We start from the raw sequence: 55883 nt of genomic DNA on the forward strand, positions 1-55883 counted from the left end.
GACGAGGTTGCCGTTGTTCGGGTTGATCGAGATCGCGAGATAGGTCGGATCCTTGAGCACGTTCAGGGCGAGCAGCGCGACGATCGCGACGATCCCCCAGAAGAACGGCTTGCGGATCAGTTCGCGCCACACGGACGCACGAGCGGATGCGCTCATCGGGTCTCCCCCTCGAGGGTTTCGGGTTGCACATCGGAAGCGGCGACCGGTGCGACATGGGCGACCTCGATCGCGTCGAGTTCCTCCTCGAGAGTGGTGGCCGCGGCCTCCACTCCGTGGGCGGCGATCACGTCGACGATCTCCTGCGCGGTCACATCGGGGCCGTTCAGGATCTCACCGATCTTGCTGTGGTCCTTCAGGACGACGATCCGCTCGGAGAGGCGCACGACCTCTTCGAGCTCGGACGAGACGAAGACCACGGCGACCCCCTGGTCGGCGAGTTCCGCGACGGCCTCCTGGATCTCGGCTTTCGCACCGACATCGATACCTCGGGTGGGCTCATCCAGGATCAGCAGCTCCGGCTCCGTCGCGAGCCAGCGTCCGAGGAGCACTTTCTGCTGATTGCCGCCCGAGAGGTTCTTGATCATCCGTTCCGGATCGGCGGGGCGCACGTTGAGGGCCGCGATGTACTTGTCGACGATCGCGTCCTGCTCCTTGCGCGGCATCGGCCGCGCCCAGCCGCGCTTGGCCTGGACGGCGAGGATCATGTTCTCGCGGATCGTGAGATCGCCGATGATGCCCTCGTCCCGACGGTTCTCGGTCGAGAACGCGATGCGCTGTGCGAGGGCGGCGGACGGCGACGAGAGGTCGACCTTGCGCCCCTTGACGGTGATCTGGCCGGACTCGCTGCGGTCCGCACCGTAGAGCAGACGCGCGAGCTCGGTGCGCCCGGAGCCGAGGAGTCCGGCGAAGCCGACGACCTCTCCTGGCCGGATGTCGAGGTCGGTGGCGTGCACGGCGCCGGCACGGGAGATGCCGGATGCCGAGAGGAAGGTCGCCTCGTCGGCGTCGCGCGGGGTGGTGCGACGGTTGCCGCCGAGCGACTTCAGCGTGTCGAGGTCCTTGCCGATCATCCGGGAGATGAGGGCATGCCTGTCGAGATCACGGGTGAGGTACTCCCCCTCGTACTTCCCGTTGCGTAGGACGGTGAGACGGTCGCTGATCGCATAGATCTGATCGAGGAAGTGCGAGACGAAGAGGATCGCGACGCCCTGGTCGCGCAGGGTGCGCATCACGGTGAAGAGACCTTCGACCTCTGCCGCGTCGAGGCTGGAAGTCGGCTCGTCGAGGATGAGGACCTTGGCCTTGATCGCCATGGCCCGGCTGATCGCGACGAGCTGCTGCATCGCGATCGAGAGCGTCGAGAGTGGCTGGTGGGTGTCGAGGTGGTCCAGGCCGAGCCGGGCGAGCGCCTCGGTGGCGGCGCGATGCGTGGCTCGCCAGTTGACGCCGAGGACTCCGCGCACCTCGTGCCCGAGCATGACGTTCTCACCGATGCTGAGGTTGGGGGCGAGGTTCACCTCCTGGTAGACGGTCGAGATCCCGGCGGCCTGCGCGTCGCTCGTGCCGCCGAAGCTGCGCTCCTGACCGGCGACGACGATCGATCCGGAGTCGATGCGGTAGACACCGGTGAGGGCTTTGATCAGCGTCGACTTGCCCGCGCCGTTCTCGCCCATGAGAGCGTGCACCTCACCCTGGAAGAGGCGGAAGTCGACTCCGTCGAGCGCCTTCACTCCGGGGAATTCGATGGTGATCCCGCGCATCTCGACGATGGGCAGTTCTTCGTTCATCGTTGTCTCTCCGTCTATCCGGTCTCGGGGGCGGCACGGTCGGCGCCGCCCCCGAGATCACGGGGTGATGCTCAGTACTTGCGGTCCGCCAGAACGGCCTTGGCCGCATCCGCCGAGTCGAATGCCTCGCTCGGAACGATGATGTAGGACTCGACCGAGTCGCCGGCGAGAGCCTTCTCGACGACCTCGAGTGCGGTCTCACCGAACAGCGGGTTGTACTCGTGCACGTAGCTGAGCTGACCGTCGGCGAGCGCCTGCATCGCGTTCTTGGTGCCGTCGATCGTGGCGATCTTCACGTCGGTGCCGATGACCAGACCGGCTTCCTCTGCGGCCTGGGCTGCGCCGAGACCCATCTCGTCGTTCTGGGCGAAGACGAACTGGATGTCGTTGTTGTTGGCCTTGAGCATGGTCTCGAAGACGCTCTTGCCCTCTTCGGCCGACCAGTTGGCCGTCTGCGCGTCGACCTTCTTCAGCGTGGAGCCCTCGAGGCCCTCGTCGAAGCCCTGGTTGCGCTCGTTCACGACGCCGACACCGGCGGGACCCTCGAGGACGACGTAGTTGCCGCCGTCGGGGAACTCGGCCGCGGCCCAGGTCCCGACCTCCTTGGCGACCTCGATGTTGTCGGGAGCGATGCGGGTGACGTACATGCTCGTGTCATCGGGCTCGATACCGCGGTCGAGCAGGATCACCGGGATCTCTGCCTCCTGGGCGAGCTTGAGGGAGTCCTCCCAGCCGCTGGCCTCGGTCGCCGACAGGAGGATCACGTCGACGTCCTCGTCGACGAACGACGTGAACGCGTCGATCTGCGACTTCTGGTCGAGGTTCGTGGCGGGCGCGTACTTCAGGTTGTACCCGGCCTCTTTCGTGAACGTGTCCTGGATGTTGCTCTCGTTCGCCTGGCGCCATGCACCCTCGGGGCCGACGGCGACGAAGCCGACAGTAGTGAGCTCGCCCGAGTCGCCGGAGTCACCGGCGTCGTCGTTTCCTCCGCTCGAGCATGCGGCCAGGCCGAGCGCGAGCGCGCCGACGGCGACGAGCCCCAGAACTGTACGAGTGCGCTTCATTGCAGACATTTGATCTCCTCCTCGAGATTCCGGGTCGTTTCCCGGGGGTGGACCGTGCCGGTCCGGATGTGATGACGGGACACCTGGAGGGCGTCGCGCGGTTCATGTTACCGGGAACAATTTTCGGAACACAAGCGCTTCTGATGATTCGGGGACGGTTCGTGATGAATTCGTTGTTACCGGACACATCTCAGTCGTCCAGCGGATCCAGTTCTGCGGCGATCAGCTCCACGACGCTGTCGACCGTCACCGCGGGGCCGTTGCTGAGCTCGCCGATCTTGTCGCGGTCTTTGAGCACGACGATCCGGTCGCTGAGGCGCACGACCTCCTCGAGCTCAGAAGAGATGAAGACCACTCCGACCCCATCCCCGGCGAGCTGGCTGATCCGTCGCTGGATGTCGAGCTTCGCCGCGATGTCGATGCCGCGGGTGGGCTCGTCGAGGATCAGCACGTGCGGTCTGGTCGCCAGCGCGCGCGCCAGCAGCAGCTTCTGCTGCGTGCCCCCGGAGAGGTGACCTGCGGGTCTCCCGAGATCCGCAGGGTCGAGGTGCAGCGTCTCGATGTACGTTTCGGCGAGCGCCGCGATCTCCGACGGCGACAACGGTCTCGTCCATCCCCGCAGCGCCTGCAGGGAGAGCACGATGTTCTCGCGCGCACTGAGGTCGGCGATGATGCCGTCCGTTCTCCTGTTCTCGACCGACATCGCGATACGGCTCTTGAGCGCAGCCGAGGGACTCCGCAGCTGCACGCGTTCGCCGTCGACCCTGAGCTGACCGCTGTCCGCACGGACCGACCCGCCCAGCAGCGAGGCCAGCTCGGTGCGCCCGGAACCGCGAAGTCCCGCGAGCCCGACGATCTCTCCCCGATACACGTCGATGTCGGTCGGGTCCAGTTCCCCGCGGCGACCGACACCCGTCGCCCGCAGCGCAGGTTCTCCGTCGGCTGCATAGTGATGCGCCTTGCGCTCGGAACCAAGCGCGCGCAGCGCCTCGAGGTCCTTGCCCAGCATCTGCGAGATGAGGTCGGCGCGCTCGAGCTCGCGCGTAGGGGTCTCGGCGATCCGACGCCCGCCGCGCAGCACCGTCATCCGGTCGCTGATCGAGAAGGCCTGCTCGAGGAAATGCGAGACGAACAGGATCGCGACTCCGCGGTCGCGCAGCCCTCTGATCACCCGCATCAGCAGATCGACCTCGGCACGGTCCAGGCTCGACGTCGGCTCGTCGAGGACGAGGATCCGCGGATCGTCGACCATCGAGCGTGCGAGCGCGACCAGCTGCTTCTGGGCGGGCGACAGCATCGTCATCGGCGTCCGCGGATCCATATCGTCCAGACCGAGTCGAGACAGCGCGTCCGCAGCGTCCGCCCTCGTGCGCTTCCAATCGATACCGAAGCGTCCGCGTCGTTCGCGTCCGAGCATGACGTTCTCCGCCACGCTCAGTGTCGGACCGAGCTGACCCTCCTGGAACACCGTCGCTATGCCGGCCGCCCTCGCATCGGCGACGCCCGAGAACCGGCGCTCCTCCCCCGCCACGACGACGGTTCCGGCGACCGGGGTGCGCGTTCCGGTGATCACGCCGATCAGCGTCGACTTGCCGGCGCCGTTCTCGCCCATCAGCGCGTGCACCTCGCCGGGGAACAGCCGGAAGTCGATGTCGTCGAGCGCGACGACATCGGAGAACTCGACGCGGATGCCGGTGAGTTCGACGATCGGGGTGTGAGCGTGCGGTGCCATCAGCGCACCAGCCGGGGAGCGGCGCTGGAGCCGCGGGCGACGAGTTCGGTCGGGATGCGGGTCAGCTGCGGCAGCTCGCGCTCTTCGAGAGCCGCGCGGAGCATCTCGACGACGGCGGCGCCGAGAGCGGCGAAGTCCTGTCTGACCGTCGTCAGCGGCGGCAGGAAGTGGCGGGCGAGCGGCACATCGTCGAAGCCGACCACGCTGAGGTCCTTCGGAACCTCGAATCCCCGGTCGTGCAGGCCGTGGATGAGACCGATCGCCATGTCGTCGTTCGCGACGAACACAGCCGTGTAGTCCGGCAGCCGGGTGAGTCCTTTCGCGAAGTCGTAGGTGAAGTCGGCGGTCCAGTCGCCCACCACGATCGGACGCTCGCGGATGCCCCAGGACTTGGCCCTGGTGTGGAATGCGCGTTCCCGGGCTCTGGCGTCGAGCCAGTCGAGAGGACCCGCGATGTGGAGGATGTCACGATGCCCGAGGGCGACCAGGTGATCGACCACCAGCGAGGTGCCCGCGTGCTGATCGACCGACACCGTGAGGAAGGTGGGATCGGCATCCGCCTTGACGACGAGCATGGGCACGTTCAGCGAGATGCGCCGGAGCGCCGCGACCGACGACGACCGGGGAGCGATCACACACAACGCGTCGACACCCTGGGTGGTGAGGTTGTCGACCGCATCCTGCGGCGACAGGGTGTCACCCTCATGCAGGGCGACGGCGCTGACCGAGTAGCCCGAGGTGCGCGCGGCCATCTCGACGGCGCGGAGGATGCTGGTGGGCCCGAACGACACGGCACTTTCGATGATCACCCCGATACGGTGCGTGCGCTGGGTCGCGAGCGCCCTGGCCACCATGTTCGGCCGATAGTCGAGCTCTTCGATCGCCTCGAGCACGCGCCGACGAGTGTCCGGCTTGATGTTCGGATGGTCGTTGAGCACCCGAGACACGGTCATGTGCGAGACGCCGGCGAGATCCGCCACGTGGCGGAGACCGGGTTTGTCGGAGCCGAGGCTGGCCATGAGCACCTCCGTCGGTCCCGCCTGCAGAGATGTTACCGAGAACAGCCTCAGCCGTGCAATCGAGCGGTGCGGCGCACCGGACCCCACCGCGCACGTCGGCGAGGCCCGCTCGTCTGACGCGCGCGCTCCGGTGCGCGCCGGGAGGTCAGCCCCGCGGCGCGGCGGTCGAGGCGCGGACGCGGAGTTCGGGCTGGATCAGCTCGCGCGCCTCGATCTGCTCGCCCTCGATCGCGGCGAGCAGCTCGCCGATGACGACCTCGCCCAGCAGCGCGAAGTGCTGACGCACCGTGGTCAGCGGAGGCTGGTAGTGCCGCGCGTCCGGCACGTCGTCGAACCCGACCACGCTCACGTCCTCCGGCACGCGGATGCCGCGCTCCGCCAGCCCGTGCATGAGCCCGAGCGCCATCTGGTCGTTGGCGACGAACACCGCCGTCGCCTCTCCGAGCTCGAGCTCGCGGCCGAAGGCGTATCCGGAATCGGAGGACCAATCGCCGATGAGCGGTGGCACGACCGGCAATCCCTCCGCCTCGAGCGCCGCCTGCCAGGCCTCGGTCCGCGCCTTCGCATCGAACCAGTCGGGCGGGCCGGCGATATGCAGGATCGTGCGATGCCCGAGGTCGATCAGATGACGCACCGCCGCCGTCGCCCCTGCTCGCTGGTCGACCGATGCCGTGTGCATCTGCCCGTCGGGCTCTTCCTTGACGACCAGGGTGGGCACCGCGATCGCCTGCCGGCGCAACAGATCGAGCGAAGAGGCGCGCGGCGCGATCACGCACAGAGCGTCGACGCCCTGAGTGACGAGTTCGACGACACCCGCATCGACCCGGCGACCGTCGGCATCACCCACCGAGAAGCTGCTCACGGCGTAGCCGCTCTGCCGGGCGGCGACCTCGATCGCCCGCAGGACACTGCTCGGTCCGTAGAAGCCCGGGTTGTCGACGATCACGCCGATCCGCATCGCCCTGTTGGTCGCGAGGGCGCGCGCTATCGAGCTGCGGGTGAAGTGCATCTCGTCGATCGCGGTCATCACCTTGTCTCGGGTGGACGCGCGGATGTTCGGGTGACCGTTGAGCACGCGCGACACCGTCATGTGCGAGACTCCCGCACGCTCCGCCACGTCATAGATGCTCGGCTTGCGAGCCCCGGCGGCAGATGCGGAATCGGTGGTCATGAAGCCCCCCTCGCACGATGACCGCGAACGGTACAACGATAGTGCGCGAAAGCCCGCCCCGTCCTGCTGCGGGGGCAGCAGGACGAGGCGGGCCGGGAGAGGCCGGTCACCGCCCGGAGGCGGCGACCTCACCTCATTCCGTCTCGGTCTCCATGACCGAACGGCCTCGACGACGCAGCATCCAGAACGCGGATCCGAGCGCCAGCAGCAGCGCACCGATCCACGCCGCCGTCAGCGACGCACTCGCATCGCCACCGGTGTTCGCGAGGGAGCCGTCTGTACCTCCGGTTCCCCCACCGGTGGAGGGACCACCGTCGGTGCCGCCGTCAGTACCGCCGTCGGTGCCGCCGCCCGTGCTCACCCTGGTGACCGTGAGCGGCAGCCGCGCGAGCTCCGTCTCACCGTCACGCAGCACGATGTGGTGCGCACCCGCCGTCGTGTCGGCGGGGACCGTCACCGTCGCCTCGATCCGGCCATCCGCCGTCGTCGCGGTCGCGAGCGCACGGTAGGTGCTCTCGATACCGATCTCGACCTCGTCGGCCGTCACGCCGGTGGCGGTCACGGTGACCTTAACGCCCGCGGCGACCGTCGAGACCGACAGCTGCGCGCTCAGCTCGGCGCCGGGGCTGTCGTCGATCGCGGTGAACGCCCAGTTGTCGACCTCGAACAGGTCGGTCTCGGCATCCGCGCCCTCGGCACCGGCGAAGACGAAGAACACGTCGTGCTCGCCCGTGGCACCGGTGACCTCGGCCTCGACCGTGGTCCATTCTCCGACCGTGCCGTCGACGGGGATCTCCGCCACGACCGGGCCGTCGACGTCGTCCAGACGCACCTGGATGCTGCTGCCGGCGACCAGCGGCTTCACCTTCGCGGACACCTTCTGTGCGCCGGAGCCGAAGTCGACACCGGAGATGCCGGAGAAGTCCCCGTCATCGACGCCCGAGAGCACCATGTTTCCCGAACCGTTGTGCTCGGGGAACTCGACCGAGGCAGCATCCGTCTTGGTCGTAGTGACGCCCAGCTGCCAGGCCAGGGTCTCCGCCTCGAAGGTGCGGTACGGGTCGAAGCTCTCGACCTGGGCGACGCCGGCCTTGGTTCCGACGATCGGCTTGATGGTGCCGTCGTCGTTGAACTCGAGCTTGTCGATGTGCACCGAGCGGTAACCCTGCGTCGCACCGGGGGTGCCGAGCGCTGCCGCCCACGCCGCCCCGCGCGTCTGCGCGTGGTAGGTGAAGTAGGTCTCGCCCTTGTAGGTGAACATATCGGAGTGGTTGTTGCCACCGTTGCCCGCTCCGAAGAACGTGCCCTGGTTCTGGAACGCCACCCCCGCGTACTCCGAGGAGCCGAGCTTCATCGGGTCGTCGGTCATCATGTAGGCGATCGCACCGCGCGACGGGTACAGCCCCGGCGCCTCGTTCACCTGGAAGTTCGACGAGTACGAGTAGTAGTACTTGCCGTCGCGCTTGAACATGCTCGAGGCTTCGAACATGCCGGGGGCGTCGATCTCGACCGGGTCGCCGTCGAGGGTGACCATGTCATCCTGCAGCTTCACGACACGGGTCGACTTCGGGTTCTGCGGGCCCTGCACGTTCGGCGAGGTGCCGATCTGCGAGTTGCCGCCGAAATACAGGTAGCCCTGTCCGTCGTCGTCGATGAAGACCTCCGGGTCGAAGAGCCACATGCCTGCGGGGAACCCGCCTTCGGCGATGTAATCGCGCGACACCGTGTCGGGGATGATCTTCTTGCCCAGCGGGTCTTTCCAGGGACCCAGGGGCGAGCCGCCGACGACGACTGCCGTGCCGGTTCCGCTGTCGCAGAAGTAGAGGTAGACCTTGCCGTCCTTCTCGATCGCGGCCGGAGCCCAGGAGTTGCGCGCCCACGGGGCGGCACCGCCTTCGCGAGCGATCGGCACCGCGCCGTGATCGACCCAGTTGACCATGTCGGTCGTGGACATCACGTTGAGCCGGGTGATGCCGCCGTAGCCGTTCGACTGCGTCGGCAGACCGTTCTCGTCCTTGCTGTTCAGGTCGTACTGCTGGGTGTCATCGGTCGAGTAGATGTAGAGACGACCGTTGTAGACGAGGTGGTGCGGGTCGGCGCCGAACTTGTGCCCGACGAGCGGGTTGTGGTCGCCGATCGGCTTGGTCTGCACCTTCTCCAGGCTGGTGAAGGCGGGGACCTCCGGAGCATCCGCGATCTTGACGAGCGAGAGCTCGTCGACCGAGAAGTCCTGCAGGGCCTCGGAACCCCACGGAGTCTCCACGAACAACCAGCCCGCGGCGACGTGTTTGGCCTCTGCCGTGAACTCCTGCGAGAACGTGCCCCATTCACCCTTCGTGAAGGTGTGCCCGTAGTCGGCGCAGCCGTTGAAGTTCGTGGGGCAGAACGTGAAGTTGAACTGCTGGGTGGCGTTGCCCTCGTCGTACTTGAGCGTGCCGGTGAGCCGGTAGGAGGCGCCGAGCTCGATCTTGTCCGCGACGCTCGCGAACGGACCGGACTGGGTGTTCTCCCGGCCGGTGACCTTCAGGGAGTGCGCGCCGCTCGCTGCGTCGTCGCTGAGGCTCAGCGTGCCGCCGCGGGTGTTGGTCCAGCCCGTCAGGTCGGAGACGAACCGACCGTCCGGCAGGAGGTTGCCCGGCACCGCCGGCGGCTCGGTGACCGCGGGGGCCCCGTCGTCGGTCTTCAGCGAGACGTCGTCGATCACGAACGACTGCACGTCGGTGCTCCAGGGCGTCTCGACGAACATGATGTCGTAGTCGGCCGACAGCGGCGTGAACGTCTTCTCGACCGTGGACCACTCGCCCGCCGTCGCCGTGGTGGAGGCCACGACGTCGCAGCGGCTTCGCGTCGAGGTGCACAGCACCACGTTGAAGTTCTGGGTGGCACGGCCGGCATCGAACTTCAGCGAGAGCGAGAGGTCATAGGACTGATCGGTCTTCAGCAGGCCGGTCACCGTGGCGGTGGGACCGGACTGGAAGCTGGAACGATCACCGATCGCGAGGGCCTTCGCACCGGTGCGAGCATCCGTGCTCGTACTCAGCGTGCCGCCCAGGGGAGCGGTCCATCCCGACACCCCGCTCTCGAAGGTGCCGTTCTCGATGATGTCCGTCGGCGCGGCGAAGGCCGCCACCGGCAGCCCCACGGCGGTCACCGACGAGGCGATGAGGGCGGCGACCCCCAGCAGCGCTGCGGGGCGCGATACGGATCGGCTGCGGTGCCGATCGGTGGATCTGGGACGTGATTTCACTGGTGTTCTCCTTGTGGATCGGTTCGCTCGAGGGCGCGCGGGCGCGCTCCGATGGCGGCCCCCTCACGGGAGGAGGCCGTCGAGGATGGTGACCTCAGGCGAAAGTGGTTGCGACCGAACGCCCGACGCGGTGGATCGCCACGAGACGGACTTCGGTCCCCTTATGGGGTCGATGGGTTCAGGGCGCACCGCCGCGGGCGCACCGGACACCGCGCACGCCGCTCCGCGAGTGGGGGTGCGTCGCGTCGCACGACGTCTGCACTCGGGGAGGACCGGCGTCCTCCGGGTGCGCTCAGCGCGGCTGTCGGGGCTGCCTCTGCCGGGATCCGCGCGCCGGGCGACGGCGTGCAGCGCGATGCACGTGTCGGCAGAGATGGGGACCGGCGACGCTGTTCATGCACTCTCCTCGTTGAGAAGCCGGAGCCGCGCGCAGAGCAAGTCCGGCGGGCCCGGCGGGCCGTGTGTGATGATCACCACGGGCTTGATGTTACCGGTAACAGATTCCGGAACACAAGACTTCTTCCCCGATTGGTCGCCGATCCGGGATTCCGACCGCGGCCTCGGCTACAGTCCGAGGCGCTCCAGGTACGGGTTCACCAGACGGCGCTCCGGGTCGTAGCGGGCGGCGAGCGCGGCGAAGTCGTCCCACCGCGAGTACCGCGAGCGCGTCTCGGCACCGTCGAGCGTGAACACCTTGCCCCAGTGCGGGCGGGCGGTCTCGGGCAGCGCGGCCTCGATCGTCGGGAGCAGCGCACGAACCGCGGCCTCGTCGGGCTTCCAGGTGAAGTGCAGGCCGACGGCATCCGTCCCGTGCGACGAGCTGAGCCACAGGTCGTCCGCGCGCACGGTGCGGATCTCGTTCACGAGCAGCAGTGGCGCGATCTGCCCGGCGAGCGTGCGCACGGCCTGGATCGCGGCGACCGCATCCGCACGGGGCACGAGGTACTCGCTCTGGATCTCGGCGCCGGCCGACGGCGTGAACTCGAGCTTGAAGTGCGCCAGCCGCTCGAACCAGGGACCGGACACCCCGAGCTGCTCGGTGCACGCGACCGGGTCGACGCCGAGGATCGGATGCCGCTTGCTCACCGCCGGCACCGCGCCGAGCTTCTCGAACAGCGACTCCCGCGCGGCCTCGCGCGCCTCGGGCTGCCGCTGCTTGACCCAGATCTGGTCGACGAAGTCGGTGCGCTCCCAGGTCGAGAACAGACTCACGCTGGTGCCGATCGAAGTCACGTCGTCGAAGTCGGCGAGCACGGCATCCCAGTCCGGCCGCTCGAACACGTGCTGGGCGACCTCGTACGTCGGCTCGACGTCGAGCGTCACGTCGAGCACGGCGCCGAGCGCGCCGAGACTCACGACCGCACCGTCGAAGTCGGCGTCGCCGCGCTCGAGCGTGCGCGTCTCGCCCGACGGCGTGAGGATCGTCAGGCCGCGGACCGCGCTCGCGAGCGAGCCGATCGCGTCGCCCGAGCCGTGCGTCCCGGTGGCGATCGCACCGGCGATCGAGATGTGCGGCAGCGAGGCGAGGTTGGCGAGCGCGAGTCCCTCGGCCTCGAGCAGCGGCGCGATGTCGCCGTAGCGCGCGGCGCCTGAGACCTTCACCGCCGTGCGGTTCGTGTTCACCTCGAACACCGCGGGCAGCCGGTCGAGCGCGATGAGCACACCGTCGGTGTCGGCGATGTCGTTGAAGCAGTGCCGCGATCCGAGGAAGCGCACCGGTCCGCCCTGGCCGAGCAGGGCACCGAGCTCGTCTACCGTCTCGGGGTGCGCGATCGTCGAGGCCCGGTAGGTGAGGTTGCCTGCCCAGTTGCGTTCGGTGGTCATGGCGCCATGATAGCCAGGGCAGCGGCGACTACATCGATGTACTCCATCCGCTCCCGGCCTCGACGCTAGGCTGACCGGATGACAGCGCAGCCGCCGCCCCGCGCCACGATGAAGGATGTCGCGGCCCTCGCCGGGGTGTCGACGAAGACCGTCTCGAACGTGGTCACCGGCACGGTTCCGGTCAACGAGAGCACGCGGTCGAAGGTCGAGTCCGCCATGGCGCAGCTCGACTTCGTGCCCAACCTCAGCGCGCGGGGGCTGCGCAAGGGACGCTCCGGGATCATCGCCGTCGCCCTCCCCGACCTCGCCACCGCATTCTCCGCCGAGCTCGTGCACCGCATCGTCGAGGCCGCGCACGAGCGGGGTCTCGCCGTGCAGATCGAGGAGACGGCATCCGAGCCCGAGCGCGAGAAGGAGCTGGTGTCCCGGGCGCGGGCGCACCTGGTGGACGGCCTGATCCTCAACCCGATCCGCCTCGAGGACAGCGTGCTGAAGTACGCCGACCGCCTCCCGCCGCTCGTGGTGATCGGCGAGGTCGAGCAGAACCGCGCGGACCACGTGCGCATCGACAGTCGGCAGGCCGCCGCCGACGCGACCCGCCATGTGCTGTCCCGAGGCGCGACACGGATCGCGGTGGTCGGCGCCGACGACGATCCGTCGATCGCCACGGCCACCAGCCGCCTGCGGCTCGAGGGCGTGCACGATGCGCTGCGCGAAGCGGGCATCCCCCGGGATCCTGCTCTCGAGATCAACCGGCTGCCGTGGTCGATGGGCGGTGGCGCGGAGGCCGTGCGCATGCTGCTCGACCGTCGCGTGCCCTTCGACGCGATCGTCGCGTTCACGGATTCACTCGCGCTCGGGGCGCTGCACACACTCCACGACAACGGCATCCGCGTGCCGGACGACGTGATCGTGACCGGCTTCGACGACGTCGAGTTCTCGCGGTACACCTCGCCGGCTCTGACCTCGGTGGCGTTCGATCGGCAGGCGTTCGCGATCGCCGCGCTCGGTCTGCTCGAGTCCCGCATGGACGACCGGGCCGCTCCCCCGCGCGCCCTCACCCTCCCGCATCACCTGCTGGAGCGCGCGAGCACGCAGGGTCGCCCGCGCGGCTACCGTCCCTGACACCCGCCCACTCCTCGGCCCCGATCTGATGCTTGCGCGGTCGATTACATCGATGTAATGATGAGGCGACCCCCGCACAGTCACGAAGGAGTGACGATGACACCCCCACTCGATCTGTCCCGTCGGCAGTTCCTCACCGCCGCCTCACTCGCCGCCGGCACGGCGCTGCTCGCCGGTTGCGCGCCCGGCACGACCCCCGGCTCCGGCCCGCAGACCCTGCAGTTCTGGCACCTGCTCTCGGGCGGTGACGGCGTGACGATGTCGTCGCTGCTCGATCAGGTCAACGGCGCGCAGTCCGCGTTCCGCATCCGCCCGACCGTGCTCGCCTGGGGCACCCCGTATTACACGAAGCTCGCGATGGCGGGCGCCGGCGGCCGCGCCCCCGACGTCGCCATCATGCACGCGACGCGCACGGTCGGCTGGGCGCCCGGCGGACTGCTCGACACCTGGAACCTCGACCGTCTCGCCGAGCTCGGCGTCGACAGCTCGAAGTTCCCGAAGCCGATCTGGGAGAAGGGCTTCGTGGGCGACGACATGTACAGCGTCGCGCTCGACGCCCACCCCTTCGTGATGATGTTCAACACCGACGTGTGCGATGCCGCCGGGGTCCTCGACTCCGACGGAAAGCTGCAGGAGACGACCTCGCCCGAGGAGTTCCTCGACCAGCTGCGCGCCGTGAGCGGCACCGCCTCCGGACACGCCCTCTCGTACGGCTACCTCGGCGACGGCGCGCAGATGTGGCGCCTGTTCTACACCTTCTACGCGCAGCACGGCGGCGCCATGGAACTGCCCGCCGGCGGCCCGGCCGTGATCGACAAAGACGTCGCGATCGAATCCCTCACCCTCATGCAGACACTGCTCGACGGCGAGATCGCGGCCGCCCAGAACGACTACGGCAGCGCCGTCGCCGAGTTCGCGACCGGCAAGAGCGGCATGCTCTTCACCGGAGTCTGGGAGCTGCGCACCATGCAGGCCGCCGGCATCCCGTTCGACGCGACCATGATCCCGACGCTCTACGGCACCCCGGCTGTCTACGCCGACTCGCACTCCTTCGTCCTCCCGCACCAGTCCAGTGCCGACCCCGTGCGGCGCGATCTCACCTACGAGTTCGTCGCCGACATGCTGAAGAACTCCTTCGGCTGGGCCGAGGCCGGCCACATCCCCGCTTTCCTCCCCGTGACCGAATCCCCCGAGTACGCCGACCTCATCCCGCAGGCGAACTACGCCGAGGCAGCGCAGCACGTCGTGTACGACCCGACCGCGTGGTTCACCGGCTCGGGCTCCAACTTCCAGGCCGAGTTCGGCGCCGCCGTGCAGAACGTGCTGCTCTCGGGCGACGACCCGGCGGCCGCGATCGACCGCTTCGAGGCACGGGTGAACACCCTGCTCCGACAGCCGAACCCGGCAGACCCCGAAGGGACGTTCGGATCATGACCACCGCCACCGACTCCACCCGCACGATCGTCACCGGGTCCCGCACCACCCCGCGCGGACGCCGCGCCGGCTCCCGCAACCGCGAGCAGCTCATCAGCTGGGTCTTCCTCGCACCGTTCCTCGTGGCCTTCGCGCTGTTCCTCGCCTGGCCGATCATCCACGGGCTCATCCTCAGCTTCACCGACCAGTCCCTCACCGGGGCCGGCGGCTCGTTCATCGGATTCGCCAACTACGCGGAGGCGTTCGTCGACCCGAAGATGTGGCAGTCGATGGGCAACACCGTCTGGTTCACGCTGCTCTCCACGGTGCCCCTCGTCGTGATCGCCCTCGCGATGGCGGCCCTCGTCGACCGTGGCATCCCCGGTCAGTGGCTCTGGCGTCTGTCGTTCTTCATGCCGTTCCTGCTCGCCTCCACCGTGATCTCGCAGATCTGGGTCTGGATCTTCAACCCCCAGGTCGGTGCCGCCAACAACATCCTCGAGTTCTTCGGTCTCGAGCCGCTCGCGTGGTTGCAGAACCCCGAGACCAACATGCTGTCGATCGTGATCGCGACCGTGTGGTGGACGGTCGGCTTCAACTTCCTGCTCTACCTCGCGGCCATGCAGAACATCCCGCCGCAGCAGTATGAGGCCGCCTCCCTCGACGGCGCCGGCGCCTGGCGCCAGTTCTGGTCCATCACGCTCCCGCAGCTGGGACCGGCGACGGTGCTCATCCTGATCCTGCAGATCCTCGCCTCGCTCAAGCTGTTCGACCAGGCGTACCAGATGCTCGGCGGGGTCGCGAGCGACACCACCCGCTCGATCGTGCAGTACATCTACGAGGCCGGCTTCGTCAGCTACCGGTTCGGCTACTCGGCCGCCATCTCCTACGTCTTCTTCGCTCTCATCGTCATCCTCGGCGTCGCGCAGGCCCTGATCACGCGCCGACGGAAGGAGCAGTTCTGATGTCCACCGCCACCACATCCCCCCTCGCCCCCACCGCAACCGAGACGATCACGACGGCGTCGTCGCGTCGCCCCCGGCGCTCGCACCTGCCCGGCCAGAAGCCGTTCGGGCCCCTCCGCATCACCGCGTTCGTCGTGCTGCTGCTGCTCGCCATCGGCTGGCTGCTGCCGTTCCTCTGGGCGGTCGCGACCGCGTTCAAGACCGAGACGGATGCCGCATCCGGCGACCCCGGCTGGATCGGCGCGAGCGGACCCACCATCGAGGCGTTCACCGCGATCCTCTCGCAGGGCAACGTCTACACCTGGGCGCTGAACAGCCTGCTCACCTCCGTGGCGATCACCGTCATCACCCTGGCGATCTCGGCACTCGCGGCCTACGCCTTCTCGCGCCTGGACTTCACCGGCCGCAAGTGGCTGTTCGTGGTGATCATCGCCTCGATCGTCGTGCCGCCGCAGGTGCTGATCATCCCCCTGTTCTACGAGATGCTCGCGTTCAACATGGTCGACACCTACTGGGGTCTGATCCTGCCGCAGGTCGTGGCCCCGGCGATGGTGTTCATCCTCAAGCGGTTCTTCGACGCCATCCCGATCGAGCTGGAAGACGCGGCACGGGTCGACGGCGCCGGCCGATTCCGGATCTTCTGGTCGATCGTGCTGCCGCTCTCCCGACCGATCATGGCCTCGGTCGCGATCTTCGTGTTCATCAGCGCGTGGAACAACTTCCTCTGGCCGTTCCTCGTCATCAACGACACCACCCTGATGACGCTGCCGGTCGGACTGCAGACCGTGATCAGCGCCTACGGCGTGCAGTACGCCCAGGTCATGGCGCAGGCCGTGCTCGCGGCGCTGCCGCTCATCATCGTGTTCATGATCTTCCAGAAGCAGATCGTCAAGGGAGTCGCGACAAGCGGCTTCGGCGGTCAGTAGTCCCCCACCCGGCTCGAGAGCCAGAAATCTAGGAGAGCAATGTCTCAGGCCCGCATCACCATCGACCGCGACTTCACGATCGCCGACGTCCCCCGGAGGCTCTTCGGGTCGTTCGTCGAGCACATGGGGCGCTGCGTCTACACCGGCATCTACGAGCCGGGGCACCCGCAGGCCGACGAACGCGGCTTCCGTCAGGACGTGTTGGCGCTGGTGAAGGAGATGGGACCCACCGTGGTCCGCTACCCCGGCGGCAACTTCGTCTCGGGCTACCGCTGGGAAGACGGGGTCGGCCCGGTCGAGGACCGCCCGGTGCGCATCGACGGCGCCTGGCACACGATCGAGACCAACGCCTTCGGCCTGCACGAGTTCATGGACTGGGCGAAAGAGGCGGACGTCGAGGTGATGGAGGCCGTCAACCTCGGCACCCGCGGCGTCGAGGAGGCGCGCGCACTCGTCGAGTACGCGAACCACCCCGGCGGCACGTACTGGTCGGACCTGCGCCGCAAGAACGGCGCCGAGCAGCCCTTCGACATCAAGCTGTGGTGCCTGGGCAACGAGCTCGACGGCCCCTGGCAGATCGGCGGCAAGACCGCGACCGAATACGGGCGGCTCGCCCAGGAGTCCGCCAAGGCGATGCGCCTGGTCGACCCCTCGATCGAGCTGGTCGCGGTCGGGTCGTCGGGGCGGACGATGCCGACGTTCGGCACCTGGGAGCACACGGTGCTCACGCACGCCTACGACGAGGTCGACTTCATCTCGATGCACGCGTACTACCAGGAGCACGACGGCGACGCCGAGTCGTTCCTCGCCGAGTCCGTCGACATGGATGCGTTCATCGAGGGCGTCATCGCCACGATCGACGCGGTCAAGGCGTCCGGCAAGCACACGAAGCAGGTCGACATCTCGTTCGACGAGTGGAACGTGTGGGACCAGGTGAAGTACAACGACGTCGAGGCCAAGGAGATCGAGAAGGCCGGGTGGCGCCAGCATCCGCGACTCATCGAAGACACCTACTCGGTGACGGATGCCGTCGTGGTCGGCACGCTGCTGAACAGCCTGCTGCGCCACGGCGACCGAGTGAAGATCGCCAACCAGGCGCAGCTCGTGAACGTGATCGCCCCGATCCGCTCGGAGGAGAACGGTCCGGCCTGGCGGCAGACGAGCTTCTGGCCGTTCGAGCGGATGGCGCGGCTCGCGAAGGGCCGCATCCTGCGCCTCGCGGTGTCGGCTCCGCAGATCGAGACGAAGCGCTACGGCGGGGTCGACGCTGTCGACGCGGCGGCGACCTGGGACGAGGCGACCGGTCGTGTGGTCGTGTTCGTCGCGAACCGCTCACTCGACGAGTCGAGCGATCTGACGATCGACCTGCACGGACTCGGCGACCTGCGCGTGGTGACCGCCGAGACCCTGACCATCCCCGAGGGTGGCGACCGCCACACGTCGAACCTCGAGACCACGCCCGACAGCGTGCACATGGTGCCGCTCGGGGCTGCCGAGGTCGTCGACGGCGCCGTGCGCGCGACGCTGCCGCCGCTGTCGTGGTCGGTCATCGAGCTCGACGCCGCTCGGGCCTGAGACGTCCGGCGGGCTCGGCGACCTCGAGGTCGCCGAGCCCGCGGGACGCACGCGATCACGGCGCGCAGGGCAACCACTCTCAGGGCCAGTCGACGGCCTCCAGGACCGGCCAGGCGCCGTCCGAGGCGTTCGCGATGACGGTTCCCGTCACGCCCGATTCGGGGTCGTGCCAGGTGCGCGCCGAGACTCCGGCGTCGTACCCCTCGAGGATCACGGTGCCCGATTCCCATCCGCGCCAGAAGCCCCGCGCGTAGCGCATGTTCTCGTCCTCGACCTCGTTCAGCGGTTCGGTGAGCACGGCCAGCATCTGCGCGCTCACGATCCGGTGATCGAACAGCGCCGTCCAGAACGCGTGCAGATCGGCGGCCGTCGTGGCCGCGCCGCCGTCTCCGCTCCCGCGCACCGGCAGATGGAGCACGTTCGTGCGGTCGTCGGTGTCGCCCAGGTACCCGAGAGCGAGATCCCCCGGCATGTCGTCGGTGCGGGGATATCCGCTCGACGCCATCCCGGCGGGAGCGAAGACGCGCTCCTGGACGAGCTCGTGGAACGGCGTCTTCGACGCGCGCTCCGCCACCAGCGCCAGCAGCACGAAACCGCTGTTGCAGTAGGCGAATCGCGAGCCCGGCGCGCTCACCTGCGGCCGGCCGTCGAGCACCGGCACGAACGCCTCGGTGTTGTCGAGCTCATGCAGGGGGCGGTCGATCACGTAGTCGGTGATCGAACCGCTCGACTCGTCGATGTAGTCGCCGATGCCCGACGTGTGGGACAGCAGGTGCTCGACCGTGACGGTGTCGTCGACGAGCGGGAGATCGTCGCCGAGGAAGGGCCTCACCAGGCCGTCGAGCGCGAGCGTCCCGTCATCGACGAGCGCTCCGATCGTGACCGCGGTGAAACCCTTCGCGATGCTGGCGACGCCGCACCGGCTCTCCGCCGCCATCGGCAGGCCGTGGGCGCGGTCCGCGAGCCCGTACCCGCGGGCGAACGGTTCTTCGCCGGGACGGTCGACGCGGATCACCCCGCTGAATCCGTTCGCCTCGGCGGCCTCGTGCAGGGCCAGTGCGACATCCGTTCTCGCAGTGGTCATGTGTCCGTACCCCTTCTCGTACTCGTCTTCGCTGACGGGTCTTCTCTTACTCGTTTCCGATCGCGGCGGTGGTCGCCCGCACGACCAGTCTGGTGGGTAGCGTGACGTGCATCTCCTCGACGGGCTGCCCGGCGAGGAGGGCGAAGACCATCTCGGCCGCCACCGACCCCAGGCGTCGCATCGGCTGCTGGATCGTGGTGAGCGGCAGGGCGCGGCGGGAGGCCTCCGGCACGTCGTCGAAACCGACCACCGAGAGGTCTTCCGGCACCCGGAGCCCGAGCTCGTGCGCGACCTCGATCACGGCGATGGCCGAGAGGTCGTTCGCGGCGAACACGGCCGTGGGCCGGGAGGGTCCGGCCAGCAGGATCCGCGCCGAGTCCCTCGTGGTCTCGAGCTCGTAGCGTCCCGAGCGGATCAGGTCGGGATCCACCGGGATGCCGGCGTCGCTCAGCGCGCGTCGATACCCGGCATCACGTAGTCCGGCGGAGCGCAGATCGGGGCGCCCACCCAGGAAGCTGATGCGGCGGTGGCCGAGGTCGAGCAGGTGCCGGGTCGCCGTCAGCGCGCCGCCGAAGCTGTCCGACTCGACGGTCGGCAGGTCGGCGCGGCCGGTGTGCGGATCGATGGCGACGACCGGGATCTCGGTCGACGCTCCGACGACCGTGGGGGTGACCATGATCGCGGCGTCGATGAGGGTGCCGGAGAGCCGACTGAGTGACCGCCGCTCCCATCCTTCGCCCTGTCCGTGCCGCGAACCGCTGTACGCCAGCAGGTCGAAGGCGGTGTCGTGCACGGCCGCACCGACGCCCTTGAGGATCTCGGCGCTGAAGGGCTCGAAGTCGGCCAGGAGCACCCCGATCACACCGGTGCGCCTGGCGCGCATGCTGCTGGCCACCAGGCTCGATTCGTAACCGAGCTCCTGCACCACGTCGAGTACGCGCCGGACCGTCGCATCCGCTATCCCGTAGCGCCCGTTGACCGCCTTGGAGACGGTCGACACCGAGACGCCGGCGGCCTTCGCGACGTCGTGGATCGTGGTTCTCCCGCTCATGGTCGCCCAGCGTATCCGGGGATGCGGCCTCGATGGAAACTGTTTTCGAAAACGTTTGACGACTCCCTCGAACGACAGCAGACTGCAACGCGACGCGGTCACACCCCCTGATGCCGCGGCGCCTGCAGAGACGCGGCGCAACTCTCGATGAGGAGAACCATCACATGAACAGCACACGGCGTTCCTTGATCTCCGCGGCCGCGATAGCCGCCGTCGGAACTCTCGCACTCAGCGGGTGCACGGCCAGCACCCCCGACGGCGGAGGCGGCGGCGACGCCGCCATGACGCTCTGGCACAACTCCACCACCGGACCCGGCGTGGAGTTCTGGGAGCAGACCGTCGCCGACTTCGAGAAGGAGAACCCCGGGGTCACGATCGAGATCCAGTCGGTCCAGAACGAAGACCTCGACGGCAAGCTCCAGACCGCGCTCAACTCCGGCGATGCTCCCGACATCTTCCTGCAGCGCGGTGGCGGAAAGATGGCCGCGATGGTCAAGGCCGGCCAGCTCAAGGACCTGACCGACTCGATCAGCGGTGGCGCTGCCGAGGAGATCTCCGACGCCGCCTACTCGGCCAGCAGCCTCGACGACAAGATCTACGCGATGCCGGTGGCCGTGCTCCCCGGCGGACTCTTCTACAGCCAGGACCTGTTCGACGAGGCCGGCATCACCGAGAACCCCACCACGATGGACGAGCTCGAGACGGCGACCGAGAAGCTCAAGGCCGCCGGCATCGACCCGGTCGCCCTCGGCGCGAAGGATGCCTGGCCCGCCGCCCACTGGTACTACTGGCTGGCGCTGCGCGAGTGCAGTGCCGAGACGCTCGCCAAGGCCGCCGACGAGATGAACTTCGACGACGACTGCTGGGTGCGCGCGGGCGAAGACCTGCAGGCGTTCGCGGCCACCGAGCCGTTCAACTCCGGCTTCCTCACCACCACCGCCCAGCAGGGTGCGGGTAGCTCGGCGGGTCTCATCGCCAACCACCAGGCCGGCATGGAGCTCATGGGCGCCTGGAACCCCGGCGTCATCGGATCGCTCACGCCCGACCAGAAGCCGCTGCCCGACCTGTCGTGGTTCCCGTTCCCCGAGGTCGAGGGCGGCGACGGTGAAGCCGGCTCGATGATGGGCGGCGTCGACGGATACTCGTGCTCGGTGGATGCGCCCGACGCCTGCGTCGACTTCCTCAACTACCTCGGCACGTCCGACGTGCAGACCGCCTACTACAAGGCGTTCAACGCCCCGCCGGTCAACACCGTGGCGCAGGAGGCCGTGACCGAGCAGTACCTGAAGGACATCCTCGCGGCCTACAACGCGGCGCCGTACGCGACGCAGTGGCTCGACACGGTCTACGGACAGAACGTGGGCAACGCGCTCAACGTCGCCGTGGTCAACATGCTCGCCGGTCAAGGAACCCCGGAGGACATCGTCAAGGCCGTCCAGGATGCCGCAGCCAAGGCATAAGGCGGCCGCCCGGCTGGAAGTGATCCTTCTGGCCGGGCCCGCCCTCCTGGTCTTCCTCGCCTTCGTCATCTTCCCGGTGCTGATGGCGGGCTACTACGGCTTCTTCAGCTGGCAGGGCTACGGCCCGCCCACCGACTTCGTCGGGTTGAAGAACTATCTGACGATCCTGCAGGACCCGCTGTTCCACGATGCGCTGGCCCACAACGGATTCATCCTCGTGTTCTCGCTCATCCTGCAGGGACCGGCGGCGATCCTCCTCGCGCTCCTGCTCAACCGGCGGATGCGCGGCCAGTCGCTGATCCGCGTGCTGATCTTCATCCCCTACGTGATCTCCGAGGTCGTGGTGGGCACGGGCTGGAGCCTGATGCTGCAGACCAGCGGCGCGTTCAACGACCTGCTGGAGAAGATGGGCCTCGGGTTCCTCGCGAACGACTGGCTGTCGAACCCCGACATCGCGATCTGGACGCTGATGGTGATCATCACCTGGAAGTACGTCGGGTTCGCGGTGATCCTGTTCCTCGCGGGGCTCCAGGGCATTCCGGAGGAGCTGCACGAGGCCGCCTCGATCGACGGCGCCTCGTACTGGCAGATCCAGTGGCGCATCACGCTGCCGCTGCTCGCGCCGACCCTGCGCATCTGGGCGTTCCTGTCGATCATCGGCTCGCTGCAGCTGTTCGACCTGGTCTACATCATCTGGGGGCAGTACATCGCCTCCACGGCCGGCACCTCGACCATGGCGACCTACATGGTCTCCGAGGGTCGCAACGCCGGCAACTTCGGGTACGGCAACGCGGTCGCGGTCGTCCTGTTCCTGATCTCGCTCGTCGTGGCGCTGATCTACCAGCGCGCGGTGCTGCGACGCGACACGGACGGCGCCCTCACCGGCGCCCCTGCACGGAAGAAGAGGACGACGCGATGACCGCCACCTCGGTACTCGTCACCCAGCGACCCGGACGCGCCGGACGCCCCGGACGCGCTCCGCGCCCGCGGCCACCCTGGGCCAACCCGACCGTGTACTTCGTCGCGCTGATCGTCGTCGGGCTCATGCTCGCCCCGATCGCGTACATCATCATCGGCGGATTCCGCACGAACGCGCAGATCACGACCGACCCGTCGGGGATGCCGCAGCCGTGGGTGTTCTCGAACTACTTCGACGTCATCACCGGTGGCGTGTTCTGGCGGCAGGTGCTCAATTCCACCATCGTCGCCCTCGCCACCACGATCGGAGTCGTCGCGCTCGGACTGATGGCCGCGTACGTGCTCGCCCGCTACCGGTTCGCCGGACGCGGAGTGCTCTACGCGTTCTTCGCCGCGGGGCTCATGTTCCCGCTGACGGTCGCGATCACCCCGCTGTACATCGTGGTGCGCAGCCTCGGGCTGATGAACTCGCTCGGCGGGGTCATCCTGCCGCAGATCGCCTTCGCCCTGCCGACGACGATCATCATCCTGGTCCCGTTCCTGCGCGCGATCCCCGACGAGATCCAGGAGGCGGCGTTCATCGACGGATGCAGCCGGATCGGCTTCTTCTGGCGCATGGTTCTGCCGCTCTCGATCCCCGGCGTGATCACCACCGGCATCCTCGCGTTCATCGGCAGCTGGAACGGCTACCTCCTCCCCCTGTTCGTGCTCAACGATGCGGCGGCGTTCACGCTTCCGCTCGGCGTGCAGTCGTTCGCGTCTCAGTACTCGGTCGACACCGCGAAGGTGCTGGCCTTCACGTCGCTGTCGATGATCCCGGCCCTGATCTTCTTCAGCCTGTTCGAGCGCCGCATCGTCGGCGGACTGACCGGCGCGGTCAAGGGCTGACGATGTCGACGCAGACCCCACAGAAAGAGACGCACGTGCTCGCTCCCACACCCCGCCCCCGATTCTCCGCGCGCGTCGAGGGCCTCCTCGAGCAGATGACGCTCGAGGAGAAGCAGGCGCAGCTCGTCGGCTTCTGGGTGGATCAGGGAGACGAGCTCGTCGCCCCGATGGCCGGCGAGAAGAAGACCTCGACCCGGTACGAGGATGCGACGGCGCACGGCATCGGCCACCTGACCCGCGTGTACGGCACGCGCCCGGTCGACCCGATCGAGCGCGCGCAGTGGCTGTGGGGTGAGCAGGCACGGCTGCAGCGCGAGACCCGACTGGGCATCCCGGCCCTCGTGCACGAGGAGTGCCTGACCGGCCTGGCCGCCTGGCAGGCGGCGACCTTCCCGACCCCGCTCGCGTGGGGAGCATCCTTCGATCCCGAGCTGGTCGAGGAGGTGGGGCGGGCGATCGGGTCGTCCATGCGGACACTCGGCATCCATCAGGGACTCGCTCCCGTGCTCGACGTCGTCCGCGATCCGCGGTGGGGGCGCGTCGACGAGTGCATCGCCGAGGACCCGCTGCTCGTGGGAACCGTCGGCACCGCCTACGTCCGCGGCCTGCAGTCGGAGGGGGTGCACGCCACCCTCAAGCACTTCGTCGGCTACTCGGCGTCGACCGCCGGCCGCAATCACGCGCCGGTGCACGCCGGGCGGCGCGAGATCGAAGACGTGCTGCTTCCGCCGTTCGAGATGGCCGTGCGCGAGGGCGGGGTGCGCAGCGTCATGAACTCGTACACCGACATCGACGGGGTGCCGGTGGCCGCGGACCCGTACTACCTCGACGAGGTGCTGCGCGGACGCTGGGGGTTCGACGGGGTGGTCGTGTCGGACTACTTCGCCGTGGACTTCCTGCAGAGTATGCACCACGTCGCGGCCGACTCCGCGCAGGCCGCCGCGCTGGCGATCACCGCCGGGATCGACGTGGAGCTGCCCTCGCCCGACGCGTACACGACCCTCGCCGCGCAGGTGCGCGACGGGTCGCTGGAGCAGAGCATCCTGGACCGGGCAGTCGGACGCGTCCTGACGCAGAAGGAGGAGCTGGGACTGCTGGATGCCGACTTCACGGTCGCGCCCGACGCGATCGACCTGGATTCCCCCGAGCATCGCGCACTCGCCCGCCGCCTCGCGGAGGAGTCGATCGTGCTGCTGAGCAACGACGGCGTGCTGCCGCTGGATGCCTCCGGTGCGCCACAGATCGCCGTGATCGGACCGAACGCCGACAGCGCGGAGGCCCTCATGGGGTGCTACTCGTTCGTGAACCATGTGCTCGCGCATCACCCCGAGGTGCCGGCCGGCATCGCCCTGCCGAGCGTGCTCGACGGACTCCGTGCCGAGCTCCCCGCGGCCACCATCACCCATGTCGTCGGTGGCGAGGTCGAGGGCGAGGACCGCAGTGGATTCCCGGCCGCGGTCGCCTCCGCCGACGAGGCCGACGTGGCGATCGTCGTGGTCGGCGACCGCGCTGGACTGTTCGGGCGCGGCACGGTCGGCGAAGGCAACGACGTCGACTCGCTGGAACTGCCCGGGGTGCAGCGCGCGCTGGTCGAAGCCGTCGTCGCGACCGGAACCCCGGTGGTGGTGGTCGCCCTCACCGGTCGGCCGTATGCCCTGGACTGGGCACTGCCGCATCGGGAATCGGGGGCCGGCCTGACCGCCGGTCTCGGTTCGGTGAACTCGCCTGCCCCGTCCGGCTCCGCCACCGCGGAGAAACGCAAGGTCCCGGCGGCCGTGCTGCAGGCCTTCTTCCCCGGCGAAGAAGGGGGTCCGGCCGTCGCGGCCGTGTTGAGCGGGGCCATCGCCCCGTCGGGACGGCTCCCGGTGTCGCTGCCGCGGTCCGCGGGCGTGCAGCCGTATTCGTACCTGCATCCCGCGCTCGGTGGACGCACGGACGTGTCGAGCGTCGATCCGTCGCCGGCGCGGCCGTTCGGGTTCGGACTCGGCTACACGACCTTCACGCACGAGCAGCTGACCGCGGACGCGACGGTCCGTGCGGGCGCAGAGTTCCGGGCGTCCGTGCTCGTGCGCAACTCCGGCACCCGCGCGGGCACCGACGTCGTGCAGCTGTATGCGCACGACGAGGTCGGGAGCGTGGCCCGCCCGGTCGCGCAGTTGATCGGGTTCCAGCGGGTCGCGCTGGAAGCGGGCGCGGAGCAGCGCGTGGAGTTCACGGTGCCGACCGAGCGCCTCGCATTCACGGGCGTCGACGGTGTGCGGAGGGTGGAACCGGGGCGGATCCGGCTGTGGGTCGGGGGCGCCTGTGACGACGAGGAGACTTCGACCGCGATCGAGATCGTCGGCTGAGAGCCGTCAGTACATCTCCCCGACGGGGACGGGAACGGCGAGCACGTTGCCCGGCTGCGCGAGCGGGCATGCCCAGGCCGGGTCGTACGCGCAGGACGGGTTGTAGGCGAAGTTGAAGTCGAGCACGATCGTGCCGCGCGCGGCATCCGATCCCAGGTCGGCGCCTTTGATCGTGTCGATCAGATAGCGGCCGCCGCCGTACGTCCCGCCCTCGCGTCCGGCGAGCGCGTCGCGCACCGGGATGAACAGGCCGCCGCCGTAAGTCGTGAGTCGCCAGACGTCGAGCGATCCGGCATCGGGGATCTCGACCCGGCCGATGCGCTCGAACGGCACGACGCCGTCGGTCCCGGTCGCGAAGTCGAAGCCGCCGGGGTCGGCGGGCAGGATCGGCAGCTCGAAGCGCCAGTCGGGGTCGTACGAGGCGAGGGGCAGCCCCTCGAACAGCGGCCGGTCCTCGGGCAGCAGCGGCGTCGCGGGGTGATGGAGCATCAGCTCGTCGCGCTCCATCCGCCACAGCTCGTGGGCGTCTTCGGGAGAGTCGGCGAGACGCACGGCGTCGTACAGGGCGAAGACCCGGCGGCGCCAGTCGGCGACTTCGAGGGCGGTCCGGGCGCTCGTGCGGGTGCTCGTCATGCGTCCAGGCTACGGGCCGGGCAGCGGGTGCGAGGCGGATCCGGCGATCATCTCGGCGTACCCCTCTTCGTAGGTGGGGTAGTCGAGACGCCCGAGCAGCGAGTGGAGCAGCGACCCGTCGTACACGAACCCGCGCGGGCCGTCGGATGCCTCGTCGGGTGGAACTTCGACGCCCAGCTCCCCGGCGAGGAAGCGGACGACGTCGCCGAGAGGTGCCGGCCTCTCATCGACCGCGTGCACCAGCCGTGGCGCATCGTCGGTGCGCAGGAGCAGGTCGAGCGTGCGCACGAGGTCGGTCTCGTGGATGCGGTTCGTGAGCCGGGAGTGGTCGACCGCCGCGCCCTCGCGGACCTTGCGCAGCAGGAACTCGCGACCGGGGCCGTAGATCCCCGCCGGGCGCACGACCACGGCGCCGAACAGCTCGGCCGCCGAGCGCTCGCCGTCACGGAGCCCCCGCGAGCGCTCGGTCTCCGCCGCGGGCTCATCCTGCTCGGTGAGAGGACGGTCGGCCTCGGCGCCTTCGAAGATGCTCCCCTCGAAGACGCCGGTCGACGACACGAACACGGTGCGCGCGGGTATCGCGGGCAGGGCATCCCGAAGGTGGCCGAGCGCCGTGTGGTAGGAGTGTTCTGCGGCGCCCGGCGGCAGCGTGATCACGATCGCGTCGACGGCAGGCAGCGGCGTCGTGAGCGGCTGGGAGAGATCAGCGCGGATGCCGACCACGCCGGCGGGCAGCTCCCCGTCGCTCCGCCGCAACGCGAAGACCTCACCGCCATCGGCGAGAAGCCGGGGCGCGAGGCGCGCGCCGAGCTTGCCGAATCCGACCAGGAGTGTGCGCCGCGGCGCCGGGGTGGTTTCCATCGGTCCCAGGCTCCCACAGGTCCCGCACACGCAGAAGCGCCGCACCCTCCGAGGAGGATGCGGCGCTTCCGCCGTGCAGGGGGAGTTACTCCGCTGCGGCGATCTTCTTGGCGTCGTCCGTGTTGAGCACGCGGAACAGGATCGCGGCGATCACGGCGCCCACGACCGGGGCGACGATGTAGAGCCACAGCGAGCTCCAGGCGAAGTGCCCGCTGACCGAGAGGCCGAGCGCGACGGCCGGGTTGAAGCCGCCACCCGAGATGGAGCCGACGGTGGCCGCACCGACGAACACGGTCGCACCGATCGCGAGGCCGTAGAACGAGTTGCCCGCGGTGTCCTTCGACGTGGCGGTGTTGAGCACGACCCACACGAGGATCAGCGTGAACAGCGCCTCGACGAGGAAGGCCGGGCCGACCTCGATGACCATGGCCTCTTCACCGGCCGGCCAGACCGACATGCTGACGAGTGCGGCCACCGCACCACCGACGAACTGCGCGATGAGGTAGGCGATGAAGTCGGCGACGCTGAGACCGCCGCGCAGGAACACGCCGACCGAGACGGCCGGGTTCAGGTGGGCACCCGAGATGTGCCCCGTGGAGAACACGAGCACCATCAGGGTGAAACCGATCGCGAGGGGCGTCAGCGGGCTGTCGCTGTTCACCGCCGCGATGATCGCGAGAACGAAGAGGAAGGTGGCGACCGCTTCTGCGAGCGCCTTGCGTGCCGTACCGGTCATGAGAGAGCCCTTTGCTTGGGAATTCAGGAGAGGGGAAAGTCATCCGTTTGCCCGCGCACCCTGGCCGACGCACCCCTCGTGCGGCACCGACGCTATCGCTGCGCGCGCCGGAATATCGGGATGCCGCGCGGTATTGCTGTGAAATCCCTGAACTCGCTCCCGAGCGACGATCGCCGTGACATCCACGCCGCTCGGATGCCGGAGCCAGGGCGGTGATGTCAACCCCGTGGTCCGCGCCTCCCCTCCCCCGTAGCGTGCGAGGATGACCACCGAGACTGCCTCCGGCGCCGAGGCCCCCACGCGGCTGAGACGAGCGATCACCGGCCCGCTGCTGTTCGCCTTCATCCTCGGAGATGTGCTCGGTGCGGGCATCTACGCGCTGATGGGTGTGCTCTCCGAGAAGGTGGGCGGCATGCTGTGGGCGCCGCTGCTCCTCGCGCTGCTGCTCGCCATGCTCACCGCCGGCTCCTACGCCGAACTGGTCACCAAGTACCCACGCGCGGGCGGGGCCGCGGTCTTCGCCGAGCGCGCGTTCCACAGCCCGCTCGTCTCGTTCCTCGTGGGCTTCAGCATGCTCGCGGCGGGCGTGACCAGCGCGGCAGGACTCGCCATCGCGTTCGCGGGCGACTACCTGGGCACCTTCCTCGACCTGCCGACGATCCCGGTGGCCATCGCCTTCCTCGCCCTGGTCGGCCTGCTGAATGCCCGCGGCATCCGCGAATCCCTGGGGGCCAACCTCGTGATGACCGCGATCGAGCTCAGCGGACTCGTCATCGTGATCGCCGTGGTCGCGATCTTCCTCGGCGGCGGGGGTGGCGACGTCTCCCGCATCGGGCAGGCGCCAGAGGGAACGAGCGTTGCCATGGCGGTGCTCTCCGGAGCAGTCATCGCGTACTACTCGTTCGTCGGCTTCGAGACCTCGGCCAACATGATCGAAGAAGTGAAGAACCCGCGGCGCACCTACCCTCGCGCCCTGTTCGGAGCACTCATCACCGCCGGCGCGGTCTACGTCCTCGTCGGCCTCGCGAGCTCGATCGCCCTCCCGCCCGCCGAGCTGCAGGAGTCCAGCGGCCCCCTGCTCGCCGTTGTCGAGGCCACGGGCGTCAGCATCCCCTCCTGGCTGTTCAGCCTCATCGCCCTCGTCGCCGTCGCGAACGGCGCCCTGCTGACCATGATCATGGTCAGTCGCCTCACCTACGGCATGGCCGAGCAGGGCCTGCTGCCGCCGGTGCTCGGCCGCGTGCTGCCGAAGCGGAAGACGCCGTGGGTCGCGATCCTCACCACCACGCTCGTCGCGATGGGGCTGACCCTCGTCGGCGATCTGGCCACGCTCGCCGAGACCGTGGTCCTGCTGCTCCTGGTCGTCTTCCTCAGCGTGAACATCTCGGTGCTGGTCCTCCGGCGCGATCACGTCGAGAACGATCACTTCCGGGTCTGGACGTTCGTCCCCGTGCTCGGCATCGCCTCGTGCATCCTGCTGCTCACCCAGCAGCGCCCCGTCGTCTGGCTCTTCGGTGCGATCCTGCTCGCCGTCGGCGGTGTCCTGTACCTGCTCACCCGCTGGAACCGGAAGCGCACCGGTGGCGCACCACTCGGGACCGGCCCGAAACCTGACACCGCAACCGACCCGAAGGAGAACCATGAGCACGCCTGAGAACAACGCCGATGAGATGACGAGCACCGAGAAGCGCCACGATCAGCTCACCGCCGCGCCGGATGCGACCGAGGCTGATGCCGCCCCGCGCATCGAGGTCAGCGAGCACGACGGCAACACCCGGATCGACATCGCCCCCGACGCTCCGGTGCGTCCGGGCCCTGGTCCGGGGGTCGAGGCCGACGAGGACTGATCCGCGGTTCAGACGCCCGCGGTTGCGCCGATCCGCTCCTGTGTGCTCGTGACGGTCGCGAACCCGCGTGCCGAGAGGATGCTCTCGGTGCGGCGCATGAGGTCCTCCCCCGACACGGCGGCGAGCGCACCGTGAGCCGGGATGGCGGAGGTGGTCGTCGCATCCGTCACGAACTCGACCTCGAAGCCCAGGTCGGCGGCGATACGGGTGGTCGTCTCGCAGCACTGCTCCGTGCGGATGCCGCAGACGACGACGCGGCGGATGCCTGCACGCCGCAGTCGCTCCTCGAGGTCGGTCGAGCCGAACGCGTTGACGGTGGTCTTGGTGAGCGCGTCCTCGGAATCCCGAGGCTCGAGTTCCTCGATCACCCGCACGAATCCGTTGGCGGGATCGAACACGCCTCCGGTACCCGGTTCGGAGTGGGTGATCCACACGACCGGGTCGCCGATCTCGCGGGCATGCGCGACGAGGAGTGCGATGTTGTCGAGCACCGCCGGGTTCGCGGTCGCCGCCCAGTCGTCGGCGCGCTGGCGGAACGACTCCTGTGCATCGATGACCAGCAGGGCGGTGTCGGGAGAAGTCGTCATGGGCTCATCGTGATCGCCGCCGAGGCGCCGAGCAAGGTCCCATCCGGCCAACGACCGCATGGTTCCGGCCAGCGTCAGAGCCAGCCCTTGCGCTTGAACGCCGCGTACAGGCCGAATCCCAGCGCGACCATCATGCCGACTGCCATCGGATAGCCCAGCAGCCAGTGCAGCTCCGGCATGTGATCGAAGTTCATGCCGTAGATCGTGCCGACGAGTGTCGGGGCGAACAGGATCGCCGCCCATCCGGAGATCTTCTTGACCTCGTCGTTCTGGCGGATGCTGAGCTCCGTCATCCGCCGCATCTCCTCGTTCTGCCGGCGGGCCACGATCGTCGACTCGACGGTGAGGGCGTTGTCGAGGACGGTCCGGAAGGTCGTCGCTCGGTCGCTCACTCGGAGTGTGTGATCGAGCACGTCGCGCAGGTAGCTCCGCAGTTCCTCCCCCACCAGATACTTGTCCGAGCCGCGCAGCAGCGCCTCGAGCATTCCGGAGAGCGGCTGCGTCGCGCGCTGGAAATCGATGACCTCCCTGCCGAGCTCGTAGATGCGCTGCGTGGCATCCACGTCTTCCTCGAAGAGCTGGCTCTCGATCTCGTCGATGTCGTTCTCGAGTCCCGCGAGGACCGGCGCGTACTCGTCGACGACCTCGTCGAGGATGGCGTACAGCACGGCTTCGGGACCGAGGGCGAGCAGCGCGGGGTCGCCCTCCAGCCGGTGCCGCACGCGTCCGAGGTCGGGCGATTCTGCGTGCCTGATCGTCACGACGAAATCGGGGCCGACCAGCACGTGTACTTCGCCGAACTCGACCTCCTCGGCCTCGTCGAGGTAGCGGGCCGGGCGCAGCACCATGAACAGCACATCGCCGTAGCGCTCCAGCTTGGCGCGCTGGTGCCCCGAGAGAGCATCCTCGACGACGAGGGCGTGGATGCCGAACTCGTCGGCGACCTCGCGGATCTCTTCCTCACTGGGCCGGTACAGCCCGATCCAGCTCATCCCGCCGCGTTCCCGCATGCGCTCGAACGTCTCGCTCAGGCTCTGCGGATTCTCGGTGCGCACACCGTCCACGTAGATCGCGTTGTCGATGATCGCCATCGTCGCCCTTCCCTTCCGCACCGAGGTCGGGCCGGTGGTCACTCCGCAGGCGGCGGCACGCAGGCGAGCGCGGACTTCGAGATCGCCTCGTGGTACTGCTCCGCCGTGAAGGGGAGCCCGAACTCCGGCGCCGTCTGGCCGGACGCCGCGGGGGCCTTCGACGCGATCGCCGCGAGCTCCCACGACAGCTGCTGCGCGATCGCCACGCCTGCCGTCGAGTCGTTCAGCACCACGGCGACGGTGAACCCGGTCGCCGGATCGGAGTATGCGGCCGTGGCGTAGCCCGGGACCGAGCCGTGCTGACCGACCATCGAGCCCACGAGGAACGCCCCACCGGCGGTCTGGAACCAGGACGGGTCGTGTGCGCCGGCCGGGAGCGGGCTGCCGAAGCGAGCCGGTTTGTCCTTCGTGCGCAGCACCTGCTTCGCCTCGGCCTGGACGTAGCGACCGAGATCGGTGATGTTGGAGACCACGCCGGAGTCGGTGTAACCGGAGCTGGCCGAGAGCGTGGTGATGTCGACCGGGGCGGCGCAGTTGAAGCCGCCTTCGACAGCCGACATGTAGTGCCCGTTCAACGGGGTGTCTCCCGGCGCAGCCGGCGTCGAGCCGGGGAGCGAGGTGGCGGCGAGTTCGAGCGGCTCCGTGACGTACTCCGCGATCAGTTCGGATGCCGACATGCCCGTGGCCCGCTCGAGAGCGAGGCCGAGGAGGAGGTATCCCGCGTCGGAATCGCGGAAGGTCGTCGCCGGTGCCACCCGCTCGCGGCCCAGCCCGTAGCCGGCGAGCTCCAGCGGAGCCCAGATGCGCTCCGGGGTGTTCAGTAGCGCGCCCTTGATCGTCGGCTCGGACGATCCGGCACCGCTCGTGCCGTTGCACAGGTCGAGGAGGGTGACGTCCTTCATGTCGGCGACGCCCGAGACGTACTTGGGCACCTTGGCGTCGAGCTTGACGGTCCCCTCGTCGGCGAGGGCGTAGAGCACGTCGCACGTCATGAGGCGGGTCACGTCGGCGACGCGGAAGGTCATATCGGTGGACAGCTCGCCGCCGTCGCGGTCCTGCGTGCCCGATGCGGTGACCCAGCTGCCGCTCCACGGGACCCAGACGCCCACGATCGCCCCGGAGGCGCCGGATGCGGTGAGCGCGTTGTCGACGGCCGCCTGCATGGCCTCGACCGTCGCGTCGGGCAGAGCGCCGTCCACCTGAGCCGGTGGCGTGTAGGTGAAGGAGCCTTCGGAGGAGCATCCGGTGAGGACGAGAGCGAGCACGGCCGCACTGGCCGCTGCGGCGCGCCAACGGCGCGACGAGAGAAGCTGCATGTAGAACCCCCGAGGATGTGTCTCCCGAGTCTAGAACGCGGATCCTGAAAGTCGGCCCCGCGCCGGGCGATCCCTGCGCGCGCGTAAGGTGAGAATCGTGTCCCACCTCTTCGATGCCGACGTGATCGCCGCCGTTCTCCGCCACATGAACGGCGACCACACCGACGACAATCTGCTCATCGCCCGCGCCTTCGCCGAGACCGACGCCGAGATCAGCGACTCCGTCATGACCGGCTTCGACGGCGATGGCGGGGTGTGGGCGATCACCGCCGGCGGCGCCGCCTCCGAGCTGCGCGTGCCGTGGCCCGGAGGACCCATCGCCGACCGCCCGTCGGTGCGTCGCGAGGTCGTGGCGCTCTATGACGAGGCCTGCGCCCGTCTCGGGGTCGAGCCGCGTCCGCACGCCTGATCGTCGCGGCGACGTGGCGCCGGACGACTTCCGGTGACTCCGGGCTTTCCTCTGAGGTAAGGCTCCCCTTACACTAAGGTCATGCCCGAGATCCTCTCCTTCTCCGCCGCCCTGCGCGAGCGCTCGTCCGGATCGCACTCCCGCAGCGAGACCGCCGGCTTCATGTCCGACCTCCTGAAGGGTGAGGGCTCCCGCGAGGACTACATCTCGCTCGTCGCTCAGCACTACTTCATCTACGAGGCACTCGAGAGCGCCGGCGACCGCATGCGCCAGGACCCGATCGCCTCGGTCTTCCTCAGCGACAAGCTCACCCGCCTTCCCGCGCTCGAGGCCGACCTGGAGTTCCTCCTCGGCGCCGACTGGCGCGAGCAGATCGTGCCGCTGCCGACCACGCAGCGCTATGTCGACCGCATCCGTCAGGTCGGGGCGACCTGGGCCGGCGGCTTCGTGGCGCATCACTACACGCGCTACCTCGGCGACCTCTCCGGTGGGATCTTCATCGGCCGCGTGATGGCCCGTCGTTTCGGCTTCGAGACCAACGGCATCGGCTTCTACCTGTTCGACGACATCGCCGACCCGTCGGCCTTCAAGGACGTGTACCGCGAGCAGCTCGACGCGGCGCCGTGGGACGACGCCGAGCGCGAGCGCGTGATCGACGAGGTGCTCCTCGCCTACCGCTTCAACACCGAGCTCTTCGAAGACCTCGACCGGGCGCGCGCCGCGGCCTGAGGCGTCAGCTCTTCGGCAGCTCCGGTGTCGACGCCGCCAGCCAGGCGTCGCGCATGAACCGGCGCACGTCCTCGTCCACCCGGATGTCGCGGGGTCGCAGCGGGCGCGACAGGTAGAGCCCCTCGAGCGAGGTCAGCCGGCTCAGCGCGACATACGTCTGCCCCGGCGCGAAGGCGCCGGAGCCGAGGTCGATGATCGCGCGTTCGTAGGTCTTGCCCTGCGACTTGTGGATCGTGACCGCCCAGGCGAGCCGCAGCGGGAACTGGGTGAACTCGGCCACCACGTCGCGCGACAGCTTCTTGGTGTTCTGGTCGTACGCGTAGCGGAACCGTTCCCACACGGCGGGTTCGACGTCGACCTCCTCGCCGTCGATGTCGACGCGCACCGCGCTGCCGATGATGCGGACCACCGTTCCGATGGTGCCGTTCACCCAGCGGGGCGGCTCTCCGGACATCGCCGTGTCGTTGCGCAGGAACATCACCTGCGCGCCGACCTTGAGCTTGAGCTCGGACTCGGCCGGCAGCGACGCCTCGCCGCGCCCGAAGTCGCCGCTGACCTCGGCGCGCGCGGTCTGCTCCTTGCCGGGCAGTGCAGCAAGATGCCTGCTGTTGATGCTGTTCACGATGTCGTTGCGCGTGGCGAGGGTGATCATCGGCACCTCGCCCGGCTCCGGATCCGGCGGCGTGCGCGCGCCCTGCGTGTTCAGCACCCCGGCGATCTCGGCGGTCACCCGCCCGTAGCGCACGGCGTTCAGCATCGCCTTGAACCCGTCGTCGGACTGGCGGTGGATCTGCACCAGCTCCCGCACGTGCAGCTCGGCACGGGTGTCGACCTCGAACAGGCCTCCCTGATCGGAGATCCCGGACCCGCCGGCCCACACCTTGGCGTCGAAGAACCAGAACGAGCGGTAGTGGTCCTGTACGTAGCGGGCCTCGTCACCCCGCGGGGGAACCGGCGCCAACTGGTACGGGTCGCCGAACATGACGACCTGCACGCCACCGAACGGTTCACCCCTGCGCCCTCTGGCCTGGCGCAGGGAGCGGTCGATCGCATCCATCAGGTCGGCGTTGACCATCGAGATCTCGTCGATCACGAGTGTCTCGATGGCGTTGAGGATGCGTCGCGTCGCATCGTTCTGGTCGATGTCGGCGTCGCCGATCAGGCCGATGGGCAGCCGGAAGAGCGAATGGATGGTCTGGCCCTCGACGTTGAGCGCCGCGACACCGGTGGGTGCACAGATCGCGATCTGCTTCTTCGTGTGCCAGGCGAAGTGCTGCAACAGCGTCGACTTGCCGGTGCCGGCACGCCCGGTGATGAAGACGTGCTCGCCGGTGTCCTCGATGAGCCGGAACAGCTCTTGCTGCTCCTCGGACAGGGCGGGAAGGGACACGGCACTCACAGGGGAAGCAGACGGAAACGGGGCGCCACCCATGCTACGTCCCGGCATCCGCCTGCGGCTGCCGACGCTCGGCGTCCCCCCAGGACGCCCTCCTAGACTGACGCCATGGGACGGGCCGGCACGCGCGCGCCCCGGCGATCGCGCCTGGGCGTCGATCTGGCGATGCTGGCCGTCGTCGGGCTCATGCTGGTCGCCGCACTCGGTGCCGGCGGCGCGACTCTGTACCAGCAGTTCTACGGCCCTTCCGCCTTCGTGACCCGCTATCTCGACCTGCTCTCCGCGGGCCGCGCCGCCGATGCTCTCCGCATTCCCGGCGTCGCGATCGACCGCGAGACCCTCGAGAAGGCGGGCATCGACCCGGCAGCCTCGGAGGCGATGCTCCGGCGCTCGGCACTCGCACCGCTGACCGATGTGAAGGTCGAGTCGGAGAAGCCCGCAGACGGCGGTACCGCGGTCACCGTGAGCTACCAGGCGAGCGGCCACTCCGGCACGAGCACGTTCCTCATCGAGCAGGACGGCTGGGCGGGCGTGACCCCGAACTGGCGCTTCACCACCAGCCCCCTCGCCGTGATCGACCTCACCGTTCGCGGCGCCGACCAGTTCGCGGTGAACGGCTTCGAGGTCGACCGTCGACAGGTGTCGGCCCTCGGGCCCGAGGCGGGCGCACTCGATCCCCTGCCGCTGCTGGTCTTCACACCCGGGCTGTACTCGATCACGGTCGACACTCCCATCGCGACCGCATCCGGGCACGGCGTGCTGTCAGACACGCCCCTGGCCGTCACGCCGCTCGACGTGCAGACCGAGCCGACCGAGGAGTTCGTCAAGGTCGTGCAGCAGCAGGTCGAGCAGTTCCTCACGGAGTGCACGACGCAGGAGGTGCTGCAGCCGACCGCCTGCCCGTTCGGCCTGCGGGTCACGAACCGGATCACCGCCCCGCCGAAGTGGTCCATCGCGAGCCAGCCTCAGGTCACGGTCATCCCCGACGAGGGCCAGTGGCAGATCCCGACCACCGAGGCCGTGGCGCACGTCGACGTCGAGATCCAGTCGCTGTTCGACGGGTCGATCGCACCGCTCTCCGAAGACGTGCCGTTCCAGCTCAACGGCACGATCGTGATCCTGCCGAACGGCTCGGCGTCGATCAGGGTCGGCGCCCCGGGTGACGTCCCGGTCGACTGAGGTCCCGGACGACTGCGCACCCCGCGACGGGTCTCAGCGGCCTTCTTCGCGGCGCTGATCGCGTTCGGCGAGCGCCGCGAGCTTGGCGTTGTACTCCTCGAGCTCCGCGTCTCCCGTGCGATCCGCGTGCCGGTCTGCCCGACGCTGCAGCTTCGTGTCGCTGCGGCTCCACTGGATGGCGACCGTGATCGCGAGGATGAGCGTCGGGATCTCCCCGATCGACCACGCGATGCCGCCGCCGACGTACTGGTCCTGCATCGGGTCGACACCCCAGTCGCGACCCATCGCCCCGAACCAGTCGGCGACCATCAGCCCCTCCTGCATCATGATCGCGATGCCGAAGAAGGCGTGCATCGCCATGACGGCGATCAGCGTGATCAGGCGTCCGGGATACGGCAGACGGTAGGGGACCGGGTCCGCGCCGATGAGGCTCATGACGAACAGGTAGCCCGAGATCAGGAAGTGGATGACCATCCACTCATGACCGAGGTGCTCGAACATCGACCAGCGCACGAGGTCGGTGAAGTAGAAGGCCCACAGCGACAGGATGAAGATGGCCGCCGCGACGAACGGATGCGTGACCACGCGGGCGAACGGCGAGTGCACGGCCCACATGATCCACTCGCGGCCACCGCGGGTGCCGTCGTCGCGCTTGTGGATGGCGCGCAGCGCGAGGGTGATCGGGGCCCCGGAGACGAGCAACAGCGGGATCGCCATCGACAGCATCATGTGGCCCATCATGTGGATGCTGAACAGGTACTCCTGGTACGCGTTGATCGGACCGCCGGTGACCCAGACGAGCAGCAGCATCCCCAGCACCCAGAAGACCGTGCGATGGATCGGCCAGCGGTCGCCGCGCCGGTGCAGGCGCCACACACCCGCCAGGTAGAAGAACAGTCCGAGGCCCGCCGCGATGAGCCAGAGCACGTCGATGTCCCACGCCGTGAACCAACGCTCGAGGGTGAGCTCGGGCGGCAGTGTCGCCCCGGTCAGGATCTGGGCGGGCGTCTGCAGGAAGGCGGCGGTCTCTCCCGTGGGAGGGGGCGTACGGGCCAGCGCGGCCGCGGCGCCGGAGGCGAGGCCCATCAGCGCGACCTCGCACAGCACGAGCAGCCAGAACCAGCCGGCGGCGCGGGCTCCGGCGAGCTTCGGGATGAGGCGGGCGCGGTACCAGGCGCCGAGCAGGCCCATTCCGCCCAGCAGCGCGACTTTGGCGAGCACGATCCAGCCGTAGGGCGTGGTCCACAGCGCGGTCCAGTCACCGACCGCGACGATCGATCGCGTGACCCCCGAGACGGCGACCACGGCGAAGGCGGCGATCGCGAGCGACGAGTAGCGTCCGACGAGCTGCGCGGTGTCGACGTCGGCACGTCCGCGCAGCAGGATCAGCAGCAAAAGGCCGCCGAGCCAGACGGCCGCGCCGATCGTGTGCAGCAGGATCGAGTTGACCGCCATGTTGTGCCCGGCGAGATCGCCCGCGTGACCCTGCGTCGCGAGTGGCAGGAAGGATGCCGCGGCCAGCAGCGCCGTGATGAGCGTGGGCGTCCACGAGCGCCAGGCGAACGCGAGCACCGTGATGATCGCGCCGAAGAGCGTGGTGATGAGCCAGGACTGGCCGAGCGGCAGCTCCAGCAGGAAGCGGCCCAGCTGTGTGCCGAACTCGCGCTCGATGCTGAGCTTCGGGTTGAAGGCGGCCATGAAGGCGAGGAACCCGGCGAGGCCAGCCGAGATCGTGAACACGGCGGCGCCGACCGAGGCGATGTTCAGCGCGGCGTCGAACGAGCGATCCCCCGCGCGCAGCCCGAACAGGGCCAGCACCAGGGAGCCGAGCATCACCGCGCCGGACATGTTCATCACGAGCTTGGCGATCGGCGTGCCCCAGAGCACGAACGGGCCGGGGTCCTGCAGGAGCGGGGGCTTCGCGCCTCCGCCGACGAGGAGCGCGAGCGTCAGGGCGACCAGTGCCGCGATGAGGAGGATGACGATCCCGGCGATGCGATACGCCGAGATCCGACTCGTCGACTCGCTGCGGGAACTCACCCCTCCAGCCTAGGCGCGCCCGGAGGGGGGAAAGCACGAAGGCCGCCCCCGTCGGAACGGGAGCGGCCTTCGATGAGGTGCGGTCAGATTACTTGACGGCAGCCTTGAGCTTGGAGCCAGCGGTCACCTTGACGCGCTTGCCGGCCGGGATCTTGATCTCGGCGCCGGTCTGCGGGTTGCGGCCCGTGCGAGCAGCGGTGTCGACCTGCTCGAAGGAGATCCAGCCCGGGATGGAGACCTTGCTGCCCTTGGCAACAGCGTCGGAGACCGTGGCGAACAGGGAGTCGAGGACACCGGAGACGGTGGCCTGGCTCTGGCCCGTGGCGCTTGCGATGCTCGCGACGAGCTCGGTCTTGGTGATGGACTTGTCAGCCATGTCATCCTCCAGCGACGAGATCCCGTCGCATCGTTGTGGGTATCGGAGCGGATGCTCCTGGTCTAGTGACCGCCTCGAATGTATCAACCACCACCCACATTTCCGCGTCATTTCGCGGGTTTTGGGCAATTACTGGGCGTGTCGCACCACTTTGGCCACTCCAGTCACAGATTCCGGGGTCGTCAGCGAGCCCGGTGCGCGTCGATCACGGCCCTGGCCGTGCGCTCGAACGCCGGGCTGACACGGCCTTCGCCGTCGAGATATCCGCCGACGAGCGCGGCATCGCGCAGCAGCACGAGCGACGCGGCGACCTCCTCCGGCCGCTCGAGACCGGCAGCCTCGGCGACCTGCTGCAGGGTCGAGCGGAACCACTCCCGATGCTCGTCGATGAGCTGCCGCACGGCGCCGCCGGCATCCGGATACTCCGCGGCCGCGTTGATGAAGGGGCAGCCCCGCGTGTGGTGCTCGCGGATGTCGGCGGCGATGCCCTGGACCACCGCATCCAGCAGCGCGTCGGGATCGGAGACGGCCGCTCCCGCCTCCGTGAACATCGCGCGGAGCATCTCGTCCTCGTGACCGAGGTAGGCGAGCACGAGGTTCTCCTTGCCGCCGAACTGCTTGTAGAGGGTCGCGCGAGTGACACCGGCCTCCTCGATCACGCGGTCGACGCCGACCGCGTGGATGCCCTGTTCATAGAAGAGGCGGGTGGCGGCATCGATCAGCCGGGCGCGGGCGGGGCTGGGGCGCTTCGTCGTGGTGTCCATGATCTTCCTCTCATCGTGTCATCCGAACCCCGGCATCCGAATCCGATTTCCCGGTTTTGGGAATAGGTTGTGGTAGATAGAACGTTCGGTCTACTATCAGCGTAACGCACTTCCGATCAGCGGGAGCCGAACAGAGAGAAGAAGACCATGAACACCACCGACAAGACCCCGATCGTCCTGATCCACGGCCTGTGGATGACCCCCGCCAGCTGGAACACCTGGGCCGAGCGCTTCCGCGCCCAGGGCCACGAGGTCATCGTCCCGGGCTGGCCCGGCATCGACGACCGCTCGGTCGAAGACATCCGCCGCGATCCGTCCGCGCTGAAGGGCATCGGCCTGAAGCAGATCGTCGACCACTACGAGCGCATCATCCGTGCACTGCCCGTGAAGCCGATCGTCATGGGCCACTCCTTCGGCGGCGTCATCACGCAGATGCTGGCAGACCGCGGCGTCGGAGCCGCGTACGTGGGCGTCGCCCCCGGACAGACCGCGGGCATCACCACCCTGCCGCTGTCGACACTGTGGACCGGCACCCCGATCCTCGCGAACCCCTTCGGCCGCAACGGCGCCAAGCCGCTGTCGAAGCGCCACTTCCACTTCACGTTCGGCAACGACCTGAGCCGCGCCGAGTCCGACCGCCTCTGGGAGGAATCGGCCGTGAACTCCTACAACCGGGTCTTCTTCGAGGGCGTCGCATCCGCGTTCAATGAGAAGGGCGGCGTCACCCACGTCGACTACGCGCGCACCGACCGGGCCCCGCTGTATGTCATCACGGGCGAGATCGACCACGTCGTGCCGCCGGCCATCGGTCGCGCGATCGTGCAGAAGTACCGCTCCACCGGCAGCCCCGCCGTCGTCGAGTACAAGGAGTACCCCGGGCGCACCCACCGCCTGGTCAGCCAGGCGGGCTGGGAGGAGATCGCCGACGAGGCCCTCGCCTGGGCCGTCGCGCACACCACCGCCGCCGTCGCGTGACATGAGATCGTCTCGCTCGGGGGCCGCTGACACCACCGCGTGGGGCGGAGATCTCGCCGTTGGGCGGAGGATAACGGCGCATTCTTCCGCCCATCGGCGAGGTCTCCGCCCGACAGGGAGCGCAGAGGCATCCGGCTCACCGCTCGAGATGGAGACGCTGAGCGATCGCGGCCAGGATGTTGCCCTGCACAGAGGCCCACTGGTTCATGAGCTGGTCGTAGCCGATCCGGATCACGTGGTAACCCCGGACCATGAGTTCGGCGTCGTGAGCGATGTCACTCGTGCGCTGCACCCCCACGTGATGGCCGCCGTCGATCTGAACGACGAGTCGTTCTCCGACCAGGAAGTCGACGCGATGCCCGACGATCCACACCTGCGGCGTGATCGGCAGGTCCAGCCAGGCCATTCGCGTCCGGAAGATGGTCTCGGTCCCCGCATCCGCGAACGGCCGAGCATCCGTGAGCAGTCTTCTCGCCGCCGGCGGGAGGGCCATCCGCTCGAGGGATTCGGCGTCGACCATCCGCGCCCGCATCGCGGACTCCCAGGTCGCGAGCGCATCTTCATGCGGCTGACAGCGGGCCACGAGAATGAGAGCATTCTCGAGCGAGTCTTCGAGCAGTTCCGGATCTCGGGGGATGGCCGGTCTACTCCAGTGCACGACGCCCCTGACGGCATTCGCATGACCGGAGTTCACCGGAGCCGCCACGTGCGGCTCGGATGCCGACGACACCCACAGCCCCTTCCGCTCGGCGAGGGTGATGCAACTGAGAACGACGCCGCGCCGTGCTGCCGCGATGAGCATCGGATCAGCACCCGGAAGAGCCACCCAGCCACGGCACACCGAGCTCACGAGGCCCGCGCGGACCGCCTGTCGGAGCATATGCTCCGTCACGCCGCAACGGCGCAGCGCGGCAACACGGGCGATCCCCTTCCGCGCCCTGAGCACGCCGACGACATCCATCCGTCGATGATGCCGCGCAACCCGGCATCCACTCTTCGCCAATCCCGGGCTTTGTGTACGCAGCCGGGCTCATGAGCGCGGTGCAGTGTTAGTCGTCAGGCGGAGGACTCGGGCATGGGCGGAGGAATCCGCGACGAGCTTCCGCCCATGACCGAGAAGTCCGCCCCACGCGAGGGCCCCACAACGCGAGGGCACCACACGCGAGGGCACCACAACGCGAGGGCACCACAACGCAGGACGAAGCGCCGGGCACGCAGAAGGGGCGAGGATCCGAAGATCCTCGCCCCTTCTGTCAGCTGAGACTTACCAGCTCGACTTGGTGACACCCGGCAGCTCGCCACGGTGTGCCATGTCACGGAAGCGGACACGCGAGATGCCGAACTTCGTGAGGACACCGCGGGGGCGGCCGTCGATGACGTCGCGCGAACGCACGCGAGCCGGCGACGCGTTGCGCGGCAGCTTCTGCAGGCCGACGCGTGCGGCCTCGCGGGCCTCGTCGGTGGCGTTCGGGTCGACCAGGGTCTTCTTCAGCTCGGCGCGACGCTCGGCGTAACGCTCGACGATGACCTTGCGCTGCTCGTTGCGAGCGATCTTGCTCTTCTTAGCCATTGATCAACGCTCCTCTCGGAATTCGACGTGCTGACGGATGACCGGGTCGTACTTCTTGAGCACGAGGCGGTCGGGGGTGTTGCGGCGGTTCTTCTTCGTCACGTACGTGTAACCCGTACCTGCCGTCGAACGCAGCTTGATGATCGGACGAACGTCCTGAGCCTTCTTGGCCATTAGAGCTTCACACCCTTCGCCTGGAGGTCCTTGACCACGTTCTCGATGCCGCGGACGTCGATCACCTTGATGCCCTTGGCGGACACGTTGAGCGTGATCTTACGACCGAGCGACGGAACGAAGTACGTCTTCTTCTGCACGTTCGGGTCGAAGCGGCGCTTCGTCCGGCGGTGCGAGTGCGAGACATTGTGTCCGAAGCCGGGAACAGCTCCGGTCACCTGGCACACTGCTGCCATGATGTGACTCCTTCTATACCGTGAGACCGGACGGCCTCACCCAAGATCCCTTGTCTGCACGCAACCACGACCCGCCGATCTCTCGGCCGCAGAAGGGGAAGCACGCGAACTGCGCACAGGAGTGTGCGCAGACAAAGAGTCAGTTTAGCACGGGCGGAGGGTCGACGAGAGCCGCAGCTTCGGCGGCACCCCGTCCCCAGCGGAACGGCGACACCGTGGGATCACCATCGATCCAGAAGCGCCAAGGGAACGCGTGCGTGCCGGCGACCCCTGCGACACCGACGCGCGGGCCGCTCACCACGTCGTCCCGCTGATCGCCCAGCCACAGCTCGGCGCGGGCCCCGTGCCGCTCCTCCCCCGTGACGGCGTCGATCCCGTCGTGCAGCGGATGCCGCAACCCGACGGCCTGACCGAGGCGTCCCGGCCCGCGGGCGAGGTCGCGAAGGGCGATGCGACCGAGAGGCAGTGCGGCACCCCGCCGCCGAGCGGCGGCATCCGCTCCGGCAACGATCTCGCCCGCGCGCAGCAGCACGCCGTCGCCCTGCCCCTCCGGCCCGCACACGACGTTGACGCACGAGTGGATGCCGTGGCTCAGGTAGACGTACAGGTGCCCGGGCTCGCCCCACATCGTGGCGTTGCGAGCGGTCGGCCCCATCCGCGCATGCGATCCGGGATCCGCAATCTCGCCGGTGCCCCGACCGTGGTACGCCTCGACCTCGGTGATGCGGAGCCGCACCTCGAGCAGCTCCGCGTCGTCGGGCCCGACGACGAACGTGCGCAGTTCCGCGCCGAGCAGTCGCGGCGCGACGTCGACGGCGGAGCCGCCCAGATCGGCGCGAACGGCACGGCGCAGGGCATCGCGCGTCGACATGTCAGAACCGCGGTGCCGTCTGGCACCAGGAGGCATCGAAGCCGGTGAGGGCGACCATCTCCTTGCCCGACTCCATGTCGATCAGGTGCGTCTCGACGTTCTCGGGCAGCGGGAGCAGCATCCCGTCGTACGGATTGCTCGCCAGGTCGGGGGCGACGACGACCGCCGCGTACTGGCCGCTCGGCGACGCGCACGCCTGCAGGATCGAATCGGCCGAGCTGACCTCGACCAGCGGGGTCGCCGTGCCGTCGTCGTCGACGCGGATCACTGCCTGCCCGATCGGCAGCCCCGCGTCGTCGCGCGAGACCACGTGCCGCAGCGTGCCACCGGGGTACGGCGTGATCGAGGAGGCCGTGCCGTAGTCGGGATCGGATGCCGCGAGCGGCTCTTCGGATCCGTCGGCGAGGTTGAGCTCGACCACGGTGGCGTCGAGCCGCTCGACGATCGCCGTGTAGGTACCGCGGGAGATGCCCTGGATGGTCGCGGCAAGCCCGAGGGACTGCACCCCCGCATCGGTCGAGCGGTCGACGAGCGAGAGCGCTCCGTCGAAGTCGATGAAGAGCACGGCGGCGCTGTCGGGCACGAACTGCCAGACGAAGACGCTCGCCTCCTTGCCCGCGACCTCGATGACCTGAGGGTCGTCTTTGCCGTTCAGCGACTGTGTGACCAGCACGCTCGCTCGTCCTTCGTCGTCGCTCAGCTCACGGTCGGAGTAGCTGTAGCCGACGAGGCCGCCGCGCTCGGAGACTTGGACTGCACCCACGTAGCCGTCGCCCGGGAGTTTCAGCTCGCGCTGGTTCCCCCCGTCGCGATCCATCACGATCAACCGGGACCCGTCGTCCTCCTCGACCGCGACGACGAGTTGGTTCGAGGTCGCGCGGAAGTCGTTGATCTTGTCGTGCTCGTAGACCGCCACCCCGTCGCCCTTGAGGTCGGTGAGGAAGATCTTGTCCTTGCCGTCGACATCGCGGCGCAGGATGAAGATGTGGGATGCCGGGGTCTCGAAACTCGTCGTCAGGGTCGTCGAGGGACCCCCGCCGGCACCGGTGACATCGGCGACACGCACCGTGTACTTCGTGGAATCGTCGAGCGGGACCGTGAAGCGCACACCGACGCCACGACCCGATGCATCGACCGTGAACGGCACGGCCGGTTCGACGGTGACCTGCTCGGGATCGATGTCCGCGAGCGCCTGATTCGCCGTGAGGATGACCCGACTCCCGGAGGACTCGATCGCCTGCGCGGCGTCGACCTGCACCTCGCTGATCCGTGGCCCCTGCAGGAGGCTCACGATGCCGAACACGGTGCCGACGAGCACCAGAACGCCGAGGACCGCACCGATCGTGAGGAGGAAACGGCGTGACGTCGCAGGGGTGCGGGCAGGCTCGCGGGCGGACGGGTCGCGGGAGTCGGCCGGATCGAACGCCTCATCGCGCGGCTCAACCTCGGCCTCAGTTTCGGCTTGGGCGTCGGCAGCGGCGGCGGCGGCATCGGGAGCGTCAGGGGACGCGACGAAGGGGGCCGCACCCACGACGACGGGCTCCGTGGGGAGAGGAACAGACGGAAGCGCCGTCGCCTCGGCGTCTTCCCGCGCAGCGGCCTCGAAGGCGGCCATCTTGCGGGCGGCGGCTTCCTGCTCCGCGACCTCGCGATCGCCTGCCTCTCGCACCGCGGCCTCGCGGGCAGCGGCATCCCGGGCGGCGGCTTCGCGAGCAGCAGCTTCACGGGCAGCGGCATCGCGAGCAGAAGTCTCGTCCGCATCGGCGCGCGGCTCCTCGACGCGCGGTTCGGGCTCATGGTGCGTCGCGAGCGCGCGCTCGATCCGCTCGGCCTCGGCCGCCTCGGCTGCCTCTCTGGCCGCGCGCATCTCCGCACGAGTCTGCGGAACGGCGGGCACCTCGGGGCGCTCGTCGTCAGTACTCATACGGATCCCCCGGCTCGTCGATCGCGACGACATCGGTCGGCTCGACACGGAGCTTTCCATCGGCATCCGCGCGCACGGTCCCGGTGATCTCGACCCACTGTCCGGTCGCGTAGTCATCCGGATCGACGTCGACCGGGAGTGCGGCGGTCTGCGCGTCGATCACGCAGTGCGTGATGACCAGTCGGGTGAGGTTCACGCCGTCGTCAGCCGAGGAGTCGGGCGTCACGAATCCCGTCAGGGTCACCGGTGCGCCGTCATAGGCGGCGGTGTTCGTGGACGCGGCGAAGACGCTCGCCCAGTCGCCCACCCCGAAGGTCGATGTGTCGGCGACGCCGAGCGCGACCGTGTCCGACCCCGCGAACAGGGCGCTCTGCTCCCCCGCGCGCGACATCGCCAACTCGACCGACAGCGAGGCCGGCGGCAGCACGAGGGCGGCGGCGACGACGCCCGTGGCGATCACACCGCCCGCGACGGCCCCGACACCCGCGAGCGAACGCCGAGGGGAGGCGGTGGGCGAGCCGTGATCCGCATCATCGGCGGTATCCGCGACTTCCGGAGCGGGCCCGTGATCGTGTCCGTGGTCGCCCTCCTCGCCGAGCGGGAGGGTGCACGACCAGATCGCGCCGGCGAGCGTCACGACCGCGGCGGTGCAGGCGAACCACACCGATTCGGGGCTGATGTAGAGGTTGAGGCGCCCGGTGAGCCCGAGGCCGAGCGTGACGACCGAGATCACGGCGGCGAGCCCCACACCCAGCCAGCGGGTGCCGAGCGCGCGGGCACGGATGGCGGTCTGCTCAGACAAGGACGTTCACCCCGATCCCGATGGCGAAGGCCGAGGCGAGCACGATTCCCACGATGCCGACGAGGGTGCGCGTCGTGAACGTGGTGCGCATGAGCGCGAGCATCTTGACGTCGACGAGCGGACCGACCAGCAGGAAGGCGACGATCGCACCGGACGAGAACGTCGACGCGAACGACAGCGCGAAGAAGGCATCCACGTTCGAGCAGATCGCGACGGTCATCGCCAGGATCATCATCGCGACGATCGACAGCACCGGGTTCGAACCGATGGCGAGCAGCCATTCGCGCGGGATGAGCACCTGCACGGCTCCGGCGAGCGCCGAGCCGATCACCAGCGCGGGCATCACGGCACGCAGCTCGACGAGGAACTGCGTCAGGCTGCGGCGCACCGGCGTGCCCGGTTCGTGCGTCACACGGTCGCAGGTGTCGACGAAACGCTGCGTGAGCATGCCGTCCGGGTCGGGGTGGCGGCTGTAGATCCAGCCGATCAGGTTCGCGATCAGGTAGCCGCCGACGAGGCGGGCGACCAGGATGCCGCCGTCCCAGCCGAATGCCGCGTGCGTGGTGAGGATCACGATCGGGTTCACGATCGGCGCCGCGATGAGGAAGGTCATCGCCTCGGCCGGAGCGAGCCCGCGCATCATCAGCCCGCGCGCGAAGGGCACGTTGCCGCACTCGCACACCGGGATCAGCATGCCGAGCAGCGACAGCACGGCACGACGGGCCCATGCGCGCCGGGGCAGCCAGCGGTGGATGACGTCGGGCGGCAGCCACACCTGCACCACGATCGACAGCAGCACGCCGAGGATCACGAACGGCAGCGCCTCGATCAGCACGCTCAGCGCGAGGGTGAGGCCGTCCTGCGCGCGGGTCGGGAGAGCTGCGGGGAAGAGCGTCGGCAGGAAGGCGTCGATGAGGAACAGCGCCGCGATGATGACGACGCCGAGACCGACTCCGATCCAGGCCGAGCGCGCGGACGGCGCCGGGCGATGCGTGTGACCGTGACGGGTCGCCGTACCTGCCGAGGGGCTCACGCGTTCGCAGCCCTTTCGGCGTCGCGCTTGTTCGTGCACGGCGTGCACAGGCCGAAGATGTCGACCACGTGCGCGGCATCCGTGAATCCGTGCAGCGCCGCGGTGCGGTGCGCCCACTGCTCGACGTCTTTGGCCTCGATCTCGACCGTCAGGCCGCAGGACCGGCAGATGAGGTGGTGGTGGTGCCCCTGCGTCGTGCAGGCGCGGTACAGCGCCTCGCCCTCGGGGCTCTGCAGCGAATCGGCGTCACCGGAGGCCGCGAGGCCGGCGAGCGCGCGGTACACCGTGGCGAGGCCGATGCCCGTGTTGTCGTCACGCAGCGAGGCGTGCAGGTTCTGCGCGCTCACGAAGCCGCGCGCGTCGGCGAGTGCTTCGCGCACACGGTCGCGCTGCCAGGTGTTCCGCTGAGCCATGAGACGAGTCTAGGCCGCAGGAGTTGGCGAGGGCTGGGAGTGGATGCGCCCGTGCATGACTCAGGCCCGGACGCGCTTCACCCTGGCGCGCGAGCGCTGCACGATCCAGCACACGACGTAGATGGTGAACGACAGGGTCGTGATGTACGGGCTCACGGGCAGCGTGCCGGCGAGGGCGAGCAGGATGCCGCCGACGGCCGAGACGAATCCGAACAGGGCGGACAGCAGTGGCACCGCGATGGGGCCGGCCGTCACACGCATCGCCGCAGCGGCGGGTGTGACCAGCAGCGCCATCACCAGCAGCGCACCGATGATGTGCACGCTCACCGCGACGATGAGGCCCAGCAGGACCATGAACAGCAGGCTCACGGCACGGGTCGGTACTCCGCGGGCAGCGGCCGATTCCGGGTCGAGCGAGTCGAAGCGCAGCGGGTTCCACATCACCAGCAACCCGATGAGCACGACCATGCTGATGCCGATGAGCCAGCCGAGGTCGGGGCTCGACACCGAGACGATCTGCCCGGTCAGCAGGCTGAACCGGTTGGCGCTGCGGCCGTCGTACAGGGAGAGGAACAGGATGCCGAGGCCCAGGCCGAACGGCATCAGCACCCCGACGATCGAGTTGCGGTCCCTCGCCTTGGCCCCGAGGATGCCGATCAGTATCGCCGCGACCAGGGCGCCGGCCAACGACCCGAACACCACACTGCCGCCGAACAGCAGGGCGGCGGCGGCACCCGCGAACGACAACTCGCTCACACCGTGCACCGCGAACGCGAGGTCGCGCTGCATCACGAAGACGCCGATCAGTCCGCCGACGATGCCGAGGACCGCACCCGCGATGATCGAGTTCGACAGCAGGGCGACGAGTTCGCCGTAGTCCTGGAACGAGAAGACGTCGCTCCAGTCGACCAGGGGCCTCATGCCGCTCCTCCATGCTCGTGGTCGCCGTGGTCGTGGTGCGGCTCGGCATCCGGAACACCGACGACGACCAGCCGGTCGCCCGCGCGGAGCACGAACACCGGGGTGCCGTAGAGGTCGCTGAGCACGCGGGTCTGCAGCACCTCGTCGGGAGTGCCCAGGAGGAACCGGCCGCCCGCGATGTAGAGGATGCGGTCGACGCGGCCGAGGATCGGGTTGATGTCGTGCGTGACGAACAGCACCGCGGCCTCGCGCTCACGGCGCTGGCGGTCGATGATGTCGGTCACGGCCAGCTGGTTGGCCAGGTCGAGGTTCGACAGCGGCTCGTCACACAGCAGCAGCGCCGGCTCGTCGGCGAGGGCCTGACCGACCCGCAACCGCTGCTGCTCGCCGCCCGAGAGCAGGCCGACACGGCGATCGGCGAAGTGCGAGGCCCCGACGGACTCGAGCAGACGGTCGACCTTGGCGCGGTCGCCGCGATGCGGGATCGGGAACCCGAACCGGCTTCCGCTGACGCCGAGCCCCACCAGGTCACGGGCTCGCATGCTGGTGTCGGGGGCGAGGTTGCGCTGCTGCGGGATGTAGCCGATGCGGGAGTTGCCGCGGTGCACGGGCTCCCCCGCGACGCGGATCGACCCTGAAGACAGCGGCTGCAGACCGAGGATGCTGCGCAGCAGCGTGGTCTTGCCCGACCCGGACGGGCCGAGCACCGCGATGAACTCCCCGGGCTGCACCGTCAGGTCGAGCCCTGACCAGAGTTCGCGGTCGCCACGCTGGAGTGCGGCGTCGGTGATCTCGAGGACCGGAGCGCCGCCGCTCACGGCTGGACAGCGGCGGCGAGGCTCTTGATCGCGTCACTCATCCACTCAGAGTACGACGATCCGTCCTCGAGCAGCTCCGTGAACGCGACGACGGGGATGCCGGCGTCCTTCGCGGCCGCCTCGACGCGCTCGGTCTCCGCGCCACCGGTCTGCGCGTTGGTCAGCAGCGCCGTGGCCTCGCCGCCGTCGATGACCTTGAGCGCCTCGAGCAGCACGGCGGGCGCGACATCGGTGCCCTCCTCGACCGACTCGGCGAACCCTTCGGGCGTGACGTCGGTGAGGCCGGCCGCGGCAGCGAGGTAACCGGGCAGCGGCTCGGTCATGAAGACCGTGGCGCCTGCGGCATCCGTCTTGATGGTCTCGAGGTCGGCCTCGAAGCCCTCCAGGTCGGCGACGATCTCGTCGGCGTTGGCCGCGAACTCCTTCGCCCCGTCGGGGTCGAGCTCGGCCAGCTCGTCGGAGATCGCCTCGACGACATGGATCATCGTGTGCGGGTCGAACCAGACGTGCTCGTTGAAGCCCTCGATGTGGTTGTGTCCCTCGTGACCCTCTTCGCCCTCGGCGTGATCGTGGTCGTGGGACTCGTCGTCGGCGTGGTCGTGCTCGGCCTCGTCGTGACCCTCGTTGCCGGGGAAGTCGTGCGAGAACTCGACCGCCGTGACGACGTGCGGGTCCTTCGCGTCCTCGAGCAGCGTGTCGACGAAGGCGTCGTAGCCGCCGCCGTTCTCGATCACCAGGTCGGCCTTCTGCACCGTGAGGCGGTCGCGCGCGGTCGCCTCGTACGAGTGCGGGTCCTGCGAGGCCGAGGTGATGAGCGACTCGACCTCGACGCGGTCGCCGCCGATCTGCGCGGCGATGTCGCCGTAGACGTTGGTGCTCGCGACGACCGTGATGGTGCCGTCGTCGCCCTCTCCCGCTGCCGGGGTGGAGCATCCGGCCAGCGTGAGTGCGGCGACGGATGCGAGGGCGAGGGCGACGACGGGCTTCTTCATGCCTTCACTCTAAACGCTAATGAGAACCATTATCAAGTTGAGCGGGGTGCCGCGTTCCCGGGCTCGACGCCGCAGGCTCACTCCACCAGCAGCGCAGGCTCCTCGAGCACGGATGCCACGTCGGCGATGAAGCGGCTCATGCCGTCGCCGTCGATCACGCGGTGGTCGAACGACCCGGCGACCGTGGTCACCCAGCGCGGGCGCACCTCGCCGTCGACGACCCACGGCTTCTGGCTGATGGTGCCCATCGCCACGATGCCGGCCTCGCCGGGGTTGATGATCGGGGTGCCGGCATCCATCCCGAACACACCGATGTTGGTGATCGTGATGGTGCCGCCCTGCTGATCGGCCGGCGGCGTCTTTCCCTCGCGCGCCGTGAGCGTCAGGCGGTTCAGCGCCCGCGCCAGGTCCTTCATGCTCAGGTCCTGCGCGTCCTTGATGTTCGGCACGAGCAGGCCGCGCGGGGTGGCGGCGGCGATACCGAGGTTCACGTAGTGGCGCACGGCGATCTCCGCGCCGGCATCCGTCTCGATCCAGGCGGCGTTCACCATCGGCGTGCGACGAGCCGCCCAGATCACGGCCCTGGCCACGATGAGCAGCGGCGAGACCTTGATGTCGGCATAGTCGGGCGAGGCCTTGAGCCGCTTCACGAGCTCCATCGTGCGGCTCGCGTCGACCTCTTTCCACACCGTCACGTGCGGAGCGGAGTACGCGCTCTGCACCATGGCCGAGGAGGTGGCCTTGCGCACACCCTTGACCGGGATCGACTCGGTGCGGTCGTCGCCGGCGGCGGAAGGACGGGTCGCGGTGAGGCCGCGGGCGAGTCCGGCCGGAGCGGCCTGCGGCGCGGGCACCGTCTCTTCACGGACGTCGCCCCACTCCGGGGTCTCGATGTTGCGGAAGACACTCGCCTGCGAGGCGTGCTTGACCACGTCGTCCCGGGTGACCTCGCCATCCGCACCGGTCGCCGCGACCGCGGTGAGGTCGACGCCGAGATCGCGCGCGAGCTTGCGGATCGGCGGCTTGGCGATCACGCCCACCGAGGAGCGCACCGGACGCTCGGCCGGGCGCTTGCGGCGCGAGGTGGCACCGCCGCCCGTGCCGTAGCCGACGAGGACCGAGCCGCCGCCCTCCTCCGGCGCGGGGGCCTCGGCCGTGGCGACGACTCCGGGGCCGGCGTCGTCGCGCGCATCCGTCACGAAGGTGATGATCGGTGAACCGACCTCGACCGTCGCTCCTTCGGCGACGAGCAGCTCGCCGACGACGCCCGCGTGCGGCGACGGCAGCTCGACGAGCGACTTGGCCGTCTCGATCTCGCAGACGACGTCGTTGATCGCGACCGTGTCACCGGGGGCGACCTTCCAGGCGACGATCTCCGCCTCGGTCAGACCCTCCCCGACGTCGGGGAGGTTGAAGTTCTGCGTGCTCATGACGAGTCCTTTCGGCCGAGCGGGCGGTCAGTAGGCCAGTGAACGGTCGACGGCTTCGAGGATGCGGTCCGCATCCGGGAGGTACACGCCCTCGAGCTTCGCCGGCGGGAACGGGGTGTCGTAGCCGGAGACGCGCAGCACCGGAGCCTCGAGTGCGTAGAACGCACGCTCCATGACGGTGGCCGCGATCTCGCCGCCGATGCTGGCGAAGCCCTGGGCCTCTTGCGCATAGACCATGCGTCCGGTCTTGCGGATCGAGTCGAGGATCGGCTCGTAGTCGACCGGCGACAGCGAGCGCACGTCGACGACCTCGCAGCTCGTGCCCTCGGCTTCGGCGAGCGCGGCGGCCTGCAACAGCGTGGTGACCATGGCGCCGTGGCCGACGAGCGTCACATCACTGCCCGTGCGCACGACGCGCGAGGAGTGCAGCGGCACGGCGGAAGCGTCGAGGTCGACCTCGCCCTTCTGCCAGTAGCGGCTCTTCGGCTCCATGAAGATCACGGGGTCGTTCGAGGCGATCGCTTCCTGGATCATCCAGTAGGCGTCGTTGGGCGTCGACGGCGACACCACGCGCAGTCCGGGAGTGTGCGCGAAGTACGCCTCCGGGCTCTCCTGGTGATGCTCGACCGCGCCGATGTGCCCGCCGTAGGGGATGCGGATCACGATCGGCATGCTGAGCGCGCCCTCGTGCCGGTTGGTGAGCTTCGCGAGCTGCGTGGTGATCTGGTCGAACGCCGGGAACACGAAACCGTCGAACTGGATCTCGATGACCGGGCGGTAGCCGACCATCGCCATGCCGATCGCGGTGCCGACGATCCCGGACTCGGCGAGCGGGGTGTCGAGCACCCGACGGTCGCCGAAGTCGCGCTGCAGGTGCTCGGTCACACGGAACACTCCGCCGAGCTTGCCGATGTCCTCGCCCATGAGCAGGACCTTCGGGTCGTTCTCCATCGCCTTGCGCATCCCCGCGTTCAGGGCCTTGCTGAGCGGCATCGTCTCGAGGGTCATCGGGTTTCTCCTTCGAACGACGCCTCGTACTGCGCGTGCCAGGCCTTCTGCTGGTCGATCAGTGGGTGCGGTTCGCTGTACACATGGTCGAACATCTTGTCGACGCTGGGCGGTCCGAGTTCGACACTGCGGGCGCGAAGGTCTTCCGCGGCGTCCGCCGCCTCGGCCTCGACGTCGGCGAACACCTGCGCGGACGCTCCGCGGCTCTCGAGGAACGCGCGCATCCGGACGATCGGGTCACGACCGGCCCAGTACTGCTCCTCGTCGCTGCCGCGGTACTTCGTCGGGTCGTCGCTCGTGGTGTGGGCGCCGAGCCGGTAGGTGACGGCCTCGATCGCCTGCGGGCCTTTGCCGCTGCGGGCCTCGTCGAGCGCCACCCGGGAGACGGCGTAGCTGGCGAGCACGTCGTTGCCGTCGACACGGACGCTCGGGATGCCGTAGCCGGCACTGCGCTGCACGAGCGGCACGCGCGACTGCGTCGACACCGGCACCGAGATCGCCCAGTGGTTGTTCTGCAGGAAGAAGACGGTCGGCGCCTGGTAGCTCGCGGCGAAGACCATCGCCTCGTGCACGTCGCCCTGGCTGGAGGCCCCGTCGCCGTAGTAGGTGATGACGGCTTCGTCGCGGTCGACGTCACCGGTGCCCGTACGGCCGTCGAAGACGAGGCCCATCCCGTAGCCGGCGGCGTGCAGCACCTGCGAGCCGAGCACGAGCGTGTAGAGCCGCGTGTTGCCGTTCTTCGGGTCGGTCGGGTCCCATCCGCCGTGCGAGACGCCGCGCATCAGCTTGATGATGTCGACCGGGTCGACGCCGCGGATGCGGGTGACGGCGTGCTCGCGGTACGAGGGGAAGATCGTGTCCTGCGCACGGGCCGCACGACCGGAGCCGACCTGCGCCGCCTCCTGCCCGCGACTCGGCGGCCACAGGGCGAGCTGCCCCTGCCGCTGCAGGTTCGTCGCCTGGGTGTCGATCGCGCGGATGACGACCATGTCGCGGTAGAACTGCTCGAGCTCCGCGTCGCTGATGGCCTCGATCAGCGGAAGGTATCGCTCGGCGGCGGCGGACGGCGCGAACCGTCCGGTCTCATCCAGAACGCTCACAAGGGGGGTCTCGGGGGTGGTCACGCTCTCACGCTACCCGCGTCGGCATGCCCGGTCACGCATACCTAGGACGCCCTTGTAACTGCCCGGAAGCCGGAGAAAACCGCGGAAAGCCGCGGCGAGCGCGGATCAGCGAACCGAGGCGGCGACCTCGAGCACGCGCTCGAGGGAGGCCTCCTCGCCGACCGAGATGCGTATGCCGTCGCCCGAGAACGGACGCACGACGAGGTCGTTCTCGACGAACGCGGCAGCCACCTCGTCGGTGCGCTCACCGGCCGGCAGCCACACGAAGTTCGACTGGGAGTCGGGGACGTCCCAGCCCTGCGCGCGGAGACCTTCCACGAGACGGGTGCGCCGCTCGACGATGATGGCGACGCGCTCGAGGAGTTCGGGCTCGGCATCGAGGCTCGCGATGGCGGCGTTCTCAGCAGCGGAGGTGACCGAGAGCGGGATGCCGGTGGTGCGTGCGGCGTCCAGCACCTTCTCGTGGCCGATCGCGTACCCGATGCGGAGGCCGGCGAGACCGTAGGCCTTCGAGAAGGTGCGCAGCACCACGACATTCGGGTGCTGGTCGAACACGCGCTCGGCGAGACCGTCGACGGCATCCGGCGCGGTCACGAACTCGGCGTACGCCTCGTCGAGGATGATCAGGATGTCGCTCGGCACGCGCTCGACGAAGATCGCGAACTCGGCCGACGTGATGATCGGCCCGGTCGGGTTGTTCGGGGTGCACAGGATGATCGCGCGGGTGCGCTCGGTCACAGCATCCGCCATCGCATCGAGGTCGTGGCGCGAGTCGGCGGTGAGCGGCACCTGGACCCCGGTCGCACCGGCGACCAGCGGAAGGCTCGGGTACGCCTCGAAGGAGCGCCAGGCGTAGATGACCTCGTCGCCGACGGACGCGGTGGCCAGGATCAGCTGGTGCAGGATCGAGACGCTGCCGGAGGCGACGTGCACCTGCTCGGGGTTGACCCCGTAGCGCGCACCCAGGCGCTCGCGCAGACGACCGGCGGTGGCGTCGGGGTAGCGGTTGATCGGGGTCGTACGCTGCAGCGCTTCGAGCACCGACGGCAGCGGATCGAACGGGTTCTCGTTGCTGGAGAGCTTGAACGCGTCGGGGCCGGCCTGCTTGCCCTGCCGATACGGCGCGAGGGCGGCGATGGCGGGGCGGATGCGGGGCAGGATCGGCTCGGTCACGGATCGAGTCTACGAGGGTGACGGAGGCGGGGATGGCCCGGGATGGCCCTGTTCACGCGACATCTGCGGTGGTACCATTTTGGTATGGCGATGACAGTGCGACTTCCCGAAGAACTCGATGTACAGCTGAGTGAGCTGGCATCGCGACGACACACGTCCAAGCATGCACTCCTGATCGAGGCCGCAGATCGATTTCTCCGCGAAGAGGTGACGACAGAACAAGCGGTGACGATCGCCCGAGGCGTGGCCGACCGGTACGCCGATCTCCTCAAGAAGCTCGAAGACGCGTGACGCGGTACGTGGAGCTTCCGCACGCCGTGGGAGTCACCGAGGAACTGGGCCTCCACATCCGAGACATCGGGTTGCTCTCCTCGGCGCTAGCCAGGCCGTCGAGTTCTATGTTCGGCGTCGAGGCCTATCCGGATCTTGAGGTCAAGGCTGCATCTCTGCTGTCATCCCTGAGCCAGAATCACCCGCTGTTCGATGGGAACAAGCGCTTCTCCTGGGTTCTCACCCTGACGTTCCTCGAGATGAACGGTGTCCTCATCGATATGGACACGGAGCTTGCTTTCGACTTGATCCTTCGGACGGCACAGAGCAAAGCCAGCCTCGATGAGATCGCCGCCCTACTCCGCGACCATCGTCGCTGAAAACAGCAGTGGGTAACGACACCGCAGGCTGACTCTCGCCGGCGTCCGTGCGACACTGGTCGGACTATGCGCTTCATCATCCGCGTCGTCGTCAACGCCTTCGCCATCTGGGTCGTCACGCTGATCCCCGCCCTCCAGGTCACGATCAGGGCGTTCCCGCCCGGCGAGACCCTGCAGGTCGTCCTGACGCTGCTGGCGGTTGCCGCGA

At 68.8% G+C, this 55883-nt stretch carries 54 protein-coding genes (2 of these 54 running past the window's edge); 18 read left to right on the forward strand and 36 right to left on the reverse strand.

The annotated features are described in order from the left end of the window. The 8 genes from BQ2383_RS07765 to BQ2383_RS07800 form a co-directional block, all read right to left on the reverse strand. Nucleotides 1-156 carry the start of an ABC transporter permease gene (locus BQ2383_RS07765; protein WP_091032081.1) on the reverse strand. The gene continues 921 nt to the left of window position 1, outside the view, so 156 of the gene's 1077 nt are visible here — the first part of the coding sequence; it begins with the start codon at nt 154-156; its stop codon lies beyond the left edge, outside the window. Next, nucleotides 153-1787: a sugar ABC transporter ATP-binding protein gene (locus tag BQ2383_RS07770; RefSeq protein WP_091032083.1), complete on the reverse strand. Its 1635-nt coding sequence runs from the start codon at nt 1785-1787 to the stop codon at nt 153-155. Before BQ2383_RS07770 ends, BQ2383_RS07765 begins: the two co-directional genes overlap by 4 nt. 71 nt (nt 1788-1858) lie before the next feature. After that, nucleotides 1859-2860: a substrate-binding domain-containing protein gene (locus BQ2383_RS07775; RefSeq protein WP_091032086.1), complete on the reverse strand. Its 1002-nt coding sequence runs from the start codon at nt 2858-2860 to the stop codon at nt 1859-1861. Nucleotides 2861-3041: 181 nt separating this feature from the next. After that, a complete protein-coding gene (locus tag BQ2383_RS07780; protein WP_091032089.1) occupies nt 3042-4583 on the reverse strand; it encodes a sugar ABC transporter ATP-binding protein in 1542 nt (513 codons plus the stop codon). Beyond that, nucleotides 4583-5602 carry a LacI family DNA-binding transcriptional regulator gene (locus BQ2383_RS07785; RefSeq protein ID WP_091032091.1) on the reverse strand — a complete coding sequence of 340 codons (1020 nt, stop codon included), beginning with the start codon at nt 5600-5602 and terminating at the stop codon, nt 4583-4585. Before BQ2383_RS07785 ends, BQ2383_RS07780 begins: the two co-directional genes overlap by 1 nt. 145 nt (nt 5603-5747) lie before the next feature. Next, nucleotides 5748-6773 (reverse strand): LacI family DNA-binding transcriptional regulator, encoded by a 1026-nt coding sequence (locus tag BQ2383_RS07790; RefSeq protein ID WP_091032094.1) that lies wholly within the window; start codon nt 6771-6773, stop codon nt 5748-5750. 133 nt (nt 6774-6906) lie between these two features. Continuing rightward, nucleotides 6907-10020: a carbohydrate binding domain-containing protein gene (locus BQ2383_RS07795; RefSeq protein ID WP_244175934.1), complete on the reverse strand. Its 3114-nt coding sequence runs from the start codon at nt 10018-10020 to the stop codon at nt 6907-6909. A gap of 564 nt (nt 10021-10584) precedes the next feature. Continuing rightward, nucleotides 10585-11844, reverse strand: a complete 1260-nt coding sequence (locus tag BQ2383_RS07800; RefSeq protein WP_091032096.1) for a D-arabinono-1,4-lactone oxidase — start codon at nt 11842-11844, stop codon at nt 10585-10587. 78 nt (nt 11845-11922) lie between these two features. Here BQ2383_RS07800 and BQ2383_RS07805 point away from each other — a divergent pair, with 78 nt between their 5' ends. The 5 genes from BQ2383_RS07805 to BQ2383_RS07825 all read left to right on the forward strand — a co-directional run bounded on the left by BQ2383_RS07805 (nt 11923) and on the right by BQ2383_RS07825 (nt 17848). Further along, on the forward strand, nt 11923-12969 hold the full coding sequence (locus tag BQ2383_RS07805) for a LacI family DNA-binding transcriptional regulator (RefSeq protein ID WP_091032099.1): 1047 nt from the start codon (nt 11923-11925) through the stop codon (nt 12967-12969). A gap of 96 nt (nt 12970-13065) precedes the next feature. Further along, entirely contained in the window at nt 13066-14403 is a 1338-nt protein-coding gene (locus BQ2383_RS07810; RefSeq protein ID WP_091032102.1) for an extracellular solute-binding protein, read from the forward strand. Next, the gene (locus BQ2383_RS07815; protein WP_091032104.1) at nt 14400-15347 is read left to right on the forward strand and encodes a carbohydrate ABC transporter permease; all 948 of its coding nucleotides are present in this window, start codon (nt 14400-14402) and stop codon (nt 15345-15347) included. The genes BQ2383_RS07810 and BQ2383_RS07815 overlap by 4 nt, the downstream gene beginning before the upstream one ends. Continuing rightward, entirely contained in the window at nt 15347-16273 is a 927-nt protein-coding gene (locus tag BQ2383_RS07820; RefSeq protein ID WP_091032107.1) for a carbohydrate ABC transporter permease, read from the forward strand. The genes BQ2383_RS07815 and BQ2383_RS07820 overlap by 1 nt, the downstream gene beginning before the upstream one ends. 39 nt (nt 16274-16312) lie before the next feature. Next, nucleotides 16313-17848, forward strand: coding sequence for an alpha-N-arabinofuranosidase (locus BQ2383_RS07825; protein ID WP_091032110.1), 1536 nt, complete (start codon nt 16313-16315; stop codon nt 17846-17848). Between the two features lie 79 nt (nt 17849-17927). Here BQ2383_RS07825 and BQ2383_RS07830 read toward each other — a convergent pair whose 3' ends face one another. Further along, nucleotides 17928-18932: a serine hydrolase domain-containing protein gene (locus BQ2383_RS07830; RefSeq protein WP_091032113.1), complete on the reverse strand. Its 1005-nt coding sequence runs from the start codon at nt 18930-18932 to the stop codon at nt 17928-17930. Between the two features lie 46 nt (nt 18933-18978). After that, the gene (locus BQ2383_RS07835) at nt 18979-19983 is read right to left on the reverse strand and encodes a LacI family DNA-binding transcriptional regulator (protein WP_029264405.1); all 1005 of its coding nucleotides are present in this window, start codon (nt 19981-19983) and stop codon (nt 18979-18981) included. Between the two features lie 164 nt (nt 19984-20147). Between BQ2383_RS07835 and BQ2383_RS07840 the strand changes: the two genes are divergently transcribed. The 4 genes from BQ2383_RS07840 to BQ2383_RS07855 are packed head-to-tail and all read left to right on the forward strand — an operon-like array spanning nt 20148 to nt 25597. Next, nucleotides 20148-21443: an extracellular solute-binding protein gene (locus tag BQ2383_RS07840; RefSeq protein ID WP_091032116.1), complete on the forward strand. Its 1296-nt coding sequence runs from the start codon at nt 20148-20150 to the stop codon at nt 21441-21443. Next, nucleotides 21424-22362: a carbohydrate ABC transporter permease gene (locus tag BQ2383_RS07845; protein ID WP_051662406.1), complete on the forward strand. Its 939-nt coding sequence runs from the start codon at nt 21424-21426 to the stop codon at nt 22360-22362. The genes BQ2383_RS07840 and BQ2383_RS07845 overlap by 20 nt, the downstream gene beginning before the upstream one ends. Further along, nucleotides 22359-23249 (forward strand): carbohydrate ABC transporter permease, encoded by an 891-nt coding sequence (locus BQ2383_RS07850; RefSeq protein WP_029264402.1) that lies wholly within the window; start codon nt 22359-22361, stop codon nt 23247-23249. Before BQ2383_RS07845 ends, BQ2383_RS07850 begins: the two co-directional genes overlap by 4 nt. A gap of 2 nt (nt 23250-23251) precedes the next feature. Continuing rightward, the gene (locus tag BQ2383_RS07855; RefSeq protein WP_091032118.1) at nt 23252-25597 is read left to right on the forward strand and encodes a glycoside hydrolase family 3 N-terminal domain-containing protein; all 2346 of its coding nucleotides are present in this window, start codon (nt 23252-23254) and stop codon (nt 25595-25597) included. 6 nt (nt 25598-25603) lie between these two features. Here BQ2383_RS07855 and BQ2383_RS07860 read toward each other — a convergent pair whose 3' ends face one another. From BQ2383_RS07860 to BQ2383_RS07870, 3 genes are all read right to left on the reverse strand, one after another. Beyond that, nucleotides 25604-26230: a DUF1684 domain-containing protein gene (locus tag BQ2383_RS07860; protein ID WP_091032121.1), complete on the reverse strand. Its 627-nt coding sequence runs from the start codon at nt 26228-26230 to the stop codon at nt 25604-25606. A gap of 9 nt (nt 26231-26239) precedes the next feature. After that, nucleotides 26240-27091: a hypothetical protein gene (locus BQ2383_RS07865; protein WP_091032125.1), complete on the reverse strand. Its 852-nt coding sequence runs from the start codon at nt 27089-27091 to the stop codon at nt 26240-26242. 85 nt (nt 27092-27176) lie between these two features. Next, a complete protein-coding gene (locus tag BQ2383_RS07870) occupies nt 27177-27827 on the reverse strand; it encodes an MIP/aquaporin family protein (protein WP_091032128.1) in 651 nt (216 codons plus the stop codon). 262 nt (nt 27828-28089) lie between these two features. On the opposite strand from BQ2383_RS07870, the gene BQ2383_RS07875 reads away from it, so the two are divergent. Both BQ2383_RS07875 and BQ2383_RS07880 read left to right on the forward strand, forming a co-directional pair. Beyond that, a complete protein-coding gene (locus tag BQ2383_RS07875; protein ID WP_244175936.1) occupies nt 28090-29481 on the forward strand; it encodes an APC family permease in 1392 nt (463 codons plus the stop codon). Next, nucleotides 29468-29674, forward strand: coding sequence for a multidrug transporter (locus tag BQ2383_RS07880; protein WP_091032134.1), 207 nt, complete (start codon nt 29468-29470; stop codon nt 29672-29674). Before BQ2383_RS07875 ends, BQ2383_RS07880 begins: the two co-directional genes overlap by 14 nt. A gap of 8 nt (nt 29675-29682) precedes the next feature. On the opposite strand, the gene BQ2383_RS07885 is transcribed toward BQ2383_RS07880, so the two are convergent. From BQ2383_RS07885 to BQ2383_RS07895, 3 genes are all read right to left on the reverse strand, one after another. Next, nucleotides 29683-30261 (reverse strand): isochorismatase family protein, encoded by a 579-nt coding sequence (locus BQ2383_RS07885; RefSeq protein ID WP_091032137.1) that lies wholly within the window; start codon nt 30259-30261, stop codon nt 29683-29685. Between the two features lie 74 nt (nt 30262-30335). Further along, complete coding sequence (gene corA / locus BQ2383_RS07890; protein WP_091032326.1) at nt 30336-31352, reverse strand: magnesium/cobalt transporter CorA; 1017 nt, start codon at nt 31350-31352, stop codon at nt 30336-30338. 38 nt (nt 31353-31390) lie between these two features. Then, nucleotides 31391-32668, reverse strand: a complete 1278-nt coding sequence (locus BQ2383_RS07895; RefSeq protein WP_091032140.1) for a serine hydrolase domain-containing protein — start codon at nt 32666-32668, stop codon at nt 31391-31393. A 97-nt stretch (nt 32669-32765) separates the two neighbouring features. Here BQ2383_RS07895 and BQ2383_RS07900 point away from each other — a divergent pair, with 97 nt between their 5' ends. Together BQ2383_RS07900 and BQ2383_RS07905 are read left to right on the forward strand one after the other, a co-directional pair. Then, entirely contained in the window at nt 32766-33077 is a 312-nt protein-coding gene (locus BQ2383_RS07900) for a DUF2470 domain-containing protein (protein ID WP_091032143.1), read from the forward strand. A gap of 81 nt (nt 33078-33158) precedes the next feature. After that, nucleotides 33159-33806: a heme oxygenase (biliverdin-producing) gene (locus BQ2383_RS07905; protein ID WP_091032145.1), complete on the forward strand. Its 648-nt coding sequence runs from the start codon at nt 33159-33161 to the stop codon at nt 33804-33806. Between the two features lie 4 nt (nt 33807-33810). Here the strand turns inward: BQ2383_RS07905 and BQ2383_RS07910 are convergent, their stop codons facing one another. Next, the gene (locus tag BQ2383_RS07910; protein WP_208617638.1) at nt 33811-35196 is read right to left on the reverse strand and encodes an ATP-dependent DNA helicase; all 1386 of its coding nucleotides are present in this window, start codon (nt 35194-35196) and stop codon (nt 33811-33813) included. Between the two features lie 114 nt (nt 35197-35310). Here BQ2383_RS07910 and BQ2383_RS07915 point away from each other — a divergent pair, with 114 nt between their 5' ends. Then, the gene (locus tag BQ2383_RS07915) at nt 35311-36381 is read left to right on the forward strand and encodes a hypothetical protein (protein ID WP_091032150.1); all 1071 of its coding nucleotides are present in this window, start codon (nt 35311-35313) and stop codon (nt 36379-36381) included. Between the two features lie 33 nt (nt 36382-36414). Here BQ2383_RS07915 and BQ2383_RS07920 read toward each other — a convergent pair whose 3' ends face one another. The 3 genes from BQ2383_RS07920 to BQ2383_RS07930 form a co-directional block, all read right to left on the reverse strand. Further along, entirely contained in the window at nt 36415-38421 is a 2007-nt protein-coding gene (locus BQ2383_RS07920; protein WP_208617636.1) for a cytochrome c oxidase assembly protein, read from the reverse strand. Between the two features lie 88 nt (nt 38422-38509). Beyond that, complete coding sequence (locus BQ2383_RS07925; protein ID WP_017203554.1) at nt 38510-38797, reverse strand: HU family DNA-binding protein; 288 nt, start codon at nt 38795-38797, stop codon at nt 38510-38512. A gap of 182 nt (nt 38798-38979) precedes the next feature. Continuing rightward, complete coding sequence (locus tag BQ2383_RS07930) at nt 38980-39561, reverse strand: TetR/AcrR family transcriptional regulator (protein WP_091032153.1); 582 nt, start codon at nt 39559-39561, stop codon at nt 38980-38982. 147 nt (nt 39562-39708) lie between these two features. Between BQ2383_RS07930 and BQ2383_RS07935 the strand changes: the two genes are divergently transcribed. Next, entirely contained in the window at nt 39709-40536 is an 828-nt protein-coding gene (locus tag BQ2383_RS07935; RefSeq protein WP_091032155.1) for an alpha/beta hydrolase, read from the forward strand. A 136-nt stretch (nt 40537-40672) separates the two neighbouring features. On the opposite strand, the gene BQ2383_RS07940 is transcribed toward BQ2383_RS07935, so the two are convergent. The 16 genes from BQ2383_RS07940 to BQ2383_RS08015 form a co-directional block, all read right to left on the reverse strand. After that, entirely contained in the window at nt 40673-41497 is an 825-nt protein-coding gene (locus tag BQ2383_RS07940) for an endonuclease domain-containing protein (protein WP_091032158.1), read from the reverse strand. 303 nt (nt 41498-41800) lie between these two features. After that, nucleotides 41801-42106, reverse strand: a complete 306-nt coding sequence (rpsN, locus tag BQ2383_RS07945) for a 30S ribosomal protein S14 (protein WP_017829734.1) — start codon at nt 42104-42106, stop codon at nt 41801-41803. A 3-nt stretch (nt 42107-42109) separates the two neighbouring features. Continuing rightward, nucleotides 42110-42280: a 50S ribosomal protein L33 gene (rpmG, locus tag BQ2383_RS07950; protein WP_017203558.1), complete on the reverse strand. Its 171-nt coding sequence runs from the start codon at nt 42278-42280 to the stop codon at nt 42110-42112. Beyond that, a complete protein-coding gene (gene rpmB / locus BQ2383_RS07955) occupies nt 42280-42516 on the reverse strand; it encodes a 50S ribosomal protein L28 (RefSeq protein WP_017203559.1) in 237 nt (78 codons plus the stop codon). The genes rpmG and rpmB overlap by 1 nt, the downstream gene beginning before the upstream one ends. 139 nt (nt 42517-42655) lie before the next feature. Beyond that, a complete protein-coding gene (locus tag BQ2383_RS07960; RefSeq protein WP_091032161.1) occupies nt 42656-43387 on the reverse strand; it encodes a DNA-3-methyladenine glycosylase in 732 nt (243 codons plus the stop codon). Between the two features lies 1 nt (nt 43388). Then, a complete protein-coding gene (locus BQ2383_RS07965) occupies nt 43389-45311 on the reverse strand; it encodes a hypothetical protein (RefSeq protein ID WP_244175937.1) in 1923 nt (640 codons plus the stop codon). Further along, nucleotides 45301-46113, reverse strand: a complete 813-nt coding sequence (locus tag BQ2383_RS07970; RefSeq protein WP_091032164.1) for a TIGR03943 family putative permease subunit — start codon at nt 46111-46113, stop codon at nt 45301-45303. Before BQ2383_RS07970 ends, BQ2383_RS07965 begins: the two co-directional genes overlap by 11 nt. Beyond that, nucleotides 46106-47146, reverse strand: coding sequence for a permease (locus BQ2383_RS07975; protein WP_091032167.1), 1041 nt, complete (start codon nt 47144-47146; stop codon nt 46106-46108). The genes BQ2383_RS07970 and BQ2383_RS07975 overlap by 8 nt, the downstream gene beginning before the upstream one ends. Further along, nucleotides 47143-47559, reverse strand: coding sequence for a Fur family transcriptional regulator (locus BQ2383_RS07980; protein WP_091032170.1), 417 nt, complete (start codon nt 47557-47559; stop codon nt 47143-47145). The genes BQ2383_RS07975 and BQ2383_RS07980 overlap by 4 nt, the downstream gene beginning before the upstream one ends. Before the next feature lie 60 nt (nt 47560-47619). Continuing rightward, entirely contained in the window at nt 47620-48480 is an 861-nt protein-coding gene (locus tag BQ2383_RS07985) for a metal ABC transporter permease (RefSeq protein ID WP_091032173.1), read from the reverse strand. Next, nucleotides 48477-49298 (reverse strand): metal ABC transporter ATP-binding protein, encoded by an 822-nt coding sequence (locus BQ2383_RS07990; RefSeq protein WP_091032175.1) that lies wholly within the window; start codon nt 49296-49298, stop codon nt 48477-48479. The genes BQ2383_RS07985 and BQ2383_RS07990 overlap by 4 nt, the downstream gene beginning before the upstream one ends. Further along, nucleotides 49295-50290 carry a metal ABC transporter solute-binding protein, Zn/Mn family gene (locus BQ2383_RS07995; protein WP_091032180.1) on the reverse strand — a complete coding sequence of 332 codons (996 nt, stop codon included), beginning with the start codon at nt 50288-50290 and terminating at the stop codon, nt 49295-49297. Before BQ2383_RS07995 ends, BQ2383_RS07990 begins: the two co-directional genes overlap by 4 nt. A 77-nt stretch (nt 50291-50367) precedes the next feature. Beyond that, entirely contained in the window at nt 50368-51720 is a 1353-nt protein-coding gene (locus BQ2383_RS08000; RefSeq protein WP_091032182.1) for a dihydrolipoamide acetyltransferase family protein, read from the reverse strand. 27 nt (nt 51721-51747) lie between these two features. Beyond that, on the reverse strand, nt 51748-52728 hold the full coding sequence (locus tag BQ2383_RS08005; RefSeq protein WP_091032185.1) for an alpha-ketoacid dehydrogenase subunit beta: 981 nt from the start codon (nt 52726-52728) through the stop codon (nt 51748-51750). After that, nucleotides 52725-53852, reverse strand: coding sequence for a pyruvate dehydrogenase (acetyl-transferring) E1 component subunit alpha (gene pdhA, locus BQ2383_RS08010; RefSeq protein ID WP_091032187.1), 1128 nt, complete (start codon nt 53850-53852; stop codon nt 52725-52727). Before pdhA ends, BQ2383_RS08005 begins: the two co-directional genes overlap by 4 nt. Nucleotides 53853-53957: 105 nt before the next feature. Further along, nucleotides 53958-55025 (reverse strand): histidinol-phosphate transaminase, encoded by a 1068-nt coding sequence (locus tag BQ2383_RS08015; protein WP_091032190.1) that lies wholly within the window; start codon nt 55023-55025, stop codon nt 53958-53960. A gap of 84 nt (nt 55026-55109) precedes the next feature. Between BQ2383_RS08015 and BQ2383_RS08020 the strand changes: the two genes are divergently transcribed. The 3 genes from BQ2383_RS08020 to BQ2383_RS08030 all read left to right on the forward strand — a co-directional run. Next, entirely contained in the window at nt 55110-55316 is a 207-nt protein-coding gene (locus BQ2383_RS08020; protein ID WP_091032192.1) for a ribbon-helix-helix protein, CopG family, read from the forward strand. Next, on the forward strand, nt 55313-55675 hold the full coding sequence (locus BQ2383_RS08025) for a type II toxin-antitoxin system death-on-curing family toxin (RefSeq protein ID WP_091032195.1): 363 nt from the start codon (nt 55313-55315) through the stop codon (nt 55673-55675). Before BQ2383_RS08020 ends, BQ2383_RS08025 begins: the two co-directional genes overlap by 4 nt. Nucleotides 55676-55741: 66 nt before the next feature. Further along, on the forward strand, nt 55742-55883 hold the start of the coding sequence (locus BQ2383_RS08030) for a phage holin family protein (RefSeq protein WP_029264370.1). The gene runs 263 nt beyond the window's last position; the window shows 142 of its 405 coding nt (coding positions 1-142); the start codon lies at nt 55742-55744; the stop codon falls past the right edge of the window.

The organism is Microbacterium oxydans (assembly GCF_900095745.1).
Lineage (GTDB): Bacteria > Actinomycetota > Actinomycetes > Actinomycetales > Microbacteriaceae > Microbacterium > Microbacterium oxydans_B.

Bases quoted from the DNA above. Each gene is read 5' to 3' on its own strand.
- BQ2383_RS07770 (WP_091032083.1), bottom strand. From the start codon at position 1,787: ATGAACGAAGAACTGCCCATCGTCGAGATGCGCGGGATCACCATCGAA.
- BQ2383_RS07775 (WP_091032086.1), bottom strand. From the start codon at position 2,860: ATGTCTGCAATGAAGCGCACTCGTACAGTTCTGGGGCTCGTCGCCGTC.
- BQ2383_RS07780 (WP_091032089.1), bottom strand. From the start codon at position 4,583: ATGGCACCGCACGCTCACACCCCGATCGTCGAACTCACCGGCATCCGC.
- BQ2383_RS07785 (WP_091032091.1), bottom strand. From the start codon at position 5,602: ATGGCCAGCCTCGGCTCCGACAAACCCGGTCTCCGCCACGTGGCGGAT.
- BQ2383_RS07790 (WP_091032094.1), bottom strand. From the start codon at position 6,773: ATGACCACCGATTCCGCATCTGCCGCCGGGGCTCGCAAGCCGAGCATC.
- BQ2383_RS07800 (WP_091032096.1), bottom strand. From the start codon at position 11,844: ATGACCACCGAACGCAACTGGGCAGGCAACCTCACCTACCGGGCCTCG.
- BQ2383_RS07805 (WP_091032099.1), top strand. From the start codon at position 11,923: ATGACAGCGCAGCCGCCGCCCCGCGCCACGATGAAGGATGTCGCGGCC.
- BQ2383_RS07810 (WP_091032102.1), top strand. From the start codon at position 13,066: ATGACACCCCCACTCGATCTGTCCCGTCGGCAGTTCCTCACCGCCGCC.
- BQ2383_RS07815 (WP_091032104.1), top strand. From the start codon at position 14,400: ATGACCACCGCCACCGACTCCACCCGCACGATCGTCACCGGGTCCCGC.
- BQ2383_RS07820 (WP_091032107.1), top strand. From the start codon at position 15,347: ATGTCCACCGCCACCACATCCCCCCTCGCCCCCACCGCAACCGAGACG.
- BQ2383_RS07825 (WP_091032110.1), top strand. From the start codon at position 16,313: ATGTCTCAGGCCCGCATCACCATCGACCGCGACTTCACGATCGCCGAC.
- BQ2383_RS07830 (WP_091032113.1), bottom strand. From the start codon at position 18,932: ATGACCACTGCGAGAACGGATGTCGCACTGGCCCTGCACGAGGCCGCC.
- BQ2383_RS07835 (WP_029264405.1), bottom strand. From the start codon at position 19,983: ATGAGCGGGAGAACCACGATCCACGACGTCGCGAAGGCCGCCGGCGTC.
- BQ2383_RS07840 (WP_091032116.1), top strand. From the start codon at position 20,148: ATGAACAGCACACGGCGTTCCTTGATCTCCGCGGCCGCGATAGCCGCC.
- BQ2383_RS07845 (WP_051662406.1), top strand. From the start codon at position 21,424: ATGCCGCAGCCAAGGCATAAGGCGGCCGCCCGGCTGGAAGTGATCCTT.
- BQ2383_RS07850 (WP_029264402.1), top strand. From the start codon at position 22,359: ATGACCGCCACCTCGGTACTCGTCACCCAGCGACCCGGACGCGCCGGA.
- BQ2383_RS07855 (WP_091032118.1), top strand. From the start codon at position 23,252: ATGTCGACGCAGACCCCACAGAAAGAGACGCACGTGCTCGCTCCCACA.
- BQ2383_RS07860 (WP_091032121.1), bottom strand. From the start codon at position 26,230: ATGACGAGCACCCGCACGAGCGCCCGGACCGCCCTCGAAGTCGCCGAC.
- BQ2383_RS07865 (WP_091032125.1), bottom strand. From the start codon at position 27,091: ATGGAAACCACCCCGGCGCCGCGGCGCACACTCCTGGTCGGATTCGGC.
- BQ2383_RS07870 (WP_091032128.1), bottom strand. From the start codon at position 27,827: ATGACCGGTACGGCACGCAAGGCGCTCGCAGAAGCGGTCGCCACCTTC.
- BQ2383_RS07875 (WP_244175936.1), top strand. From the start codon at position 28,090: ATGACCACCGAGACTGCCTCCGGCGCCGAGGCCCCCACGCGGCTGAGA.
- BQ2383_RS07880 (WP_091032134.1), top strand. From the start codon at position 29,468: ATGAGCACGCCTGAGAACAACGCCGATGAGATGACGAGCACCGAGAAG.
- BQ2383_RS07885 (WP_091032137.1), bottom strand. From the start codon at position 30,261: ATGACGACTTCTCCCGACACCGCCCTGCTGGTCATCGATGCACAGGAG.
- corA (WP_091032326.1), bottom strand. From the start codon at position 31,352: ATGGCGATCATCGACAACGCGATCTACGTGGACGGTGTGCGCACCGAG.
- BQ2383_RS07895 (WP_091032140.1), bottom strand. From the start codon at position 32,668: ATGCAGCTTCTCTCGTCGCGCCGTTGGCGCGCCGCAGCGGCCAGTGCG.
- BQ2383_RS07905 (WP_091032145.1), top strand. From the start codon at position 33,159: ATGCCCGAGATCCTCTCCTTCTCCGCCGCCCTGCGCGAGCGCTCGTCC.
- BQ2383_RS07915 (WP_091032150.1), top strand. From the start codon at position 35,311: ATGGGACGGGCCGGCACGCGCGCGCCCCGGCGATCGCGCCTGGGCGTC.
- BQ2383_RS07925 (WP_017203554.1), bottom strand. From the start codon at position 38,797: ATGGCTGACAAGTCCATCACCAAGACCGAGCTCGTCGCGAGCATCGCA.
- BQ2383_RS07930 (WP_091032153.1), bottom strand. From the start codon at position 39,561: ATGGACACCACGACGAAGCGCCCCAGCCCCGCCCGCGCCCGGCTGATC.
- BQ2383_RS07935 (WP_091032155.1), top strand. From the start codon at position 39,709: ATGAACACCACCGACAAGACCCCGATCGTCCTGATCCACGGCCTGTGG.
- BQ2383_RS07940 (WP_091032158.1), bottom strand. From the start codon at position 41,497: ATGGATGTCGTCGGCGTGCTCAGGGCGCGGAAGGGGATCGCCCGTGTT.
- rpsN (WP_017829734.1), bottom strand. From the start codon at position 42,106: ATGGCTAAGAAGAGCAAGATCGCTCGCAACGAGCAGCGCAAGGTCATC.
- rpmG (WP_017203558.1), bottom strand. From the start codon at position 42,280: ATGGCCAAGAAGGCTCAGGACGTTCGTCCGATCATCAAGCTGCGTTCG.
- rpmB (WP_017203559.1), bottom strand. From the start codon at position 42,516: ATGGCAGCAGTGTGCCAGGTGACCGGAGCTGTTCCCGGCTTCGGACAC.
- BQ2383_RS07960 (WP_091032161.1), bottom strand. From the start codon at position 43,387: ATGTCGACGCGCGATGCCCTGCGCCGTGCCGTTCGCGCCGATCTGGGC.
- BQ2383_RS07965 (WP_244175937.1), bottom strand. From the start codon at position 45,311: ATGAGTACTGACGACGAGCGCCCCGAGGTGCCCGCCGTTCCGCAGACT.
- BQ2383_RS07980 (WP_091032170.1), bottom strand. From the start codon at position 47,559: ATGGCTCAGCGGAACACCTGGCAGCGCGACCGTGTGCGCGAAGCACTC.
- BQ2383_RS07985 (WP_091032173.1), bottom strand. From the start codon at position 48,480: ATGAGGCCCCTGGTCGACTGGAGCGACGTCTTCTCGTTCCAGGACTAC.
- BQ2383_RS07995 (WP_091032180.1), bottom strand. From the start codon at position 50,290: ATGAAGAAGCCCGTCGTCGCCCTCGCCCTCGCATCCGTCGCCGCACTC.
- BQ2383_RS08000 (WP_091032182.1), bottom strand. From the start codon at position 51,720: ATGAGCACGCAGAACTTCAACCTCCCCGACGTCGGGGAGGGTCTGACC.
- BQ2383_RS08005 (WP_091032185.1), bottom strand. From the start codon at position 52,728: ATGACCCTCGAGACGATGCCGCTCAGCAAGGCCCTGAACGCGGGGATG.
- BQ2383_RS08020 (WP_091032192.1), top strand. From the start codon at position 55,110: ATGGCGATGACAGTGCGACTTCCCGAAGAACTCGATGTACAGCTGAGT.